Source organism: Sporolactobacillus sp. CQH2019 (genome assembly GCF_028765345.1).
Taxonomy (GTDB): domain Bacteria; phylum Bacillota; class Bacilli; order Bacillales; family Sporolactobacillaceae; genus Sporolactobacillus.
This window is the reverse complement of record NZ_JARAJZ010000003.1, coordinates 230,686-288,356: the sequence shown is the minus strand read 5'-3', so window position 1 is coordinate 288,356 and position 57,671 is coordinate 230,686. Positions and strand designations below refer to the sequence as shown.

Below are 57,671 nucleotides of genomic sequence, written 5' to 3'. Positions count from 1 at the left end.
AATAGAAAAGCGTTTACACTTTATTTTGAACGAAGAGACCTGCAAAGTTTTTTATCTTTGCAAGTTCAGTCGTTTTCATGGACCGGCTTCACAGAATCGTGAATCGGCAGGTTGGCTGCTAAAGAATATGTGGGCGGATCTTCCAAAAAAAAGGCGGAACACAGCCGGCTGCTCGGTGTTTAAAGCCAGCAAATGAACCAAGCAGTTTCATCTTAAACCCTTTGCTATTTTAAAACAACAAAGAATTTTTTAATTATCTTAAGCTGTAAAGATATTTTTAATGGTCCTAAGCAACAAAGAATTTTTTAATTGTTTTTCATTTAAGCAGCAAAAAGAGGCTGTCCCAAAGGGACAGCCTCTTTATAAAGTTCCGAAATTATTTGCTTGACAGATTGTAGAATGACGCGTCGCCGAGGTATTCGGCGGAAGCGCCCAGATCGTCTTCAATTCTGATCAATTGGTTGTATTTCGCAATTCGATCCGTTCTCGCAAGAGATCCGGTTTTAATTTCACCCGCGTTCGTCGCGACAACGATATCGGCGATCGTCGTATCTTCCGTTTCGCCTGAACGGTGCGAAACAACGGCTGTGTAGCCGGCTTTCTGAGCCATCTCAATGGCATTCAATGTTTCAGTCAGCGTACCGATCTGATTGACTTTAATCAGAATCGAGTTCGCAACGCCCATGTCAATACCCTTTTTCAGATAGTCTGTGTTGGTGACGAACAGATCGTCTCCGACCAGCTGAACGCGGCCGCCGAGAGCCTTCGTCAGTTTCTGCCAGCCTTCCCAGTCGTTTTCATCCAGCCCGTCTTCAATCGAGATGATCGGGAATTCATCAACGAGCTTTTGGTAATAGTCAATCATTTCGTCTGTCGTCCTGACGACGCCTTCGCCTTTGAAATTGTACTTGCCGTCTTCATACAGTTCGGAAGATGCAGGGTCGATTGCCAGTTTAACATCGACGCCCGGCTTGTAGCCGGCTTTTTCGATCGCTTCAACGATCGTCTTAAGAACTTCCTCATTGTTTTTAAGGTTAGGCGCAAAACCGCCTTCGTCACCAACTGCCGTCTGATGCCCCTTGGCAGCCAGTACGGATTTCAAAGCGTGATAAACTTCGGCTCCGATGCGAACCGCTTCAGCAAGAGATTCGGCACCGACAGGCATGATCATGAATTCCTGGAAGTCGACACTGTTATCCGCATGCTTTCCGCCATTCAGAATGTTCATCATCGGCGTAGGAAGAACTTTGCTGTTGACACCGCCGAGGTAACGGTACAGCGGGAGGTCGAGCTCATCGGCAGCAGCATTGGCGGCAGCGAGCGAAACACCGAGAATCGCGTTGGCGCCAAGCTTGCCCTTATTTTCCGTACCGTCGAGATCGATCATCGCCGTGTCGAGTGCCACCTGATCCAGAACTTCCATGCCGACAACTTCGGGAGCGATAATTTCATTAACATTTTTAACGGCCTTGAGAACACCCTTGCCGCCGTAACGGCTTTTATCGCCGTCGCGCAATTCGACAGCTTCGTGTTCGCCGGTTGACGCGCCGCTTGGAACAAGAGCCCGGCCCTTGCCGCCGGCCTCTGTATAAACTTCAACTTCAACAGTCGGATTGCCGCGCGAATCCAGTACTTCGCGTCCGTAAACTTCTACGATTTGAGACATTCGCTATCTCTCCTTATCATTCTTTCGAGTTAATTTCAGAAAATCACGGGTGATTCCTCCGGCAGGTGCCGCCCGCTGTCCGGACAGCGGCGGTCTTCTGCCGGCGGTACTCTCCGGTTTTCACAATGCCGGAAATCATCAGATTTTCAATGAACAGTCAGATTGCATCTTCCGTACGCACAGCCAAAAAACGCGGTCCGCAGAAACTCAGGCTTTGGCGGCTTCCAGCAGCGCCAGGAAGGATTCGGGCTGCAGGCTTGCACCGCCGACGAGCGCGCCGTCGATATCGGACTGAGCCATGAAATCGGCAATGTTGGCGGGTTTTACGCTGCCGCCGTACTGAATGCGTACTTTCTCAGCGGCCGCTTCGCCATACAGTCCGGCCGCCGTTTCGCGAATGAAACGGCCGACTTCGTTTGCGTCTTCGGCAGAAGCCGATTTTCCCGTTCCGATGGCCCAGATGGGTTCATAGGCAATAACAACGGCCGGAGCCTGGTCGCCCGGAACCCCTGCAAAGGCTTTGGTAACCTGTCTTTTAACGACAGCCTGCCATCTTCCGCCTTCCCGTTCGTCAAGCGTTTCGCCGACGCAGACAATCGGCAGCAAGTGGTGAGCAAAAGAGGCAAGCACTTTTTTATTGACGGTATCATCGGTTTCGGCAAACATTGCCCTTCTTTCAGAATGGCCGATGATAACATAGTCCACACCGAGGTCTTCCAGCATGACCGGGCTGACTTCGCCGGTGAAAGCGCCGGAATTTTCAAAGTGAACATTCTCAGCACCGATCTTCAAATTGGAGCCCTTGGCATCGGCAACGATACGATCAAGAGCGGTAAAAGGAGCAGCAACGACCGAATCAACGATATCGGGCGAAGGAACTTTGTCCTTCACTGCTTCGACGAATCCGTGCGCTTCCCTGACCGTCTTGTTCATTTTCCAGTTGCCGGCAATAATCGGTTTACGTGACATATACGACACCTTCCCTTTCTTGCAAGTTGCAATCTTTATTTACTTTCCGTTATTCCGCGTCATCCAGCGCAGTGACACCGGGAAGTACTTTGCCTTCCATCAGCTCAAGCGAAGCGCCGCCGCCCGTCGAAATGTGGCTCATCTTGTCCGCTAAATGGAACTTTTCAACAGCCGCAGCAGAATCGCCGCCGCCGATGATCGTCGTCGCATCGGTCGCCTCGGCCAGTGCTTTAGCGACATCAGCCGTTCCCTTGGCATAAGCGTCCATTTCAAAAACGCCCATCGGTCCGTTCCAGACAACGAGCTTGGATTTTTTGATTGTTTCCGAGAACAGGGCGACCGTTTTCGGGCCGATGTCCAGGCCCATCCATCCTTCAGGAATCTGATCGATGTCTACTGTCTTCTTGTTGGCCGTTTCAGAAAATTCATCAGCAACAACGGCGTCGACAGGTGTCAGAAAGTTGACACCCTTTTCCTTTGCCTGCTCCATGAATTTCTTGGCCAGATCCAATTTATCGGCGTCAAGAAGCGACTTGCCGATGCCGAAGCCTTTCGCTTTGATGAATGTGTAAGAAAGACCGCCGCCGACAATCAGATTGTCCACTTTGTCCAGCAGATTTTCAATCACGCCGATCTTATCGGTAACTTTTGCACCGCCGATAATAGCCGTAAACGGATGCTTCGGATTGTCAAGCGACGCCGCCATGACGTTCAGTTCCTTTTCCATCAGGAAGCCGGCGACGGCAGGAAGATAGTTCGCGATGCCTTCCGTTGACGCATGAGCGCGGTGGGCGGAACCGAATGCATCATTCACATAAACATCCGCGAGCGAAGCAAACGCCTTGGCAAGTTCAGGATCGTTCTTTTTCTCGCCCTTTTCAAAGCGGACATTTTCAAGTAAGAGCACGTCGCCGTCTTTCAGCTTAGCGACAGCGGCTTCAACATCGGGGCCGACGACTTCATCGGTCTTGGCAACCGGTTTGCCGAGCAGTTCGCTGAGACGTTCTGCAACCGGATTCATCCGCAGCGATTCCTTGTTTTCCGCTGTCGGACGGCCAAGGTGAGAAGCAAGAATGACTTTAGCGCCGTTTTCAATTAAGTATTTGATGGTCGGAAGCGCGGCACGGATACGCGTGTCATCCGTCACCGTCGTACCGTCTAGCGGAACATTGAAGTCAACGCGGCAAAAAACTTTTTTCCCTTTAACATCAATGTCGCGAACGGTTTTCTTTGCCATGTCAAAACCCTCTTTCCACTTTTAATTCACAAACAAAACCGGGTAAAACAGGCCGCCGCCGCGGCCGTCCCGGGCTGTTCTTATACGGATGCTCCCTGTGAACAAGAAATCCGTATAAAATAGCGGAAACAGCACTGTTTCCGCTATTCAAGTTCTATTCAAAAATGCCCGGCCGGATTATTTCGAAAGCTTAGCAAAATATTCAAGCGTTCTGACCAGCTGAGAAGTATAGGACATTTCGTTGTCATACCATGCAACGACCTGAACAAGCTGTTTGCCGTCGACTTCGAGGATCTTCGTCTGTGTTGCGTCGAACAGAGAACCATAAGTAATGCCGATGACATCTGAAGAAACGATCGGGTCTTCGTTATAGCCCAAAGTTTCGTTAGCAGCTGCTTTAATCGATTCATTGATTTCTTCAACAGTTGTATTCTTTTTCAGTGTTGCATAAAGCAAAGTCGTTGAACCTGATTTTACCGGAACACGCTGGGCAGAACCATCGAATTTGCCTTTCAGTTCAGGGATAACAAGAGCAACGGCCTGTGCAGCACCTGAAGAAGCAGGAACGATGTTTTCAGCAGCGGCACGGGCACGGCGCAGGTCGCCTTTTCTGTGCGGGCCGTCCAGAGTCATCTGGTCGCCGGTATAAGCGTGAACCGTCGTCATCAGGCCTTTTTCGATACCGAATTTGTCATTCAGAACTTTAGCAACCGGAGCTAAAGAGTTCGTTGTGCAGGATGCGCCGGAGATAACTGTTTCCGAGCCGTCCAATGTTTCATGGTTAACGTTGAATACGATCGTCTTCATGTCGCCTTTTGCAGGAGCGGAGATAACAACTTTCTTAGCGCCGCCCTTGAGATGAGCTTCCGCTTTGTCTTTCGAAGTAAAGAAACCTGTGCATTCAAGCACGATATCAACACCGAGGTCACCCCAAGGCAGTTGTGAAGGATCAGGGTTGGCAAGGACCTGAACTTTTTTGCCGTTAACGACGAAATAGCCTTCTTCGACTTTGACTTCGCCGTTGAAACGGCCCTGGGTCGTATCATATTTCAGCAGATTTGCCAGCATTTTAGCATCTGTCAGGTCGTTGATAGCAACAACTTCCAATTCGGGAACGTCCTGAATTCTTCTGAAAGCCAGACGGCCGATGCGACCGAAACCATTAATACCAACTTTAACTGTCATACCAATAATGACCTCCTAAATGGTTTAAAAATTTTTTAAAATCTCTTGTGCAGCCCCTTCATCCGTAATCAGTACGGAATCAGGGCCTTTCTTGAAGTAAGCCTTGATTGCCTCAGCCTTAGACTTACCCCCGGCCACAGCAATAACTGCCCGGGCGCCAAAAAGATCTTCCCACTGCAGTCCGATCGTCTGGACTTTATGGATGACGCGGCCGGTTCGATCAAAGAAATAGCCGAATGCCTCGGCCACAGCATGTTCCGTGTCGAGCCGCGTAAGGAGCTCTTCGCCGGCATGACGGCGAAGAGCGATCGTTTTTGCGCTGCCTATGCCATGAACGACAATCGTCGCACTATGGACGAGCTGCAAAACTTCATGAATACTGGGCTCTTCAATCAGACTGTGATAGGATTCATAACTGAGCTGATCCGGAACGTGGAGCAGATGATAGCGGCCTTCAGCCTTTTCGGCCATCTTAGCACAGATCGTATTCGCCTGATTTTCGACCTTAACGCCCAGGCCGCCTCTCGCCGACACAAACAGCAAATCCTGATGTGCCTTCTTCAGCGGATGCATCATTTCCGCGACGGCCGCAAGCGTTGACCCTCCGGTAACCGCAATGATGTCCTTTGCGCCGAGAGAGCGCTCGATTTCCCGGACGCAGGCCAAACCCAATTCATTCTTGACCAGCGCGTATTGATCGCTGTCGCCGGAAACAACAACTGCCTTGGATACGCCGAGTACGTCTTCCAACTTTTTTTCCATATCCTTCAGTCCGAAGATATCCTTCATCACCTTTTCCAGTGACTTAACAATAGCCTCTCCATCATTCGTCAAATACATGCCGCTTGAAGCCATATGGATGAGTCCTTGCTGACTGAGAAAAGTAACTTCGCCGCGCAGAACGCGCTCCGTCATCCCAAGGCGGGAAGACAGGCTGCGTCTGCCGATAGGCTGTAGGATATGCAGTGAATGAAGAATACGGTAGCGGCCGGACATTATGTCTAAGACATCAGGGATGAGCTTTTTCTGAAGATCAAGCAAGCGTTCCACAGCATTCCCCTCAATCGACCCTGGACGGTCGTGAAATGTCCCACATAGTCATTTTATGTCCCATCTGCTCCATGATCATAATAACAACTTTCAATTATGTTTACAAGTAAAAACATGTAAAACTTTTGTGTGATCTTTTTAATGACGCAAAAATGTCACAAATAGCAAGAAAGCTGTTACTAAGCCAAATTGCAGGGAATTTAACTATCTGTTAATTTTGAAGATACCTCTTTTTCACTATCTTCCGGCCTGTTTCAGACTTCTCGGACGCGTCCGTCATTCAATTTAAGTATTCCCCGGATAAGCTGCATTAAAACACTGAAAATGTCGTATTTATGCCGGTTATTGTTTTTTTAAGGGACACTGTTTGTCCCAAATAGTCTGTCCGGCCTCCACGGTTTACTTACGCTCCCCGGAAATTTATTATTTAGATAGCCTCCGCTCGACGGTTGAACCGATTCCGCAGGCCCGGCGATACTTAGTGACGGCACGGCGGGAACAGCGGAGTCCCTCCTCGGCAAGCAGTCCGGCCAGGCGCTGGTCGGAAAGAGGATTTCTTCTGTTTTCCCGTTCAATCAAGTACCTGATTCGGGACTGAATGTGAAAAACCGACGCGCCGCCCCGATCTGTTTTGATACCTCTGACAAAAAAATTCTTCAGCGGAAAAAGCCCGTACGGAGTCTGGACGTACTTGTTTGCAACGGCACGGCTGACCGTCGATTCGTGAACGGACAGCCTCTCCGCCGCCGTTTTCATAGTAAAAGGCTGCAGATGCTCTTTTTCTCCGGTCATAAAATAGCGTTTTTGCCTTTCGGCCATCATTTCGGCCAGCATCATAATCGTCTGTTTTCTTTTGGAAACACCGGCCAGCAGCCAAGTCGCCTCTTCAATTTTTTCATGGAGATACCGTTTTGTTTCGCTGTCCGATGTTTTCAGATATTGCTCGTAATCCTGGCGGTCAACAGATACCTTCGGAAGAAAGCGATCCTCAAGTTCGCACACGATCCTTCCGTCATGTACGCCGATCGTCACGTCGGGCACCACATAATGAGGCCGGTCGGCCTGAATCGCGCTCACGGGAACCGGAGACAGCGATCGGATCGCCGCCACCGCGTCAAGAACCGCCTTTTCCGTTGTTCCGAGCATGTCGGCAAGCTCCGCCCAATCCCCGGTCAAAAAACGATCGCAGTAATCGGAAAGGATTAACTCGGCAAGCGGCAGACGCGGCGCCTTTTTCTTCAGCTGGAGCAGAAGGCATTCGGCAAGCGAGCGCGCGCCGACTCCGGCCGGTTCAAGCGACTGGACCTGCGCCAGCGCTTTTTCGATCGCCGCAGAATCCAGGCCGAAACGGCCGAGCAGATTCTCAGGATCTTCGTCCAGATAGCCGTTATCGTTCAGGCAGTCAATCAGAACATCCGCTGCGGCCATAACTTTTTTATTCAGCCGAAGCTGGTGGAGATCCCGATGGAGCAGTTCGCGAAAATCGCTCGTTCCGGCCACCGTTTCCTCGATGACTTCCGTCGTACTCTTGACCCCGTCTCCGGCCGTATAGGAGCGGTCGGCCCGGAAATCGGAATCTTCAACGTGCAAAAGAGGGTTTTCGAGCGCTTTTTCATGAATGTACTGGGAAAGTTCTTCATTGTTAAACTGCAGCAGCGTCACCGACTGATACAATGCCGGCGCCATCTTCAGTTTCAGTGACTGTTTTTGAACCAGTGCCAGACCCATTCCGCTCACCTCTCTATTTTTATTATACCAATGAGTCGGAAAAGCGGCTACGGTTTCATTTGAAAAATGAACATCCGGCCATGCCGGCAAAGCCTGCCGGCTGGCAAACAAACCTCCGGGAGGCTCCGTTGTGTCGGGCATGGAGCGCCGGGTGGCCGAACAGGCTGCAGGACATGGCACCTTTTGTCGGTATATCACCTGCTTAATTTTTACATTTTTTTAAAAATAAAAGAGGCCTTCCGTTTTAACACGGAAAGCCCGGAAGATCAGCAATGCGGTTTTGGAAAACAAGGCCTGCCGCACTGCACATCATAATGGCACTCGTCGCACGTCTGGGAAAGCGTGTGCGGATAATAATGCTGATGTTCATAGATGTAATGGGTCATGATCCGTGTATGTGTCGGATGGATATGCTGAACGATCACCGGTTTATAAACATGTTCAACATTCACACTCGCGGGATCATAAAATGAACCGCCCTGCTTCGGCGGGCAGTGAAGTTCGTTTGACGGACACGCTGCGGGCAAAGCGGTCGGTTTCGCGCCGTAGCCGTACGGACCGATCATACTCTTAGCCCCTTTCACGTGTCCCGCCGCAGCCAGAGGGTTGGCGACAGGCAGGTTCGCTTCCGGCTTAATCTCCGGCATTTTCGCATAAGGATTGGCCGGCATCGGTTTAATTGGAAAAGGTGAAACCTCCATAATTTTTGTTCCTCCTCATCATTATAAAGTACACTAATAACCTATGTGCTGGGGATTAGCCTCGCCCTAATGAGAACACCTAATTTTCCCGGCCCTGCGGAAATTGGGCAGCTTATGAAAACCGGACGATCCGGAATGCCGGCAATTATTAAATATGCGTATCTCTTTATCTCTTTAACCGGCTCATTTTCCTGCTGTGCCGTCAGATGATGACCGATTCTTCCTGACCGTCAGTTTCGCAAAAGACGAAGAGCGTTTCCGCGATCCGTAAACTGCTGCCGCGGTCGGTAAAACGGGTATACCTGTGAAGATCGATTAAGCGCCGGCGACGACCGATAAACCGGATGTAATGACCGAAAAACTCCCGACGACGACCGATAAACTCCCTGAGATGACCGAAAAATAGCGCCTAACGACCGATAAACCGATAAACTCCCTGCCACGGTTGAATTCAGGCGGCTTTTCTCTAGTTCGGTGCGTTTGTAGCCGGATTCGGTGCGAACTAGACCCGATTCGGTGCGCCTTTTCTCTAGTTCGGTGCGCCTGTACCCGGATTCGGTGCGACCTAAACTCGATTCGGTGCGTCCGCTCCTGTTCGGTGCGGCTTCCCGGCGTTTTGGTGCGGCTTTCCTCTATTTCGGTGCGTTTGTAGCCGGATTCGGTGCGGCCGTTCCTGCTCGGTGCGACTTCCCGGCGTTTTGGTGCGGCTTTCCTCTATTTCGGTGCGTTTGTAGCCGGATTCGGTGCGGCCGTTCCTGCTCGGTGCGACTTCCCGGCGTTTTGGTGCGGCTTTCCTCTATTTCGGTGCGTTTGTAGCCGGATTCGGTGCGGCCTAGACCCGATTCGGTGCGACCTAAACTCGATTCGGTGCGACTTCCCGGCGTTTCGGTGCGGCTTTTCTCTAGTTCGGTGCGTTTGTAGCCGGATTCGGTGCGAACTAGACCCGATTCGGTGCGACCGTTCCTGCTCGGTGCGACTTCCCGGCGTTTTGGTGCGGCCTAGACCCGATTCGGTGCGATTTCCCGGCGTTTCGGTGCGGCTTTCTAACGATTCGGTGCGACGGCCGATAAACCGGACACACCAGTGGATCAAACCCGACCACAGCTGATCCATCAAGCAATCTTTCTGTCCTGATTATTTGCACTTAATGATTCCAGTTTGTTTTCTGTCGGTTCTTTGACCGCTATTGTTGATATTTTGCGTTCCAATGATGATATGCCGGCGTTTCCCGGCGATTTTAGTCACGCTTCACAGAAATACACGGCCGGCTGAAGAAAACGATCGAGCGATTCCGCCATGTAATGCCTGTCCGTGCAAAATATCCCACCTTCTTCGGAGAAATAAACGGCCGATCATATGAACACTTGGAAGAATAGACCGGCTTTCGTGCAAGCGAACGCTTTTGGAAGAATCGATGGTGTTTTGCGCCGCGGCCTGACTGGTTACATGAGTTGAGGAGATACCCATTTTATAAAAAATCAATCTGATTCAAAAATGGGCCTTGCAAAATGGAAGTTAATCGCTTAAAATAGATAAATGTCAGTGAATAAAATTTTTTTACAGATGTGCGCTCGTAGCTCAGGTGGATAGAGCAATGGTTTCCGGTACCATGTGTCGGGGGTTCGAATCCTCTCGAGCGCATCATATAAACAAGAAGCAAAAGGGCTTAGCCTGTGATGGCTGAAGCTCTTTTGTTTTTCTTCTGTTTATCCAGTCTCTTCCATTTTTATCATGAAGGATCAATGATTTTCCCGGTGGGACTATTTGTTCCCTGAACAGAGCGATTTCAGAACGCTTCGGCGCAATGGATCGTTAACTGGAGACAGCCGGCCCTCCTTTCGAGCCGACGAACGGCCGGTGCGGCATTGCCCGCGGGGGCAAGAACGGTTCCCGGCTTTCTGATGAGCTGAAAATGCATGAAGAAGAGGCGGCCCCTGCAGGAATTTTTTCCAGGCAATAAAATTTGACCTATATTGACCTTTAGTATATGATTAATTTTGGTAATATGAAAGTCATCTTATTCCAAGTGAAAAGGGGGTTTCGTTCAATGCCTTTAATACCGACAGTCATTGAACAGACAAACCGCGGTGAACGTGCTTACGACATTTATTCACGCCTTTTAAAGGACCGGATCATCATGCTGGGCACGGCCATTGACGACAACGTAGCCAACGCCGTCGTCGCCCAGCTGCTCTTCCTCGCCGCAGAAGATTCAGAAAAAGATATCTCAGTTTATATCAACAGTCCCGGCGGATCCATTACTGCCGGCATGGCGATTTACGATACGATGCAGTATATCAAGCCTAAAGTGTCGACCATCTGCATCGGCATGGCCGCCTCCATGGGCAGCTTCCTGCTGACCGCCGGAGAAATCGGCAAACGCTATGCTCTTCCGAACAGCGAAATCATGATTCACCAGCCGCTCGGCGGAATGCAGGGACAAGCTTCCGACATGGAAATTCACGCGAAACGGATTCTTAAGATTCGCGAGAAATTGAACCACATCTATGCGGAAAGAACCGGTCAGCCGTATGATATTATTTCGCGTGATACCGATCGCGACAATTTCATGTCCGCTGAAGAGGCCAAAAAATACGGCCTGATTGATGAAATTCTGACGTCGTCAAAATAAAGCGTCCGGATTTGAGCATTTTTAAGAGGACAAAAACTCCGTTTTCCATGTCGAAAACGGAGTTTTTTTTAACGATTATTTTCAATAAACGACGCCAGTTTCGCAACCGCTTCCTGCTCGTCGGGACCATCTGCCCTGATAACGACCACTTCCCCGAATGCAGGCGCGATGCTCATGACACCCATAATGCTTTTTACGTTGACTACTTTGCCGTCGTTTTCCAGTGTCACATGAGAATGAAAGCGGTTAGCCTCCTGGACAAACAAAGCGGCGGGGCGAGCCTGAAGCCCCTCCTTCAACTGCACGGTCACTGTCTTTTCTAGCAACTGATTTTCCCTCCCTTTCGATATGGCATCTGCGACGCCTCTTCTGTGCGTCAATTATTTTATTGCCGGCTTTTCCGGATATTGCTGGCAATCGCGTTGATTTTTCGAAAGCGGTGATTGATTCCCGATTTGCTGATCGGCTCGCCATTGACTAGTTCGCCAAGTTCTTTCAAAGTAACATCGGGATGCTTCAGTCTGAGTTCGGCAATCTCTCTTAGTTTGTCCGGAAGTTCTTCGAGGCCTACACTCTTTTCAATCAGACGGATGTTTTCTACTTGTTTGATTGCGGCACTGACCGTCTTGTTCAGATTCGCCGTCTCACAGTTGACGAGCCGGTTCACCGAGTTGCGCATGTCCTTGACAATGCGTATATCTTCAAAATAGAACAGAGCCTTGTTCGCTCCGATGATGCTGAGAAAATCGGTGATTTTTTCTCCTTCTTTCATGTAGATAATAAAACCGTTTTTTCTGGCAAGCATCTTTACATTCAGATCGAACGTATTCATCAGTTTCGCTAAAGAACGCGTATGTTCCTCATAATTCGAGAAAATCTCAAGATGATAGGAAGACTCCGGGTGATTGAGCGAGCCTCCGGCAAGGAAGGCTCCGCGAAGATAGGATCTCAGACAGCATTTCTTCCCGACAAGTTCCGGAGCGATCTCCCGCGTAAACTGGCCGCTGTCGTCAATAATTTTCAGATCCCGCAGAAACGGCCCGGCCGATTCCTTCAGTCGGACAATATAAACATTATTTTTTTTCAGCCGCATTTTCCGCCGGACAAGAATTTCAATCCGGTAATTGTACACCTGCTTAATCAGCCTGTAAATACGCCGGGAGATCGCCGCGTTTTCCGTCGCAATGTCGAGCTCGACATGCTTGTTCCGAATCGATACAAATCCATTCATCCGGGTCAGCGCAGCCAGTTCCGCCCGTGCGCAGCAATCGTCAACCTCCAGCATAGTCAGCTCTTTCTTCGTATCCGCGGCAAAAGACATGGCAAGACCTCCCGACTTTCACACTTTTTTCTCGGAAAACAGCGTCATCAGCAGACTGGCGATTGCCGCCTCATTGTGGCGGATAACGCCTTCCGCTGTCTTAATCAGGGGCGCGCTGATGACATTAATGCCTTCTGCCTCGAGTTTTTCTCTGTCTACAGAAACCGGTTCAGCATCTTCGGCGGCATAACGCTTCAGGATATCCGGTGCAATCGGTTTATTGTTGACAATGATCGTATCGATAAACGGCTTCCCGACATGCCGGTTCATGACAGCAACATGGTCGGACGCGGAAAAACCGTCCGTTTCCCCTTTCTGGGTCATCACATTACAGACATAGACTTTCCGTGCGCCCGATCGGCAGATCTCGGCAGCAAGCCCGGGTACCAGCAGGTTCGGCACAACGCTCGTATAGAGGCTCCCCGGTCCGAGAGTAATCATATCCGCCTCACGTATCGCTTTCACACTCTCAGGCAAAGGCCGGATATCGTCCGGTTTCAGAAAGACGCGCTTGATTTTCTTATTCACCTGGGGAATGCGTGATTCTCCTTCAACAATGCTTCCGTCATTCATCACCGCGCCGAGAACGATGCTTTGATCGGCAGCGGGAAGCACCTCTCCGTGAACATTGAGAATATGACTCATTTCACGGACGCCCTTGACAAAATCGCCGGTAATCGACGTGAGGGCGGCAATCAGCAGATTGCCCAAAGAGTGCCCGTTCAGGCCGCTGTCGGTCCTGAAGCGGTGCTGAAGCAGCTTTTCGAACACCGGTTCAATATCGGATAATGAAACAAGCACGTTGCGGATATCTCCAGGAGGCGGGATCTGCAGCTCGTTCCTGAGCATGCCGCTGCTTCCGCCGTCATCAGCCACGGTAACAATCGCTGTAATATCGACGGGGTACTTCTTCAGACCGCGGAGCACTGCCGGCAGTCCGGTTCCGCCGCCGATCGCGACAACTTTTTTTCGATTGGCCATTTTTATTTATTTCCCTTTCTCAATGTCCCGGTGCGATACACTGGTCGGATAATTTTCAGACAGTTTTTGACTGATCCACTCGGCAAGAGCGACAGAACGATGCTTTCCTCCCGTACACCCGATCGCAATCACGAGCTGCCCCTTTCCTTCACGTTTATATTGCGGCAACATGAAGATAAGGAGATCCATCAGTTTTCCAAGAAACTGATGCGTTTCCGTCCATTTCAGGACGTACTCGGAAACATCGGGATCCAGTCCGGTTTTTGCGCGCATGTGCTGTATATAGTAAGGATTGGGCAAAAAACGCACATCAAAAACGAGATCGGCGTCAATCGGAAGACCGTACTTAAAACCGAAGGACAGCAGATTCACACGGAACGTCTCGCTCTCGCCGCCGAACTCGCTGATAATCCGATCACGCAGCTGGCGCGGGCTCATATCCGTCGTATCAATATAATACTGAGCAAGCCCCTTCACTTCTTCAAGCTTTTTCCGTTCCAGCTGGATGCCCTCGATCGGGCGTCCCTTTTGCGAGAGAGGATGTGAGCGGCGGGTTTCTTTGTATCTCCGAACAAGCGTCTGATCCTTTGCATCCAGAAACAGTATTTTAGGTCTGATTTTTTCGGCTTTGCTAAAGGCATCAAGCGAGGAAAAAAGTGAATCGAAAAATTCCCTGCCGCGTAAATCCATCACCAATGCCACTTTATTCAATTTGTCCGAATCGGAGTCTTCAATCAGATCGATGAACTTAGGCATCAGGGTCGGCGGAAGATTATCAATACAGAAATAGCCCAGGTCCTCAAAAATACGGGTCGCCACCGTTTTTCCGGCACCCGACATTCCGGTAATAATCACCACTTGAATGTCTTTCATCTTTCATCCGTCCCGTCAACAGTAAATTCATTGAAAAAGCGTATCGTGATTCGGTTCGCGAAACAGGCGGTTCCCGAAGATGAAACGCTTTTCTTACAGTATACTCGAAAATTCGGGGTTCAGAAAGTGAGAAAGTGTCCCGCCGGACCGGACGGCGCGTGCCGGTGCCGGAAGCTATGCCGTTTGAACACCGTGAAAGAAGCCTGTCCGGGCTTTTATGAATTTTTTCGCACAAAGAAAAAGCAGCGAGGCCTTATTTTTCTTATGCTTACTAAAAGTAAAAAAAGAAAATTTTTAAGAAGGTCCGGATAAAAGGCCGAACATCGGCGCCGCGTCATGCGGCCTGTCCATCACAAGGCCGGGAGCGGCTTCGCAGGGAAGGTTCCGGCTTACGCTAAGGGCACGGCTTTTCTAATGCTCAATTCCGCCCGCCTTTTCGTATCCCCTTTTTTTACACAAAAAAAGCGACACGCAATGATTGCCGTGTCCCTTGATATTATATATTAAAAGGGGGTCAATTCCTATTTTATATTAATCCTTTTACATTTCAGAACGATTACATATAGATTAAAGAGCGAAGAAAAGATTGATCCCGCCCGTCAAAACGTGTCTCATATACATCAGGGCAGGCAGCCGGACCGCCCGGCTCATTTTCCGGGACTGTTCAGCCTACCGCCGAAACATCCTTCATCTTTTCCACATATTTCTGCGCGTTGTCTGCCGCAATGCTGCCGTCTCCTGTCGCCGTGACAATCTGGCGAAGTTCTTTCTGGCGGACATCCCCGGCTGCATAAATACCCGGAATACTCGTCTCCATCTTTTCATTGGTCACGATATAGCCTTTCTCATCGGTGATGCCGAGATTCTCGACTGCCTTTGTCAGGGGATCCATGCCGACATAGATAAAGACACCGTCTACCGGGAAGTCGGAATCCTCACCGGTCTTTTTATTGTGAAGCGTCAAGCTGGAAACTTTTCCGTCTTTTCCATTGACTTTTGTGCAGACCGTGTCCCAGATAAAGTCGATTTTCTCATTATTAAACGCACGATTCTGCAGGATCTTCTGTGCGCGCAGCTGATCGCGGCGATGGATGATCGTTACCCGTGATGCAAAGCGGGTCAGATAGGTCCCCTCTTCAACCGCAGAATCGCCGCCGCCGATCACAGCCAGCTTCTTTTCTTTGAAGAAAGCTCCGTCACAGACCGCGCAATAGGAAACGCCGCGGCCGGCGAACTCTTTCTCTCCGGGAACGCCCATTTTGCGGTACTCCGCACCCGTCGTGATGATCACGGTCACCGCTTTGTACTCCTTATTGCCGCAAACGACGGTTTTGTAATCTTTCCCGTTCTTAATTTCTTTTATATCTCCATATGCATACTCGGCACCGAATTTCTTGGCATGCTCGAACATTTTATTTGAAAGATCGGGCCCGAGAATGGATTCAAACCCCGGATAGTTTTCAACGGCTTCGGTGTTCGCCATCTGACCGCCGGGGATCCCCCTTTCGATCATCAATGTCGACATATTGGAACGGGCGGCATAAACAGCGGCCGTCATGCCGGCAGGACCTGCCCCTGCGATAATCACATCATAGACCTTTTCCTCTTCAGACATTTCGATCCCGTCCTTTCTCATCTTAATCGATCACTACATGTTAATATTATCTTCTGCCTGTTTGATAATTCCATGCTAAAGAATATAGGAAACAAAGTCCAGAATATTGCTCACCGGTGCGGGCCGTCTTACAGCCAGGTCATGCCGTCTTCCCACTGCTTGTCCAGAGCCGCCGCCAGTTCGCCGACATGTTTGCGCAGCCGGTACACAGTCGTACCGAGCTCCCTGGCAATTTCCTTCTGTGAGGTGCGCCCCCCAAATTCCTTTTTCCATAAATACAGCAGGGCCGCCGACCATCCGCTGCAGTCCATATCCCCGGACGGGCCGATCACCGAGTCGACCACCGACCAGAAACTGTACAGTTCCGGATTTTTCAGAGCCTCTTTTTCCCCGCCGACCCGGGCTTCCACCTGGCGCATAATCTGAAGCCGCATGTCCGTTTTTTCCGCACGGCGTTCCTCAAGCAGCCTCCGGGCAATCCCCTTAACGACAAAATCCGTTCCTCTGCCGGCAACCTCCTCAAGCGTCGTTTCATCGCCGATGCCCGCAAGATAGAACAGGGAAAAAAGCTGATAGGCACGATTTCCTTCCCAGACCTCTTTTCTAATCAGATCATGCACCATAAAATTTTTCTGTGCGTCCGGTTCGAATATCATGCTCTGAATTTTACTGTATTTGAACGGATGAAAGGGTTTGCCGCTGAAGTAATCCACCTGGCGCCAACTGCGTTCGGCCAGTTTCTGATCTCCGGTATGATAGGCGGCCAGCGCCATCCAGAAATAGAAAACCTGGTCGCAGCGCGCGCCCTTTCGTTCGGCGATTTTCAACCAGCGGCAGGCCTTCTCGTAATCTCCGACGTAAAGATACGTCGAACCCAGTTTGCCGCAGTGTTCCGGAAGCAGCGGATAAAGACGGTCAAGGCGTTGCATAATGACGGCCAAATCGTCACTGTCGTCCAGCTGATAGAAGAAGGTCGCCAGATTGCACAATGCGTGAATATTGCCGGGATCTCTTTCCAGCACCCATTCGGCCGTTTTCAGCGCCTTAACGGTCGCCCCTATCGAAAAATAGGCGATCGCCAGATTGTTCTGTGCAGCAAGAAAATTCGGTTCATCTTCAATGACTTTTTTAAAAAAAACGATTGCTTCCTCGAAGTGCCCGCGCTCAAGCGCGAGCCGGCCTTTTTCATGAATGCTGATATAAGCCGCTGCCCCGGTGTCCGTGTCCTCCACTTCTTCCGAAAGCATCCGGTACAATTCCAGTGCCTCATGTCTGAATACACCGTCCGGCTCCATCGCCAGATAAGTGCTGACCTCATCCAGCGCTTCCTGAAAATCCCCAAGGTAAGCATAGTTGTTCGCTAAAAAGAAATAACAGTCCGTTAATTTATCATCAAGTTCATAAACCACTTTTTTTAACAGGCTGATCGATGTTTCGTACTCTTCCATTTCGGAAAGGATGGCCGCCTGCTGGCAAAGATATTCCACTTCGTCCGGTTTAAACATAAGCGCACGATTGAGATACTTGCTTGCACGTTCCAGATCGCCCTTCTGATAGCAGACCATTCCCCTTTGGTAGAAAAACTCGCCGTCATGATGAAATGAAATGACATGCGCTTTTTTCTGTCGGCTCTTCTCTTTCATCAGTTTTTGATCCCCCGTAAACCGCCGTTATGATACTAGCAATAGTATAGCATATTTAAAATAGCCGAGGGCAAAATCCTTGGGAGGGGGCGGGGAGAAGTGCAGCCGCAGCCGGCTGTCTCTATAACGAAAAACGGCCTTCTTCCCCGGCGTTCCGGAAGAGGGCCGCTGATGTGTACTGTTCCTTGCGATATGCAGCAGCTTAGCGGAATGAATCAATCACTCATTATTTTTGTTAAGACGCTGCCTTTGTATCCATATCTGTCGGTTCCGGTTTATGGAACCAGCCGCTTACTGTTCTGCGGATCCACGGAATAACCCAGTAGTCGACGCCCAGTTTACCTGCGTTGAAACCCGCGAAAACAATAAACATACCGATGAGAATATCAAGAGGGTTACTCGAAACGGTTCCGGCAAAAAGATAGGTGAAATTCATGAGCAGCGCGAAAAACGCGGCAGCCGTTGTCAGTGTCCCAAGAATCAGTCCCAATCCGATCAGCAGCTCGCCCCACTTTACGAGGAAGCTGAAAAGACCTGCTCCCGGGAGTGCTGCGTGACTCAGAAACGCATTAAACGGAGCATAGAGCACGTTTCCCGCCGGTCCGGTCACCGGATGGGCGACCGCATTCTTCAAGTAGCCGGCCGCACTGAACGGCGGCGCGCCGAATACTTTTTCTACTCCGGCGGTAAACCATGACCAGCCGAGCCAGAGACGTAAAATGAGGAGAATGACTGAAGACGTTTTGCTCGTGCGCAACCAATTCACCATTTTCTTTTCCCCCCTCGCCGGAATGAATACGCTTACATTAGGGAAAGCACCAACAGGTGTCTTTTTATCACCCACTTACTTTATACAATTCTTGACCGCAGGATAATGTGACATCAATCACATATTGCTGCCATTTTCCGTCCAAATGCTCTGATGTTCAAAGTTTGTTAACCTGCAGATATGATACAAATGAGTTCGGCCCTGAGAGTTTTGATCATTAGCAGAACGAAGCAAAAGAGCGGCCGGCCGACGCATGAATAAAACCCGGCAGGCCGTTCTTTATATCGGTCCCGCAGCCAATCTCAGTCCAAATAGTGCGGACGCTTTTCTTTTCTGAGCCTCCAATAGAGAATCAGACCTGCCCCTACAACAATCAGTATCCAGGCGAGCCATTGAGAGACACGCAGCGGCCCCAGCATCAGACTGTCCGTGCGCAGCCCCTCAATATAGCTTCTGCCAATGGCGTACCAGATAACGTAGGACATAAACAGTTCGCCGCGCTGAAGATTCACTCGTCTTAAAATAAGAAGAAGGACAAATCCGATAAAATCCCAGACCGATTCATAGAGAAAAGTCGGTATGTAGTAAGTGCCGTTGATATACATTTGATTAATAATAAAAGTCGGCAGATGCATGTTTTCCAGTACGGTACGGGTGGTCGGCCCGCCGTGGGCTTCCTGATTCATAAAATTGCCCCAGCGTCCGATCGCCTGGCCGAGAATGACACTCGGCGCCGCGATATCGGCCACTTTCCAGAAGGACAGCCCGCGCACCGCGCAGAAAACGATCGCTGCCGCAACACCGCCGATCAGCGACCCGTATACAGCGATTCCCCCGTTCCAGATGGCAATGATTTCGATCGGATGCTGCGCATAGTATGACCATTCGAAGGCCACGTAATAAATGCGCGCACAGATGATCGCAATCGGTGCTGCGACTAATATCAGATCAATAAACGTATTTTCAGGAAGCCCGCGCTTTTTTCCTTCTCTCATGGCCAGAAGCAGCCCGAGCAGCGCGCCCACCGCGATAATAATGCCGTACCAGTAGATATGGACCGGCCCCAGCTGTACAGCGACCCGGTTTAAGGGTTCAATTGTCTGTCCCATCTCTTTTTTCACCCCGGAGTTATATGTTCATCACTGTTCTAGCGTTCATGCAGCGTATCATTTAACCGATCCGAAAATTGCTGGGCCGCATGGTAGCCCATGTTTTTCAGCCGATAGTTCATCGCTGCAACTTCGATGATAACGGCCAGATTTCGGCCGGGACGGACCGGCAGCACGAGCCTCGGCACTTCCGTGTCAATCAGCTTGATTTTTTCTTCGTCCAGCCCGAGCCGGTCGTATACTTTGTCCTGATCCCAGAGCTCAAGATGAATAACAAGAGAAACCCGTTTATAGTTGCGGACCGCCCCTGCACCGAACAATGTCATGACGTTAATAATGCCGAGGCCGCGTATCTCCAGAAGATGCTGGATCAGCTCCGGAGCGCTTCCGACCAGCTCGGACTCCCCCTCCTGACGAATCTCGACGGAATCATCGGCAACAAGCCGGTGCCCGCGTTTCACAAGCTCCAACGCCGTTTCGCTTTTCCCGACGCCGCTTTCGCCGGTAATCAGCACCCCGACGCCGTAGACATCCACAAGGACGCCGTGAACGGCCGTCATCGGCGCCAGCCGGGATTCCAGATAATTAGTAATCATGCTGCTCAGCCGCGTTGTCTTCATCTTCGACTGCAGAATCGGAACATTCCGTTTGTTCGACGAAGTGATAAATTCCTGAGGCACTTCGATACCGCGCGAGATGACAATACACGGCGTCTGCGATGTACAGATCTGAGACGTACGCTTGTAACGTTCATCCACACTCAGTTCGTTAAAAAAAGAAAGCTCGGTCCGTCCGAGCAGCTGCAGACGGCGCCTCGGATAGTAAGTAAAGTAGCCGGCAATCTCAAGACCTGGCCGCGAGATATCACTGACAATAATCTCGCGTTCGATCCCTTTTTCGCCGCTTACCAGTTTAAGATCAAAATGTTCAATCAGTTCACTGACGCGCACTTTATTCATAAGCGATATCTGCTGCCGGACCCCATTGGGCCCGCTTCTTTCTTCATCGTGCACCTGAGCGGCATTCGTAAACTCCGGCCAGGCCGGCCTGCACTCCGAAAGCGTAAATTCCGCCGCAGCAAAAGCGTACATACCGGCGAGAAAATTTTTTTACCCTCCTTCGCTGTCTCCGATTGCGCCGGGCTGCCCGGCCCGGCGTTCCCGCAGGTTTTCCGTCTGTTCCCGCTCATCGTCGTTTTCCGATGCGAAATGAGCCGCTGCGATGTGAAAATATAATTTTACCCTGCCTTATACACAGCAAAGCTCCTCCTGCAATGCTTACTTACGCCGGAGCGGTTTGATAATAAAAGTCTGAATGATCAGCTGACAGACAGCCATGATGATGGCCACGATCAGCGCGCTTCCGAATCCGTCGATCTGAAAACCGGGCCCAATGATGGCCGATGTCAGATAAAGCATCAGCGCATTGATGATGAAAATAAAAAAGCCCAGCGTCAGAACCGTGGCCGGGAGTGAAAAAAGAATCAGCACCGGACGCACAAAGGCGTTCAGGAAGGAAAGAATGACGCTCGCCGCAAACGCAGTACCGATACCCGAAATGTGAACCATCGTATGCAGATAGCCTGCCAGCGTCATTAAGATAATCATATTGATGATAATATTGAGCAAAGTATTGGCAAACCACTTGTTCAACAAACGCATTCACACTTTCTGTTCCGGAATGATGAAATAGGCCAGAAAATAGCCGATGAGACAAGGAAAAACAGCCGTCGCCAAAGCCAGAATGAGAAAAGCGATCCGGATCACCGTTGGATCAATATTAAAATATTCACCGATGCCGCCGAGAACACCTCCGACAATCCGATTACTTTCCGAGCGAAACAGCCTCTTATGCATAGCACTTTCCTCCTGTCGCTTTCCGCCGTAATTTAACTATAACCTCTCGGAATACAGAATAACAAGCGGAATCTAATGATTTCAAAAAAAGATTCACATTCCCGGAGCAATCGGCCGATTTTTGTTTCGGGCGGAGCGGGCGAGGCGCTTTTTCAGCGCGCCTTCTCGGCCGTGCGCTCCGGTTTACCGGCACGGTCGTCCATTCGTTTCCGATCCCTTTCCAGAACCGGCTTTAAATACCTGCCTGTATACGATTCCGGAATTTCAGCCACTTGTTCCGGTGTGCCGGAGGCTACGACCATGCCTCCGCCGTCGCCGCCTTCGGGTCCGAGATCGATTAGGTAATCCGCGGATTTTATCACATCAAGATTGTGCTCGATGATCAAAACGGTGTCGCCGCTGTTGACCAGTTCCTGAAGAACGGCAAGCAGCCGGGCTATATCGTCGGTATGGAGCCCGGTCGTCGGCTCATCCAGAATATAGAGTGCGCGCCCCTTCGTCCGCCTGTAGAGCTGGGACGCCAGTTTGACCCGCTGCGCCTCGCCGCCGGACAGCGTTGTTGCCGGCTGGCCGAGACGGATATAGCCGAGACCGACTGCAAAAAGCGGCTCCAGCCGGCGTTTGATCCTCGGCACATTTTTGAAGAACTCCAGTCCTTCTTCCACGGTCATGTCAAGTACATCGGCGATTGTTTTTCCTTTATAGGTTACGTCAAGCGTCTCGCGATTATAACGTTTGCCGTGGCAGACTTCGCAAGGTACATAAACATCGGGCAGAAAGTGCATCTCAATCTTGATAATCCCGTCTCCGGTACATGCTTCGCAGCGCCCGCCTTTTATGTTGAAGCTGAAACGGCCTTTTTTATAACCTCTTACTTTCGCCTCGTTCGTGGCGGCGAACACCTCGCGGATCATATCAAATACACCCGTGTAGGTTGCCGGGTTGGAACGCGGCGTGCGGCCGATCGGCGTCTGATCAATCTGGATGACCCGGTCAAGCTCCTTGATCCCCCGGATCCGCTTAAATTCGCCGGGCGCTTCCCGGCGGCCGTTCAGCTTCTGGGCAAGCGCCTTAAACAAAACCTCGTTGACAAGGGTGCTTTTTCCGGAGCCGGAAACCCCGGTGACAACGGTCATGACGCCGAGCGGAAAACTGACGGTAATATTCTTCAGATTATTGGCACCGGCACCTTCAACTTTGATCGCCCGTTTTGTGACTTTTCTCCGTTTCCGCGGAATGGGAATAAATTTCTTCCCGGAAAGGTACTGCCCGGTCAGCGAATGCTCATTCTCCATGATCTCTTTCGGCGAACCCTGCGCCGTAATCTGCCCGCCGTGTTCCCCAGCGCCCGGACCAACGTCAATAATGTAATCCGATGCGAGCATCGTATCTTCGTCATGTTCGACAATGATCAGCGTATTGCCGAGATCACGCATATTGAGCAGCGTCCGGATCAGCCGGTCATTGTCGCGCTGATGCAGGCCGATCGACGGCTCATCCAGGATATAAAGCACCCCCATCAGCTGTGAACCGATCTGCGTCGCCAGACGGATGCGCTGCGCTTCGCCGCCCGAGAGCGTCCCGGCGGCACGGCTCAATGTCAGGTAATCCAGCCCGACATCGATCAGGAACTGAGTGCGCTGTTTAATCTCGCGCAGAACCAGGCGGGCGATCGACTGCTCCTTCGCAGTCAGATTCAGTGAATCAAAAAATTTTAATGATTCTCTGATCGGAAGTTCCGTCACCTCGCCGATGTGCTTGCCTCCGATTTTCACGGCCAGCGCTTCCGGGCGGAGACGATAGCCGTGGCAGGACGGGCAGGCTTTCTGCGTCATGTACTCCGACATTTGTTCACGGGTAAAATCGGAGGCCGTCTCCCGATAGCGGCGGGCGATATTCGGAATGACCCCTTCAAAATACATGTCCTTATCACGAACGTCGCCGAACTCGTTCTCATAATGAAAATGGATGCGCTCCATCCCTGCTCCATAAAGAATGATCTTCCATTGATCTTTGGGAAGATCGCGGACCGGCACATTCATATCGATCCCGAAATGGGAACAGGCGGCCCGCAGCAGCTGAGGATAGTACTGCGAGCTCGTCGGTTCCCACGCCGCGATGGCGCCGTCCGACAGCGACTTGTCCGGATCCGGTATCACCAGATCCGGATCCACTTCCATTCTTGAGCCGAGGCCGTCACAGTCGGGACAAGCCCCGAATGGACTGTTAAACGAAAACAGTCTCGGCTCCATCTCGCCGATGGAAAAGCCGCAGTACGGACAGGAATGCTGTTCGGAAAAAAGCAGCTCTTCTCCGCCGATGATATCGACGACAACCCGGCCGCCCGATAACCCGGTCGCCGCTTCGAGCGAATCGGACAGCCGCCCTTCGATCCCCGGTTTGAGAATGATCCGGTCAATCACGACGTCGACGTTGTGCTTTTTATTTTTTTCCAGTTTTATTTCATCAGCTACTTCACGCATCTCGCCGTCCACACGGACGCGGACATACCCTTTTTTCTTAATCTCCTCGAAGACTTTGGCCTGGGTCCCCTTCCTTCCGGATACAATCGGCGCCAGAATCTGCAGTTTCGTCCGTTCCGGATAAGCGAGCACCCGGTCCGCCATCTGTTCAATTGTCTGCGAGGTAATCTCAATCCCGTGATTCGGGCAGAACGGGTGGCCGACGCGTGCGAACAGCAGGCGCAGATAATCATAAATCTCGGTGACCGTTCCGACCGTCGACCGGGGATTATGGCTGGTTGTCTTCTGATCAATCGAAATGGCCGGCGACAGCCCTTCAATTGCGTCGACATCCGGCTTATTCGTCTGGCCAAGGAACTGGCGGGCGTATGCGGACAGCGATTCCACATAGCGCCGCTGCCCTTCGGCATAGATCGTGTCGAAGGCGAGCGAGGACTTCCCGGAACCGGACAGGCCGGTAATGACGACCATCTTATCCCGCGGGATCGTCACATTGACATTTTTCAGATTGTGTTCGCGTGCGCCCTTAACAACAATATTTTCCAACACCATAGGCCCGTTATCCCTCCGCCTTCAGTTCGTAGATAATATCCCTCAGTTCGGCAGCTCGCTCGAAGTCGAGTGTTTTTGCCGCTTTTTTCATTTCCTGTTCCATGCTGACGATTGTTTTCTTACGCTCGGACTTCGTCAGTTTCCGTTTTTTCTTCTTTCCGCTGCCGTTGCCGCTCTCCACGGAATAGGTTGCCTGGATCAGTTCCGGTATCGCCTTTTTGATGGTTTGAGGAGTAATGTGGTGAACTTGGTTAAACGCCGCCTGAATTTTGCGCCGGCGCGCGGTTTCATCCATTGCCGTCCGCATCGAATCGGTGATGCGGTCCGCATAGAGGATCACCTTGCCTTCCGCATTGCGCGCCGCACGTCCGATCGTCTGAATCAGCGAGCGTTCGGACCTCAGGAAACCCTCCTTGTCCGCATCCAGTATCGCAACCAGCGAAACCTCAGGAATATCCAGGCCCTCTCTAAGCAGGTTGATGCCGACCAGTACATCGAATTCGCCGCGGCGCAGGTCGCGGATGATTTCGATCCGATCCAGTGTCTTGACTTCCGAATGCAGATAGCGTACCTTGACACCCATTCCTTTCAGATAATCGGTCAGATTTTCGGCCATCTTCTTCGTCAGCGTTGTAACCAGCACACGCTCCCCATGTTTCACACGAAGATTGATCTCATCAAGCAGGTCGTCGATCTGCCCCTTGATCGGCCGCACTTCGACTTTCGGGTCCAGCAGCCCGGTCGGACGGATAATCTGCTCAATCGGTTTTCCCGAGTGCTCCAGTTCGTAGTCGGCCGGCGTTGCCGAGACATAGACGATCTGGTTCACCTTCTCCTCAAACTCCTCGAATTTTAACGGACGGTTGTCCTTGGCCGAGGGCAGGCGGAATCCATGCTCCACAAGCACATTTTTCCGTGCTTGATCGCCATTGTACATCGCCCTGACCTGAGGCAGCGTGGCATGGGATTCATCCACCATAATCAGAAAGTCTTCCGGAAAATAATCCATCAGCGTATAAGGCGCTTCGCCTGCTTTTCTAAACGTCAGATGACGGGAATAGTTTTCGATGCCGGAACAGAATCCGACTTCCTCCATCATCTCCAGATCATAGCGTGTCCGCTGCTCAAGGCGCTGTGCTTCCAGCAGTTTTCCGTTGTCGCGCAGCTCCTTCAGTCTTTCCTCCAGTTCATCCTGAATATTCGTAATGGCGCGTTTCATTTTCTCCTGTCCCGTAACAAAGTGGGACGCAGGGTAGATGGCGACATGTTCCCGCTCGCCGACAATTTCCCCCGTCACCGGATCCATCTCGGTCAGGCGCTCGATTTCATCGCCGAAAAATTCAACGCGGATACAGTGATCGTCCCGCGAGGCCGGAAAAATTTCGACAACGTCCCCATGCACCCGGAACGTTCCGCGGCTGAAATTGATGTCATTGCGCGTGTACTGGATATTGACCAGTTCGCGCAGCATCGCGTCGCGGTCTTTTTCCATCCCGGGCCTCAGCGAAACAACAAGCGAACTGTATTCTTCAGGAGAACCCAGCCCGTAAATGCACGAAACGCTCGCTACGATAATGACATCGCGTCTTTCGAACAGAGAGCTGGTAGCCGAGTGCCGCAGTTTATCGATTTCGTCATTAATGCTTGAATCCTTTTCTATATAGGTATCCGTCTGCGGAATATACGCTTCCGGCTGATAGTAATCGTAATAGCTGACAAAATACTCGACCGCATTATTCGGAAAAAAATCTTTAAACTCGCTGTAAAGCTGGCCGGCAAGCGTCTTATTGTGGGCGATGACCAGCGTCGGCTTCTTGACCTCGGCAATCACATTGGACATGGTAAACGTCTTGCCTGTTCCGGTTGCTCCGAGCAGAGTCTGATGCTTTTTCCCGTGCCTGATTCCTTCCACCAGCTCGCGAATCGCCGCGGGCTGATCTCCCTGCGGTTTGTAATCTGATACAAGCTGAAAATCCATTCGTCTGCCCTCCAATTGGCATGAATCGTTACTCAAAGTATACCACAGGACACTTTATAAAAGGCAAATGATACGAACAGATATTCTAAAATTATTTTCATAGACAAATAAAACGTCTCCACACATCGCATGGAAACGTTCCGGCCGTTATCAAAATCAGGAATCGGACTTTGCATCCGCACCGATATATTTTTCAATTTCCTGGACAACGGCCTTGGCAGCTTTTCGGCTCAGAATCAGTTTGCCATTCGCCAGAACAAGATTGTCGGGCGATACTTCGTTTGTGATCAAGCAGGCCATGCTCGGAACATACTTTTTAAAAATAATGCGATCATCCTCGGTGAAAATTTCCAGCGGATCGCCTTCTTTTATATTCATTGTTCTTCTCAGCTCGATTGGTATCACAACACGGCCGAGCTCGTCGACTTTTCGTACAATTCCGGTTGATTTCATCTGTTATATTTTGGCTCCCTTCTCTTAATTTAGTAGGCTACTTAAATCAAGAATAGCACAATAAAAGAAAATTCATCAATGATAACTCTTTTGTCGTTCGAATTTTTTTTACAGTGCCTTCGGTCTGACAGTAACATTAAAAAATTGGAACATCCGGGCACGGGACGGCCGCCTCGGATCTCGCTTTCAGAACCTGCGGGCAGCGCACCTCTCAAAGCCGAATTCCATACTTTTTTCTGAAAAGCTGGAAATCGATACGGGCGGCCTCCGCTGCCGGATCCTGTTCCAAAAATAGTATTCGATGCTTCGGTCACGCTTTTGTCTTTCTATTATCCAGCCATTCCTCGGCTTCAAGAAAAAGCAGTCCGATTCGGTGTCCGTCATCCTGATGGATCGGCCCCTTGGCGAAACGCGGTTCCCCGAAGCGGTCGATCACCTCCAGTTTGCAGTAAGCGGCCCGTTGCTGCAGCGCTTCGTAAAAATCATATTCGCCGACAACGTCCTGATCGTTCACACGAAGGATCTCCTCCCCCAGCCTGATGCCCATCCTGTCGCCGAGCGAGTTCGGAATAACGCCGACCACGCGGATACCTTTTGTCGGCCTGATAAAATAGAACGGCCGTTTCTCCCGCAGATAATGATGATATCCGATCAGGGCAAGCCGGCCGATCAGGGCCAGAGCGCCTCCGATAACGGCAAGAAGCGGAAGGTGAAACAGATAAGAAAGGCCGACAAAGAGTCCGGTGACAAAAAAATTCACAAGAAGCCAATGGCCGGTGGTGCGGACGGCCCGTTTCGGGAGCGTATGCGTGATCAGCTGAGCGATTCCGACGCCAAGCGGAAATAGCGCGAAGCCGAACGAATGCCCGGAGCCGGATACAAACGGCCACAGCCCGATCGATCCGACCGGACCTGCGGACGGGACAAGAAAAAACAGCGGAACAATCCACAGTGCGCTCGCTTCATGGGCGCCGACCTTGCTTCCGCGCCGGCTGTCGATCAGACGGGGCGAAGTCTGCCGCGCGCCCCAGCCGTACACGAGCAGGCACTCAATCAGGAGCCCCGTAACAAGAAAAATGCCGAAGGAAAAAAAGTCGACGCCGCGGATGTCGTCAATCCACCCGTTAACAAGCGGATAGGGTGTTCTGATATTGGGGAGCCAATAAGCTACGATCATTGCCGCCCCGCCCGCGATTGCGGGCGAAAGAAAGCGGAGCTGAGTGGTCAGCATAATCAAAAGATAGGCACACGAGAGCAGCACGATCACTCCCGCCGGCAGAGCGGTCCCGGACAGGAGCAGCAACGCTGAACCGAACGCCCCCATGATCAGGCTCGGCGCCACGCTCGCAAATACCGTGTTGAACATCCCGTAAGCCTTAATATGAAACGAAAGCCGTTCCCGCTTGACCCGCTGAATGCTGAACAGGAACAGGCCCAGAACCAGTAAATAAAATACGGGATTATAGAAAAACGAAGCAATCCCCAGAAGTATCGAACGTATGACGTCACCCATCCGCAATTCCCCCAAAACGATCAAATAGAAATTCCCGATATGTTAAGAATACAGCAATTGCATATGATCTGTGAACTAAACTTCCTTCCTTTCGGAAATAAATTCTGTGGCAAAAACAGGTGAATACAAGACAGGGACGAAACCCCGGGACTTTCTCCCCTGTGTCAGCCGGCTTAAAAATGAGTCGAAAGCAGGATCAGCCAAAAAAGAAGAAGCAGGATATTCACAAAAAAAACATAAATATCCTGCCTCTTTCCTATTCGAATGATTTTTCTGAACGCGTTCTATCCGTTTTCCCGTTCACTTAACGGCCTTTTCGATTTCCTGAATCGCCGCGTTAAGCTGGAGATCATTTTTCGGGTTCGTAATCGCGGCCAGTGTTTTTGCTTGCAGCGCATCCGCGGTTTTCTGATCAATCGTGCCCGTGACAGGCAGCCCCGCCGATTGCTGGAAAGCTTTCACGGCCAGTTCCGTATTGGTGCTGAAATAACCGTCCGTCCGTTTCGGATCGAAACCGGCGCCGACAAGCATCTGCTGCGCGTCGGCAACAGACGTCCCCGTCTGATCATACTTCAGCGTCTGTCCGTTTTTCAATGTCAGCGGGCTGGCAAAGAAATAGGCCGGCTGCTGAACTGCGACGGTCGGCTGAATGCCTTTTTTGTGAATCCAGTTTCCGTCCGGAGTCAGCCATTTATCGGTGGTCAGCTTCAGTTCGCTGTTATCGGACAGCGCGATGCCCTGTTGAACCGTTCCCTTGCCGAACGACTTGACTCCGACGAGCGGATAGCCGCCCGCTTCATGAAGCGCACCGGCCAGAATCTCTGAGGCGGAGGCGCTGCCGCCGTCGATCAGGCCGACAATCGGATAACTCTTTTTGGTTTTAAGAGTCGAATAGAACGGCTGTTTTTTACCCTGACGGTCTTCGATCTGGACGACCGGCTTGTTATCTGGAATCAGCAGATTGGCGATTTTCTCCACCGCCTGAAGATAGCCGCCCGGATTGCCGCGGACATCAATGATCAGCCCTTCCATCTTCTGATTCTGAAGCGACGTCAGTGCCTTGGAAAATTCTTTATCCGTATTCTCATTAAATTGAGTGATCGCAATGTATCCGATCGGCCGGCCGTTCTGCTTGATCATCCGGCTGTCGACCGTCTGAATCGGAATAACGTCGCGCTTGATCGAAAACATCAGTTCATTGCTGACCCCGCTGCGCTTGATCCCGATCTTAACCGTCGTCCCTTTTTTTCCGCGGATTTTGGCAACGGCTTGATTGACATCCATCCCGTCGGTAGACCGGCCGTTGATCGAGACAATCTGGTCATTCGGCCTGAGTCCTGCTTTCTCGGCCGGAGAACCCTTTATCGGCGACACGATGCTGATCTTGTTGCCGACCATCTGAACTTCGGCACCGATACCCTGGAAAGAAGAAGACAGAGACTGGTTGAAATCGGAAGCCGACTGAGCGCTCATATAACTCGAAAAGGGATCGCCGAGTGTCTGGATCATACCGTTAATTGCACCGTCATACAGCTTCTGGCTGTCTATTTTCTGAAAATAATCCTTTTCGATCAAATCATGAATCGCCTGCACTTTCGATGCCTCACTGCTAACTGCAGTAGAACCGGAAACAGCAGACGATGCAGGAACGGAAACGGGGTTGTTTCTATTGATAAAACTGAATACCGCATAGGACCCCGCCGCCCCGACGATCAGCGAGACCGCCATCAGCAAAGCGACGACTTTGCCGCTGAATTTTTTCATAAAAAACTGCCTCCTCCAACTCAGTCGCCCAGTCCGCCCGAATCATCCGGGCGATAAATAACCTGAGCGACCGTGATCATACAGCATCAGCGGCCTTTTGTCCAAAAAAGAACATCGACGCCTTCCGGGCTTTCACCTAGTTCAGACTTTGAGGAATTTGCGCACCGAATTCAGGCTGCCCCAGACGCCGATTGCCGCTCCGATCCCGATGAGCAGCAGGCTGAGATTGCTTGTCATCGTCTGATAAGGAATCAACCTGATGAACATTTGAGATAAGCTGCCTCCAAGATTATAATAGGCAAAATGATAAACAATCATAACAAGAATAACCGGAATGATCGAACCAAGTATTCCCATAATCAGTCCTTCAATAAAATAGGGCCAGCGGACAAAGGCATTGGTGGCACCGACGAGCTTCATGATTTCGATCTCGCGCCGCCTTGCCACAATCGTCAGTTTGATCGTATTGGCAATCAGAAAAACGGAGGTAAACAGGAGCCCGATAATCAAAACAATCCCGACATTCCTCGCGATGCTGACAAACTGAAACATCTTTTCAACCGTTCCCTTGCCGTAGCGCACATCGGAAACATACGGCAGGCTTCTGACTTCCTGTGCAACCTGAACGGTCTGCTCCGGGCGGCTCGTTTTCAGAATAAAAACATTGGGCAGCGGATTCTGCTTCTGCAGATCCTGAAAAGTCGATTTGTCGCTGCCCATGCTCTGCAGCAGATTGTTCAGTCCCTGCTGTTTTGACTGAAACGTGACCGACTGGACATTTTTGACCTGCTTGAGATTGCTCTTCAGCTGATTCTGCTGCGTGCCTGTCGCGGACTGGTCGATGTAGACGCGTACCTGTACATCGTTTTCGATATCTCCGGCGATTTTGTTCAGATTAAACATGACCATGAGAAACAATCCGACCAGGACGAGCGACACGGTCACCGCACTCACCGATGCGAAGGTCATCCAGCCGTTGCGGGCAAGGCTCTTAAAGCTTTCATTGATGTGCCTCTTCAGTGTCCTAGGCTTCATAGCCGTATTCACCTTCCTGCTCATCCCGGACAATCATGCCGCTTTCGAGCGCAATGACTCTGTGCCTGACCCGATTCACGATGTCCTTGTTATGCGTCGCCATAACGACCGTTGTCCCCTGTTCATTGATCCGCGTAAAGACCTCCATAATCTGCCAGGACGTCTCCGGATCAAGATTTCCCGTCGGTTCATCGGCAATCAGAACCGGCGGTCTGTTGCAGATCGAACGGGCAATCGACACGCGCTGCTGCTCGCCTCCGGACAATTGATCGGGAAAAGAACGCAGCTTATGCTTCAGCCCGACAAGATCGAGCACTTCCATTACCCGCTTTTTGATCACTTCCGGATCTTCCTCAATGACTTCCAGCGCAAACGCGACATTTTCATAAACCGTCAATTTCGGGAGCAGACGGAAATCCTGAAAAACAACACCGATTTTCCTCCTGAAATAAGGGACCTGCCGTTCTCTGAGCGTAGCAATATTTTTATGGTTAACGAAAATCTTTCCTCTTGTCGGTTTCAATTCTCTGAAGATCATTTTTATGAATGTAGATTTTCCGGCCCCGCTCGGACCGACAATATAGACAAACTCTCCCTGCTTCACGGACAGATCGATGCCGTTCAGCGCCATCACGCCGTTTGGATAAGCTTTCCAGACATTCTGCATCAAAATCATGTCGTCCATTCTGCTGTTTCCCCCGCAATCATTTTGATTGATTTTGACTGAACCGGCGATAAACCGCCGAACTGTTTCCATTAAGATAGCATTCGCACTCGTGTGAAAATTAAGTCGGTCTATCTTCTTGAGTGAACGATTCAGAGTACACGCCAAAAAATACGGTCATAAAAAAGCAACGGACCGTGTGACACACGATGCAACTTATGTATAAAATGACAGATAATCATTTTGAATCATTTTCCATTATACCATTCATATCCGACGTATTCCCTATGAAAATTATTACATTTAAATTTCAAATGTACGAGGCCGATGAGCGTAAAAGGGAACGGATCGGGATCCGGGCGATCACGGAGAGAGTCGTCGGAAAAAAGCAGATCGGGCCAATCGGCTTATTAATGAATGGAATAAAGGCCGGATCAATCAGGAATGAAGGTTTTTCTTGCCTGATCTTCAAACGTTTTCCCCGCATCCGATAGCCGCCGCTCCCTTTCCAGCGCTCCCGGCGCCGCCTAATAACGAGCCTCGAACCTTCCCCCGTTGATGATGCCGATGAATCTCGCCGATCCGCTGCACCCTCAGCGGCGTTTATAAAACCCTTTACCGAACACTTCCGTCGCGTTGGCGATAATAAAAAAAGATTCCGGATCGACCGAATGAACGAGCTGTTTAAGGTGGGTCAGCTCATCCCGCGAAACGACGGTCATCAACATCGGGCGGTTGTCACCTGTGAATCCGCCCTGGCTGATGATCCTGGTTACGCCGCGGTCAATCTCCTGCAAAATGCTGCGTCGCAGCTCGTCTTCTTTATCCGAGATAATCAGTGCCAGCTTCTCCGTATTGAATCCGATCTGTACCACATCGATCACTTTGGCCTGCAGATAGATACTGATCAAAGCATACAGAGCCGATTCCAGCGAAATAAAGAAGGCGGACGAAAGGACGATCAGTCCGTCAATAACCGAGACACAAAGGCCGATCGAAAGCCCGGAAAAGCGCTGAATGACCTGACCGGCCAGCGCGGTGCCGCCGGTCGATCCGCGGCCGCGGAAAACGATGCCCAGTCCGAGACCGACGCCGATTCCTCCGAACAACGCGCCGAGAAGCGGATTGTTCGTTGCGGGCGGCCAATCCGCCGTCAGAAAAACGGAAAGCGGCAGAAACAGTGTGCCCAATAATGTCTTCAGCGCATAATCGAGATAGCCGAAACTTTTGCCAAGTATCAGCACCCCGCCGATATACAGCGGTATGTTGATCGCCCAAATCACGAAAGAGGGCTCCCAGCCGAGCGTCCAATGCAGAATAATACTGATGCCGCTCACTCCGCCGGCTGCAATTCGGTTCGGCAGCTGGAAAACATTAAACGCGATCCCGACGATTGCCGATCCGATCAGAACGTACAAATAATCCGACACGGCCGCTATCCGCCCGCGGGAGACAGCGGCGTGTTTGTCCCTTTTCCATAAAAAATCCATAATCAATCTCCTTCATCCCAAACCGGTAAACCCGAATTCCATTGTCCGCAAGAAAACTCTCACTGCGCAAAGCGCGCTCCTTATCCGGCAGCTCATCTTTTAAAAAATCAGTGTATTCCTTCAGTTTAGCATAAAAAAGAAACCGCCCTGAGCTGAACGTGCACTCATAAGGCGGCCTTGTCTGCTCTACTGATGTTTTCGTACGATTCAGAGATGCAGCCGCAAGTAAGCATCGATGAACGGATCGAGATCGCCGTCCATCACGCGATTGACATCTCCGATTTCCACGTTTGTCCGGTGGTCTTTGACCATCGAATAGGGATGGAAGACATAGGAACGGATCTGGCTGCCCCATCCGATCTCTTTCTGTTCGCCGTGAAGCGCAGCCTTCTCCGCTTCCCGTTTTTCTTCTTCCAATTGATACAGCCGCGCTTTCAGCATTTTCATCGCCTGGTCCCGGTTCTGAAATTGCGACCGTTCAGACTGGCAACTGACGACAATGCCGGTCGGCAGGTGCGTCATGCGGACGGCGGATGAAGTCTTGTTGATGTGCTGCCCGCCGGCGCCGCTTGATCGGAAAACATCGACGCGGAGATCTTCCGGCCTGATTTCGATATCAATATCGTCATCAATCTCCGGTATGACTTCGCATGAAACGAATGACGTATGGCGGCGCCCGGCCGCATCAAACGGCGAAATTCTGACAAGGCGGTGGATCCCTTTTTCCGCCTTCAGGTAGCCGTAAGCATCTTTGCCTTTAATCAGAAGTGTCACGCTTTTCACGCCGGCTTCATCGCCCGGCAGATAGTCCAGAGTCTCGACCGTGAATCCTTTGCTCTCCGCCCAGCGCGTGTACATGCGCAGCAGCATCGACGCCCAATCCTGAGCCTCCGTGCCGCCGGCGCCAGGATGCAGTTCAAGAATCGCGTTGTTTTTATCGTGCGGTCCGCTGAGCAGCAGCTGCGTTTCATAACGGTTGAACGCTGCGCGTGCTTCCGACAGCGACTGCTCCAATTCATTCTTAAGATCGGCGTCTTCCTCTTCCCTGACCAATTCGTATGCAACCTGCAGATCTTCAAATTTCGATTCCAATTCGCCCAGACTGTCGACTTTGCTTTTCAGATCGTTTGATTCATCGATCACTTTCTGAGCCTTTTCATTGTCGTCCCAGAAACCGGGCATCGTCATTTTTTCTTCCAGTTCGGCGATTCGGGCCTTTTTGTTATCTAAGTCAAAGAGACCCCCTAAATTCTTTGAGACGGCCTTCCATCTCATCGATTTCGTGCTTCATTTCCGGCAAATCCATAGCTCATCCTGCTTTCCCTCTGTCCGGCTCATTTGCCGTGGCAGTTTTTGTATTTTTTCCCGCTGCCGCATGGGCAGGGATCGTTGCGCCCGACGTGCATCTTATTGACATAGGGCTTTCTTTTTTGGGGCGCACTGTCCTTGCCGCCCGAAATGACGTGCAATCCGTTAGCCACGCGTTCCCGCTGGACAGGCTGCTCCTGAATTTCGGCCTTCATCAGAATGTTGACCGTTTCTTCCTCGATACCGGCGACCATTTCTTCGAACATTTTAAACCCTTCAACCTGATAGGCCCGGTAAGGGTCGATCTGTCCATACGCCCGCAGATGGATTCCTTCGCGGAGCTGCTCCATTGCGTCGATATGGTCCATCCATTTCGTGTCAACCGTCCGCAGCATGACCACGCGTTCAAACTCGCGCATCCGTTCGGGTGTAAAGTTTTTCTCTTTTTCATCATAGCGGGCAAGTGCTTTCCCGCACAGATCCTCGATCATCTCTTCCGGATCCTTGCCCTCCAGATCCTTAATCGAAAGGACGCCTTCATCAAACAGTTTGGCGTTCAGATAATCGATGATTCCGTCCAGGTTCCAGTCCTCCGGCACCTCGTGTTCCGGCGTGTGAGCATGGATAAGATTGGTGATCACCGTTTTTATCATATTCTCGATGTCCGGTCTGAGGTTCTCCGACTCCATGACTTCCATGCGCTGCTTGTAGATAATTTCACGCTGCTGCCGCATCACATCGTCGAATTTCAGCAACTGTTTGCGGGCATCAAAGTTATTGCCTTCGACACGTTTCTGCGCGGATTCGACCGATCGGCTGACAATCTTGCTTTCGATCGGCTGATCGTCGTCCATGCCGAGTTTTTCCATCATGCCTTTCATCCGGTCGGATCCGAACCGCCGCATCAGATCGTCCTCGAGCGAAAGATAGAAACGCGACATGCCCGGATCTCCCTGACGGCCGGAACGTCCGCGCAGCTGGTTATCGATACGCCGCGATTCATGCCGTTCCGTACCGAGAATAAAAAGTCCGCCAAGTTCCGTCACGCCTTCGCCGAGCTTAATGTCGGTCCCGCGTCCGGCCATATTGGTGGCGATGGTCACCGCTCCGACCTGGCCGGCATTTTCGATGATTTCCGCTTCACGTGCATGATTCTTCGCGTTCAGTACATTATGCGGGATCCCGTGCCTTTTCAGCATCTTTGAAAGCAGCTCGGACGTTTCCACGGCAACCGTGCCGACCAGCACAGGCTGGCCGCGATGATAGAGCGTTGAAATTTCTTCAACGACCGACTTGAATTTGCCCTTTTTCGTTTTATAGATCAAATCCGGTTTGTCCTCGCGAATAACCGGTTTATTGGTCGGTATCACGATCACGTCCATGTTATAAATGCTCTGGAATTCTTCCTCTTCAGTCTTAGCCGTACCGGTCATGCCCGCGAGCTTGCCGTACATGCGGAAGTAGTTCTGCAGTGTGATCGTCGCCAGTGTTTTGCTTTCGCTCTGAATTTCAAGGCCTTCCTTGGCCTCGATCGCCTGATGCAGGCCCTCGCTGTAGCGGCGTCCCTGCATCAGCCGCCCGGTAAACGGATCGACAATAATGATCTCGCCGTTCTGGACCACGTAATCCGTATCGCGGTGCATGATCGCATGCGCCTTCAGCGCCTCGCTCACATGATGGTTAATCAGCACATTCGAGTAGTCGTACAGGTTCTTGATATGAAAAAAGTTCTCTGCCTTCGTCATTCCTTCTTCGGTCAGCTGGACCGACTTCGTCTTCAGATCGACGGTATAATCCTGCTTCTCTGTCAGGAGGCGGGCAAACTGATTCGCCCGCACATAAAGATCCGTCGACTTTTCGGCATTGCCGGAAATAATCAGCGGCGTCCGCGCTTCATCGACTAAAATAGAATCCACTTCATCGACGATTGCATAATTCAGCGGGCGCTGAACCTTTTCTTCTTTATAAATCACCATGTTGTCACGCAGATAATCGAAACCGAACTCATTGTTTGTCCCATAAGTAATGTCCGCTGCATAGGCCTTTCGCTTCTCCTCGGGGGACAATCCGGACGAATTCAGGCCGACCGACAGGCCGAGAAAATTATACAGAAAACTGAGCTGCTTCGCATCGCGCGAGGCCAGGTAATCGTTCACCGTCACCAGGTGAACGCCCTTGCCGGTCAGAGCGTTCAGATACAGCGGCATCGTCGCGACGAGCGTTTTCCCTTCGCCGGTTTTCATCTCGGCGATGTTGCCCTGATGCAGAGCAATCGCACCAATCAGCTGAACATAATAAGGCGTCAGCCCGAGAATGCGCGTCGAGGCCTCCCGGACAACCGCGAAGGCTTCAGGCATAATATCTTCAAGCGTTTCGCCGTTAGCCAGCCGTTCCCTGAATTCCGGAGTTTTCGCCTGAAGCTCATCATCGGTCAGCGCCTTCATCTCATCTGCCCTACCGTCGATTACATGGGCCACTTTTTCCATTTTTCCAAGTTTGCGTAGGCTTGTGTCACCCAAAACTTTTTTGAGCATTCCTATCATGCCTATATACACCTCATTTCAGGCTTTTGAAAACGCACCGCCCCCGGCACGTCCAAATACCATTAGGATCTCGCTTCTCGTCTGCAGTCTGCAGTTATCAATCCGACACTCCGGCATTTCTTTAAAACTTTGTGTCTCGGATTTCATCGGTTCAACATCTTTTTTATTTTAACAATGTCGGCGTGTGATGACAATAACTCCGTCCGCACGCCGCCTTCTAAGAAAGACTGCTCATCTCCGCTGCCCTCTTCATTGTCTCGTTCTCACCCTGAACAGTACGCTCCATTAAAACCCTTCGTCCGGCAAAGAAATTTTACGTCGTGTTCCCGCATTTCCAATCGGATCGGATCAGGCCTGCGGAAAAATTTATTTTGCGCAGATTAAAAAGATAGGCAATTAATTTTAAGTATACGCTAAAATAACAGGCTTGAAAACAGATTGGCGGAATTTATACGGCAAGGATTTAATGTCTTTATGGATGCAGGGCTTTCACTCATTTTTTGCGGATATCCGGGAGGAACGGGCTTATTGGCCGCCTGCCGATCGCAGACCGGGCGGCTTAAAAAACGTTTTAAAAAGGAGATTCACAAATTGTGAATCTCCCGGATCTTCATTTTTAAATTTTTATCGGCCTATTCCTGATCGATCAGCCCGTAGCGGCCGTCTTTGCGGCGATAAACGACATTGGTCGTGCCGCTTTCCGCGTTTTTAAACACGAAGAACGAATGGCCGAGCATATCCATCTGCAGGATCGCTTCTTCCACCGTCATCGGTTTAAACACAAACCGTTTTTTGCGGACCACATCCTGAAGCTCTTCGGGTGCCTGTGTCCCGGTCTCCAGCGTTCCGGTCGTCGTCCCGCCCGCCGAGGTACTTGATTCCTGGCGCGCCTGGCGGATATCCTGCCGGCTCTTACGATTGACTTTCGTTTTATATTTCTTGATCTGGCGCTCCAGTTTGGTAACCACCAGATCGATAGCTGTATACATATCTTCCTGCCCAACTTCAGCTCTCAAGAGAAGCCCCTGCATCGGAATGGTGACCTCAATCACCTGTTCCTTATTATGAACACGCATGTTCACACGCGCCTCTGTTGCCAGCGGCAGGCTGAAATACTTTTCAAGCTTGCCGATTCTTTTCTCTGCATAGCTCTGCAGAGAGGGTGTCATCGCAATGTTTTCTCCACGAATGTTAATATTCATAAGAAAGCCTCCCTTCAATATTATATATTTTCGTCATGACGATCCTTATTCCTGCCTAAACTTTAAAAAGCTTTAACAAAAAGCGCTTTCACAGACACATTTCCGACATAATCATGCTGACCTCCTTTCCCCGACACATTCATGCAAAAAAAGCACTGATTTCATGCAATAATACAATTGAAAGAAGGGCAATGAAAGCGCTATTTTGTATTGACGCGCCATTGAATTCTTCATATAATGAATACGCAGTAGAAGATAATCCTTTTAAGTGATAAGTTTCACAGGCGTGTTAGGTCACTTGGTGTTAAGATGAAAGTTTTTGATAAGTATCTTCTTTGTGATTAATTTCTCAAAGTTTATTGAGACGGTGAATACATCTCAAAAAGGGGTTTTTAAAATGACTGTTAAAAAGGAAGAAATTATTGAACTGTTCGAAAAGCTCAATGAAGATGAAAAAGAATCCACTTACAATTACTTGCAGTTCCTCGCGAGCCTTAATAGAGAAGAAACAACCCACGAAGCTGTTGCAGCCAGATGAAACAGCTGAATGCTAATGAAAGGCCCATCCGGATGTTCTGAACGGATGGGCCGCTTTATTATACTATTTAAAAATTTCCAGGGATTCTCGCACGAGCGGGAGGTGCCGCTTACTGCGGCATGAAGCCGTCCCGGTCCCCTCAGGAAAAATCCGGATGTCATAGAGATGAATTGCTGATATGCTCATCAACCGTACCGTCCCGGGGAAAGTCCGGTGAAACCAGATTCCCTCGGGGTGATTTTATTTTTATGATCATCCCTCCGACTCGCCCAAGCCGGCAGACGGCATGCTTCTGTGTTGATTGCGCATCGGCCTCTAGCAGCACGTTCAACTGCTGCTGAAAACAGCATAGTACCCAGGCGCGTTTTCAATTCTGATTATCCGCATTTATTGATTCTCACTGTCGGAATTCTGCGTTTTACTGTTGATTTTTTGCCTGTAACTGCTGATATCGGGCAGCTTACTAACGATACAGCGGCGGTTACTGGTGTATAGGCAGCTTACCGATGAGTTTCCAGCGGTATACCCGGTGATTTTCATCCGAATGCCGATAAATAAGCGGCAAGCGAAGAAAAAAGCGGACATTTTCGCAAAGCTTCATCCGCACACGAATCGCTTGCAGAGACGTTTATCGCCGCCCGCATTGCCCCGCCACCCGCCTTTCAGAAGAGCGGCCGCCGCTGCGTTCTGGTTATGGACACCTAAACATGGCCTGAGAAGTCCCTCAGTTTATTTCTCATTGAAGAAAGAATTCAGCCGGATGAAGCTGAACCGTCTTATTCCTTTTTGTCGAAAAACATGCCGTCTTTTGTCGATCCCTGAAAAGGATTGCGGTAGCGGCTGACCGAATGTTTGCGATGCCGGAATTGATTCATGTCATTGATAATACTCTGCTTAATCTCCTGCATCGCCGCATTAATTTCATGATTCATATCGGCAACTTTTTCTGTGAGCCGCTTATCCTCATTACTTGACATCCGGGGAAGCCGGAGCAGGATCTTTCCCCGATCATCCAGCAGTTGCTGTAATTTTTCGATCAACGCTTCACGATCCGTCTGATCCGCCCGATCCAGCAGTTTTTTTATAGCTAACGTCTGTTCATAAAGTTCATGGAAGATCATCTCAGACACGATCTCTTTTCGGCTGCTTTTTCTGCGTGATCTCGATAACCTGCTTCCATGTGTCCCGGAACATGACCATGATATTCTCCGCGCTGTCCAGAAGCTTCCGATCGTCTTTCATATTGACCGCGATCAGACTGCGGTTGACAAAATCATAAAGGCGCATCATTTCCTGCGCGATCGGCTGCTTCTGATCGAGTGTCGCCATCAGTTCGCTTATGATCGCCTGTGCCTTTTGCAGATAAGTATTTTTGCCGGCGATATCATGATTATCGATAGCCATACGCGCCTGTCTGATAAATTTAATGCAGCCGTTATACAACATGAGCGTCAGTTCGCCCTGCGTTGCCGTCAGTATGGAATTCCGCTGATACGCCTTGTATGCATTTGCCGGCAATATAAAAGCACCGCCTTTCATTAGATTCATTATCCATTACTGCTGATAAAGTTCTGCAAATAAGTCGACTGCTGATTGGCCGTCTGAATCGCCTGCTCCATTGCATTAAATTGCGTGTAATAGCGGTCTTCAACGCTGACAAGCTTGGTCTTCTCTGCAGAAATCTGAGTCGTTAAATTATCAATATTCTGGCCGAGAAAATATTGCTGATCGGCCATGCTGGTATTTCCGGCTTTCTGCTCGATCTGAGTCATTGTATCGGAGATGGTCGCGCTCAGCCGCTGCATCAGGCCCTGCTGCGACGTATCCGTACTCGTCGTGCCATCCGCATTGGTTACCGTTCCGCTATTGGTGAAAAGAGCCATAACCGCCTGCGAATTGGTGCTGATTGCATTCTGCAGTTTCGTCGGATCGGAAATAGTGAGCTGTCCGTGCTGTGTGTAATCTGAACTGACCGTAATGCCGATTTGCGCTAGCTGGCTGATCGTCGAATCGCCCGTTCCGCTGACACGGCCATAAAGATCGATCCGCATCTGCGACAGCGCCGTGCTCAGAACACTGTCGTTCGAGATCATCCCCTGCTGCGCTTTGGTATTCCAGTTGGAGATATCGGTAGCCGACATCTGCGACTGCTGAATGCTCGACAGCGGCAGATAATTCGGATCCGCTGTTTCGTCAATTTTACTGTTGATCTGGCTGATGGTGCTGTTGTATAAAGTGATAAAGTTGTTAATTGCAGTTGTTACCGAACTCGTATCATTCGTCACATTCAGGGTTGCCGAACCACTCCCCGTCAGCGTAAATGTCGTCCCGCCGATGGTAAAAGTGTTGCTCGCTCGCGTGGTAGATAGCCCATTTATTGTAAATGACGCATTCTGCCCGTGAACTGTCGTTGCATCTGTTGTACCTAAGCCCAGCGTTTGGTTAAAAAAGTTAACGGAATTGCCCTTGTCGACCGCCGAGATCTCACTGCCTGTTCCGTCCTTCGCTACAAGATTGCCGGTGTCTGCCCGCGTCATCACAACTGTTTCGGTCTGTGAATCATAGAAGGCACTGATCCCCGCATTGGACTGCGTAATCTGCGTCAGCATGTCATTCAATGATGTACTCGGACTGAAGGAAAAGTCCTGCGGCGTATTGGCATTGCCGCTGGAATCATAGGTTTGTATTGAGAGATCGGCCGTGTCGTAGCTGTAATCAGATGTAATGGTTGAGCCGGCCGCGACCTGACTGCCGAACGTGATCTGACCGGTCGTCGTATTAATATAAGCCTTGCCGGGATCGACACTCGACGGTGCCGACGTCCCGAACGACAGATTACTATTGGCAGCAGAATAAGTAGTCGGATTGCCTGAGCCATCATCTACCGAAATGTTCGTATTCAAATCCGGGCTACTGTCGATATATCCATTTTTCAATTGAAAAACCGTGCCCGCCGTCGAAACACTCGTTTTTTCGCTTGATACCTGATGAGAAGTCCACGATACGTTATTCAAATTGGACGCCTGGCTCCAGAGACTCTTCGTTGGATCAAAAGTTGCGTCCGTTTTTACTATTGTGCTGCCGTTAATGTGAGCCGAAGTAGCCAGCTGACTAACGTCCATCGTGTAAGTCGTATTTCCGGCCGTGGTTCCCGCTGTTGCTGTTGCAACTGCGGCATTGCTGCTATCCACTGTCTTAGTTAGATAAGTTCCCTGCAGGCCCATCGTCTGGACGTTGGTCTGCAAAGTCTGAAGCAGGGTATTCATCGACCGGTAATCGTCACGCTGCCATTCGAGCTGCTGCTGGGTCTGCTGCATCTTAATCAGCGGTTCAGCCGCGGACGCCATCAGTTTGGCGACGATGCTATCCGTGTCGATTCCGCTGACAAGCCCGCTGATCGCGTTCGAATTTTTATAACCAATTAGACTGTTAATCTCCTGAATCGTGATCCCCGATGAATTGCTTGAACTGGATGAACTGGAAGAACCCGTGATCAAACTGCTGAAATTAGTCATTCACATTCGCCTCCTGATCTAATCCTATTTTTTTAAACATGGCGGTTCAGCATCAGCCCCATCTCCTGCATGACCGCCGCATAAAAGTCCAATTCTTTCTTCGGCGGGATCTCGCGAATCACTTCGTGAGTCCGCACATTGATGACCTGCACATAATAACGGTCCAGTTTATCATAAAAAACATAATGCAGCCGTGTCTGGACCGGCTGCAGCGCCTTGTTGGCTTCCGAGGTCAGCTGCTGCAGCCGTTTCTTTGTAGCGGACGTCGTATCCGTTTGATCACTCTGATTAGTGCCGGTACTTTGAACGGTCGGCGCATCCGGCCGCATCGACGGGAGGACCCCCGAAGCACCGCCCGAAAGCGATCCAAGGAACACATCCATGATTCTTCCCCCTCTGAACTATTTCCGATCTATTATAGATATCGGCTGTCAGAAGGCGATGGTTTAGCGGCAAATTCCGTTCCGCTATTTCGAAAGGGTCATTTCTTCAGCTCTTTTTGCAGGTCACTGACTGCGGAGAAAATAAGCCGGCCATTCATGATACACTCGTTTAAAAAAACGTCTATTTCTTTCAGTATTGTTTCAGCTTTTTGCAGCGGATCGCCAATGCCCCGTATCGTTTCAGCCACCTTATTGAAATGCTCCGTCTGGACGCGCATCATCGGAACAATCAGGCTTTGATAAAAGCCGTTTTTCTGCATCTTTCGCAAATAATGATTCACTTTTTCAATCTTTGCAGTGATTTGGCCCGCTTCTTCGCCGCGATCGGCCGATTTTTTTAATTGTCTCAGAGATTTTAAGATTTTTTCAAAAGACTCATTTAATTCGCTTCCCTTCCGCAGCACTCTTTCAATCTTGTCGGGAATGATCGGCCGATCGTATTGATTGCGGCAATCATACCATCCGCCGCGGACTGTGTCCGGTTTCAGTTCTTTCATCAATTGATGCAGGGGAATAAACGGTGCACCGGCAATCGCCGCTCCGCCGCTGGTTGTATTAAAAACATGCCGTTCCGGGGCGGCCTGCAAATACAGTTCGATCTGTCTGCGCATCGAATCATACGATCGGCTCGTCAATATCGTCGTCCCATCGACACTTTTAACGGTTATTGCTGCTTCCTTTGCGTTTTCACTTAATTGGCCGCTGTCTCCCTCAGCGGAAATGCCGCGCGCATAAAAACGATCGTCGAGATAAGCCAGATTCTGTCCGGCCAGGATGATCGGATCCGCGCCTAATCTGAGCAGCATCTGCAAGGTAATGACGGCAATCGAAGGTGCATCGTTGACTGCCTCGATCGGCCGGCTGTCCTTCCGCTTCAGCAATAAGGGTGCCAGCGTATCCTGGATATTGATCACATGGAGCATCGGCCCCGGATAGTCAGTCAGAGTCTCAAAGCCGATCGTACTGCCGAAGATCAGCGGCAATTCGCTCAGATGGCGATCTTTAACGATCTGAATCACTCGCTGGTTCATCGGCGTCGGATCGTAGGAACAAACGGCGTCCGGAATAATATCCTGTTTCAGCAGCGCATTGATCGCCGAACCGACCGCGAAGAGATAAGCCGAGCCTTCTTTCTTAATCTTTTTCAGATTCTCAAACTCTTCATTCAGCGAAGGGCCGGCAGCTATGAGGACGGCCGCTTTCCCCTTAAAAACAGATCGGTCGACATCCATTAGCACATTGGGCGTTGCCGTGAGTTTGGGAAAATTCTTGACCGCGTTGACAACCCAGCGCTGCTGAAAAGAAAAATCGGTAGCCATAGCGGCCTTTTTTTCAATCAGGCTTTCCTTCAGCAGGTTCAGAAATTGATTGATTTCTTTTGCATAATGTCTTTCATAAAAGGGCAAGACGTAAAAGAAGAACTGAGCGCCCGTTTTATCTATGGATCTTTTGACCGACGCCAGTACTTCCTGCTGATTATCGGAAATCCATTCAATCGGCCCCGCCCAGCGGCCGCTCAGATCCTGCTCGCTCAGAAACTGCTCCAAGACAGCGTCGTCCCATTCATAAACAGACAGTTTTTTATCCGGGTACGCCGAGGCAAACGCCTTGATGATGTAGCCAAGGCCTGCTCCGATGAACAGAACATGATCGAATTTTTCTATGTTCCCGAGAGCTGAAACAAGACTTTCCGCCTCGCGGAGCGGATTATAACGGCTGTGCACATACTGGTAGCCCTGATCTGTCTTAATCTTCAGCGTCATTTCGCCGTCTTTTGCCTGTTCGGTTACGACACGCGTCGGCTGTTCCTCCATTTGTCCCAGCCTCTCAAGCAGCGGCCGGTTGTGAAGGCGCAGATAATTGCGGTTTTCAAGCAGGATCACGGCGTGTTCCCTCTCTTATCATCAATGTTCCGATCGCGTCTTTCAGTTGAGCGATCTGAGGCAGCAGTTCATATTGAAGGCAGTCGGCGATCGCCACCGCATCCTGGACGGCCACCGTTTCGGCAAGTTCTCCTAAACGGTCTGAAAGCAGGGAAAAAGTATGAAGAAAATGCCCGGCTCTTTCCTGATCATTCGGATAGGCACTTATTGTCCGTGCCAGTTTGCCGATCCATTCCAGCCCTTGAAGAAAATCGGCAAATGCCTGCCAGTCGGCAGCGGCCGGACCGCTGTAGAAATGCTCTGAAAGCGGCGGCAGTTCTGCCAGCGCCCGCTCCAGATAATCCCGGGCAGAGACCAGATTATTGTACAGCATCTGCGCCAGCGGCTGAGTCACCACTTCAAGCTCGCCGATTTCCGGCAGATGCTGCGTTATGTACGCTGCGTAATCCTCATAAATGTATCTTCCGTCAGCAATCAGACAGCTGTAGAACGTATCGGCATCGAGCTGCGAACGGATCAGCTTCAGCACATCCTGAACGGAAGGATGATCCAGCTTAACCTTTTGATCCTTTAGCTTCACAATCATTAAGGAATCCCCGCTTTCTAAAAACATCTGCTTATTTATTATATCGGAAGATAAGCATTTTTTCTAAAACAGGAAAAAGAAGAATAAAAAAAAAGCCCCCCAAAAGGGAGGCCGCCTCTTCTAAAGATAAATCAGCCCAAAAGTTTAAGCACGCTCTGCGGCAGCTGGTTGGCCTGTGCCAGCATTGAGTTCGCCGCCTGGCTGAGAATGCTTTCCTTTGTAAAGTTCGCCATCTCGGACGCCATATCGACATCGGTAATGCCGGACTTAGCGGACGTCAGGTTCTGTGAAGAAGTTGTCAGATTGTTCACGGTCGAATCAAGACGGTTCTGATAGGCGCCAAGCACCGCGCGCTGCGAAGAAACCATATCGATCGCACTCTGGATCGTTGTCACGGCTTGAGCTGCGCCGCTCGCCGTCGTAATATCGAGCCCGTACTGGATACCGGTATTGTCCGTCCCGTTGGTAATGTCGGCTGCAGTCGCAAAGCCGTTTCCGTTAGCACCGGCTGACGTCGAAGCAATTCCCAGGGCAGTGGCGCTCATATCGCCTATGTTCAGGGAAAGCGTCTGGTTCTGGTTCGCGCCGATCTGGAAAACGAGCGATTTTCCATTGCCCGACGAAACACCCTGTGTAGTTGTCTGTACGCTGTTCGCGTCGATGCCGGTGCCGTCGATGCTGACCATCAGCGTATTGGCCGTTTTTTGCGATAGCGTCAGCTTGCCGCTTGCCGCCGCTGCAGAATACTCACCGCTGAGAGCAGCATTTTTGCCAATGGCCACTGCAAGACCGCTTGCACCGCTGCCGGCTACAAACTGTGTCCCGGAAGATGTTATGCCGCTTGCATTGGCAACGGCAGTAAATGTCTGGTTGCCGATCTGTACCGTTTGGCCAGCAGTAATATTGCTGAGCAATTTAAATGTCTCTACACCGCTTACTCCCGCAGAGGCATCCTGGCTGCCGTTCAGCAGGTTCTGCGTGTTGAACTGCGTTGAGTTGGCAATACCGTTGATTTCCGACGTATACTGATTGATTTCCTGCTGCAGCTGCTGACGGTCGGCAGCCGTATTCGTATCGTTGCCAGCCTGAACCGCCAGTTCACGCATATTCTGCAGAATCGACTGCGTCTCGCTGAGCGAGCCGTCCGCCGTCTGGATCAGCGAATTGGCGTCCTGCGCATTCTGAGAAGCCTGATTCAACCCGTTGATCTGTCCCTGCATTTTTTGTGAAATCGCCAGGCCGGCCGGATCGTCGGCCGCGCTGTTGATCCGCAGGCCGGATGACAGACGCTGCAATGATTTGTTTACCGCATTGTTGTTCTTCGTCAGCTGATTCAAAGTATTCAGCGCCGGAATGTTGTCGTTGATAATCATATTCTTTCCTCCCTGAAATTGTTGATTGTCCACATCCATGTGGAACATGCAAAAGGCATTTCGGAGGGCGCCCTCCTTTACCTTTCACAACTTATATATCGTCGTATAAACGTGAATGTTTAATCTTTTTCAGTAAAATTTGTTGCATTTATTTGAGAATATAATCATAGGTCTTTATTCCCAATGATGGAGCAGATCAGGGAAATATCCTCATCCGCCAGTCCGACGGAACTCGGCAGATTAATCCCCCGTTCCGCTGCCTTCCACGTCTGATCCATCGTTTCCGCCGTCCGGCAGTCTTTGTAAGGAGGCATCCGGTGGACCGGCTGGAAAAAAGGACGCGACTGGATGCCGTTTTTTTTCAGCCGATCGATCAGCTGATCCCGGGAGAGCGGGTAATCCGGCCCGATAAGGATCGAAAAAAGCCAGCAGGCACTTCGAAATCCTTCTTCTTTCGCCGGAAGAGCCAGCCCCGGAATCCCCTTCAGCAGTTGATTATAGCGCGCCGCGTGCTTCCTTTTCAGTGCAATGTATTCGTCGATTTTCTCAAGCTGCGCGCAGCCCATCGCCGCAAGCAGATTCGGCATACGGAAATTATAGCCGACTTCCTCATGGTAAAACGAACCGTTCTCACCCATTGTTTTGGTTTGTGTCGAAAGATATTTTGCGCGTTCTCCGAGCGATTGATCATCGGTAACAAGCATGCCGCCGGCACCGGTTGTGATCAATTTATTGCCGTTGAAACTGAAACAGCCGATATCTCCGATCGTGCCGGCTTTGCGGCCGCCCCACTCAGCACCGAGGCTTTCCGTTGCATCCTCAATAACGAACAAATGGTGCTTTTCAGCCACTTTCATGATCTTCGTCATATTGACCGGCTGCCCGTAAATATGCACCGGAAGAACCGCTTTCGTCCGCGCCGTAATCAAGGCTTCAACCTGCCGTTCGTCCATGACCCATGTATCTTCGCGAATATCGGCAAAAACCGGTTCGGCTCCCACATAGCGAATCGCATTTACCGGAGAAATGAAAGTCATTGATGGAACAATCACTTCATCGCCGGCTCCAACCCCAAGCGAAAGCAAAGCCAGTTGAAGCGCCGCCGTGCCGTTCATCGTCACAACCGCCCGCTCAATATCCAAATAGTGTGCAAATGCTTCTTCAAACCGGCCGACATAGGCCCCGGCCGATGAAACCCAATTCGTATCCAGGCAATTTTTTATATAATTCCATTCATTTCCGTGAATCTCAGGAACACATAAAGGGATCATCGACATCCCCCTTTCTTCAGACATTGTAAATATCCGTTTTAAAATAGTGCATGTTTCCTCTGATCCAATCGATCGTCTCACTTAGCCCTCGGTCCAAAGAATACCGGGGCTGCCATTCCGTCAGTTTTTTTATTTTGGCATTATCTGCCCACAGGCGGTTGACCTCACTTTTAACCGGCCTTAATCTTTGATCATCGCAGACAATCCTCACCTTTTTCCCGATTAAGTCGATGATTTTCCGCGCTGTATCTCCAATAGATATTTCATCGTTTGATCCCGCGTTGATCACCTGTCCGACCGTTTGATCGCTCTTTGCGATTTCGATAAAGGCTTCTGCCGTGTCTCTGACGTAATTAAAATCCCGCGTCGGCGAGAGGCTTCCCAATTTAATTTCTGTCCTGCCCGACAGGATCTGAGAAATAATTGTCGGGATCACGGCTCTTGCCGATTGTCTCGGTCCATAGGTATTGAACGGCCGAATCGTAGCAATCGGAAGCTCAAAGCTCTTAAAAAAGCTTTCAGCGATTTTATCTGCGCCGATCTTCGATGCTGAATAGGGAGATTGTGCCTGCATCGGGTGTTTTTCATCAATCGGAACGTACAGAGCCGTTCCGTACGTTTCCGATGTCGACGTATGAACCACTTTTTCAACGTCAAATTCTCTGCACGCCTCAAGCACATTGGTCGTCCCTTCAACGTTGGTGCGAATGTAAGCCATCGGTGAGAGATAAGAGTAAGGAATAGCAATCAAAGCCGCGAGATGAAAGACGACCTGTTGTCCCTTCATAATCCTTTTCATGCCGTCGTATTCCCGTACGTCTCCGGTTACCACGTGCAGACTCTCCCTGATATTTTTATCAAACGTGTCGATCCAGCCCCAATTGTTGAAAGAGTTATATTGTACTAGGGCTGTCACTTCGGCTCCAAGTTCAACCAGTCTTTCTGTCAAATGGCTTCCGATAAACCCCTCCGAGCCCGTTACTAAGACTCTTTTCCCCCGTATATTCATATTCATATAGCTCCTAATGTAATTTAGTGAGACACTTCACTACTATTTATACATAAACAGCAGATAAAATAATTTTTCAAACACTTGAACCCGTCAAAAAACAATAAGAAGTAGATTTACCATGTATTATAACGTGTACAAAATAATGATAGAATAAAATGATTAACTATCCATTATTTTTTGTTAGTTGTCTTATACTGTTTTCCAGTTCAATTATTTTCTGATATAAATTAATGCCTAATCTTTGTCCAACGGAGATTCCAGGGACAACTTTATCCTCCTCTTCTCCATACGAGATTAAGTTAATTTTAATTGCATTATCACCCGTTTTTACAATAATTCCATCCTTATCTTTTCTTATTACTTCTCCTGGCGTAGAAAGATAATTGGGAAAATCCGTTTCTTCACTCTTCCAAATATATATTTTTTTTTGTCGCAGAAAAGTTTGGGCACCTGGGGCAGGGGCAACTAATGCTCTAATAAAATTATGAATTCTTCTGCTGCTCCAATTCCAATCTATTAACTCGTCACCCTCTCTTCTGTAAGAGAAGTATGAACCATTTATGTGGCTTTGTTTTTTGGCCGCAACATTTCCATCTTTTATTTTTTGCACAGCTCTAATAAGAACTTCTGCACATTTGTCTGTCGCTTTAAATAGTAAAGTTCTATAATTATCACTCTCAGAGATAGTGATGCTAGATTGAGTAATTATTGCACCTGTATCTATACTGTCGTCAATATAATGAGCGGTGACTCCAATTTCTTTTTCATCATTTATTAGAGCCCAGTTTATTATATTTCTTCCTCTGTAATTAGGTAATTTACCAGCATGACAATTTATGAATCCATTTTGGGGAATTTCTCTAAGCTTGCTTTTTATTATTTGATTAAAGGACATTGAAACTCCTAAATCAAAAGCTAAGTTCTTACAAAAATTTAAAAAATTATTGCAGTTTACATTTTTTTCGATATAGACACTAATACTGTTCTTCTCAGCAATTTTTTTTAATAAAAAATCTGGATTATCGTATCTCAGAACTACTCCGCAAATTGTTACCCCTGAAAGATTAATTAAGTATTCCAGAGATTTCTGGGCCCAGGGGCCATCTCCAAAAAATAAGATTCTCAACGTTAATTCAACTCTTTTATCAAGTATTGTTAAAAGACTAATTTTTTGAATAGCAGCTTTTTATTAATTTTAGATGTTTTTAAAATGTGAACGACTTTTTCACTGGTTGTCCCATCCCCATATATATTGTCAATGCAGGCCAAATTCTTTTTAAAATTGCTATCATTTAAAGCAATATTAATTCCTTTAACTATGCACTGCTTTTCATAACCTGTATCAATAATATTTTTATTTTTCAATCTTCCTTTTTGCCTATCCCCGATATTGATCACTGGCAGTTTGAAAATTGGAGATTCTATTATTCCGCTGGATGAGTTTCCAATCATTACATCTGCATATTTTAAAAGACTTAAATACCTTTTTTGTCCCAGATTGTAGAATATATACGCATTAACATTATCACTAACAAATTTTGTTATTTTGTTAATAATTATACGGCTTCCAAAATCAGCATTCGGATATGTAAAGATAAACGTTGCATCGAAATTACTTATAGCTGATAATAAATTTTCAATTTGCTGTCCCACGTTTTCAACATCAAGAGTAACAGGATGAAATGTGATTAAAAATATCTTTTTGCACGAATTTATTCTCAATTCTTTCATCAGTTGTTCTTTTTCTAAAAGCCTTAAGTTTTTTACGTTTTCAATTCCTGCTTGACCAACATTAAAAACTCTCCAAGGTTCTTCTCCCATTTTCAATATTCTTTCTTTATAGAACTCTGCACCCGGAAAATGGAGGTGCGCCATCTTTGTAATGGCATGTCTGATTTGTTCGTCCACGGCGCCTTCTGTCGATTCACCGCCATTCATATGGGCAATGGGAACGTTCATCATCATCGCACAGGCAGCAGCCACAAAGATTTCATATCTGTCGCCTAAAATAAGCAATATATCCGGCTGCAAGCGATCAAATGCCTGTGCCATTTGAATGAGTTCAAGACCCATAGACTTAACAATACCGCTTTTCTTGTTTGAGTCGACAATCATATCAATTTCTTCATCAATATCAAATCCGTCTTTTCTGATCAAATCCGCAGTATAACCAAAATCCGGAGCAAGGTGATTGCCTGTTACAATTAACTGCAACTTTAGTTCATTGTCGTCTTTTATTCTTTTCATCGTCCAATACAATAGGCCGTACTCGGCTCTTGTACCGGTAACAACGAGGATTTTTCTCATCTAATCACCTACTCAATCAGATCCAATGTAATCAAATCATTTTGTTTAATATCTTTTACTATTTTTCTATTAACAATTAAATGAATATAAATAGGACTTATACCTGATTCAGGCCGTTTAAAGTCCAAATTCGTTAGAGTTAGCTTTTCTCCCTTCTTGAGATCACGTCTTGCTACTATGCTTTTTCTAGCTACCATTCTTGTATTTGCTTCACTTTTATTGCATCTTTTGACACCGTCACCAAGTGACATTTCAACATTTCTTATACTCTCAACCATTTTTTTCAATTCAGCCGGTTCCAATGACGCTTTATGATCCGGGCCCTTCATCGTCTTATCCAGTGTCAGATGTTTTTCAATAATTTCCGCACCGAGCGCAACGGCAGCCGCGGGGATTTCGATCCCTTTTGTATGATCCGAATAACCGACCGGCACCTTAAATGCATGCTTCATGGTCAACATCGCATTGAGGTTAACATCTTCCATCGCCGCCGGGTAGTTCGATGTGCAGTGAAGCAGCCAAAGATCCTGATCCGTATTTCTTCTGACCGCTTCTACAGCCATCTCAACTTCCCCCAGGTTTGCCATACCCGTTGAAACAATCATCGGTTTATTCTTTTTCGCAATGTGTTCAATTAAAGGTATGTTCGTCAGGTCCCCTGAACTTGTTTTATAATACTCCACTCCGATTTTTTCAAGCAGGTCAACACTTTCAAAATCAAATGGCGTCGATAAGAATAAGATGTTCTTTTCATCGCAATATCGTTTCAGGCGTACGTGATCATCAAATGAAAGTTCAAGTGCTTTAAGCATAGCAAACTGGCTGCCGTCACCCGTCGCTGCCTTCTGATAATCCGCTTTAGGCGCCTGATGAGTGACCAGATTCTCGGCCTTAAAGGTCTGAAACTTAACCGCATCTGCCCCCGCTTCTTTCGCCGCATCGACAAGTTTCAGCGCGGTGCCGATGTCCCCGTTATGATTCACCCCGGCCTCAGCAATAATAAAAGTATGACGGCTCTTTAGCATCCCTTTTTCTCCCTTAGCAGAAACTCTAAAAACTTCAGATCCATCAGTGTGTCAATATCCATCGAACTTTCTTCATCCATAATGTACGGCAGCGTATTTTCCGTGTACCAGTTCTTGCGGGCTTCCAGCACTTCGGACCTGGCCATGTATATGGCCCCGTTTAATTGATAAACAGCCGGTGCATCTTGGCGCCTCGCATAAAACGGGACGCTGTCCAGAAAATCCTTCAACAGGCCGCCGCTGATTTTTTTCATCCAGAACGGTAAGACCTTGCTTTCACACACGCTGACGATTGAATCCTTGTTCCGGTCAATGAGCCCTTCAATCGCCTGGTCGATATGCTCCTGTGTCCTCAAAGGACTGGTGCACTGCAGGCACATAACGTAATCATAGCGCTCTTTTCGCTGAGTGAACCAGTCCAGCGCATGCAGAATCGGCTCGATTCCCGGCGTTGAATCCTGCGCCAATGCCGCCGGCCTCATGAACGGAACGTCCGCCCCGAATTTTTTACCGACTTCGGCAATTTGTTTATTTTCAGTTGAGATTATTAACCTGTCTATATACCGGCTTTTTTTGGCTTCTCCGATAGAATAGGCAATCAGGGGCCTGCCGTTGACTTCTTTGATATTTTTATGGGGAATTCCCTTAGAACCGCCTCGAGCCGGGATAATCGCCAGTATTTTCTTACCGTTATACATAAGTGAGCCTCTCAAACTGGTTTTTTATATCCTTGTTGGCTTCATGATAATCTTCAATTTTCCCGATGTCCATCCAATAATCCAAAATCGGAAAATTACCGACTTTTTGCCGTTTACCAAGCAGAGAATCAATTAATTGCGGAATATCGTAATATTCATCCCTTGGAATGCTCTTTATCGTAGCCGGATCAAGAACATAAATGCCGCCGCTAACCACATAGCGGAATATCGGCTTCTCATCGAGTGAAACAATATTTTCATTGTCGATGTTTAAAACTCCGTAGGGCACCTGCATTTCATAACTTCTTGAGCAGACAGTCATATAAAATCCGTTTTTCTGATGAAATTCCAGCAGATGATTGAAATCTAAATTGGTCAATATATCGCCATTCATGACAATGAACGGTTCATTTAAATAGTTTTCGGCAAGAGTGATCGAGCCCGCCGTTCCCATTCGTTTGTCTTCCCTGATATAGCGAATGCTGACGCCGAAAGCCGCCCCATCCATGAAATAGTTTTCGATGACATCTGATTTATAGTTTACTGACAGGAGAATATTACTGAAACCAAAACGCTTCAGCCGTTCAATGATCAGCTGAAGTATCGGTTTATCGCCGACCTTAAGCATCGGTTTGGGCAAATGCTGCGTCAGCGGGCGCAGTCTCGTTCCAAGGCCGCCCGCCATGATCAGCACAGCATTTGTTTTAGGTTCATATTCACTCGGAAAATCCTTTTTTTCTAAAATATCAACAATCACGCGGTCGCTGTTTATAATGGGAATGATCTTTATGTATTGATTAAATGCTTGTCCGGCTTGTTTCTTATCATAATCCTCATGAAAAAAGATACATTTTTTATGATATATTTTTTCAACGCTGCTGTTTAGCGAAACATTATTGATCAGCGCTCTTCGAATGTCGCCATCCGTTAAAGTGCCGAGCAATTTATGAGCCTCATCCACAACGACAACCGTACCTGTCGTATTTTTATTTATTTTTATCAGCGCCTGGATAATTGTATCCCGTTCCGACAAGATGAAATCATTCAGCATCTTCATTGGAATCACCATCGCTTTCAAATTAATGTGAGTCCGGTCTACCATGGATTTGAATCTGAGGCTCTTAAAGTTTTTTCTGAGAAAAATACTCCTTACTGCTATTATCGGTAAAGCCCTTGCCTATTTTTAATACAGGCCTCATAAAATGTCGTCCTGTGGATTTGCATGATTCTTATGAATGCGTCAGACAAAGGACACTCTTTTGAAAGCGACGGTTTAATTGGAGCGCACAGTGTGGTATGTAAAGGGGTAAATAGATTGAGGACATCAATTAGAGACTATGCAATCTATCATTTACTTCGGAGAGCCTCTTTTCTTTCCGTTCGGCCCAACAGCCTTTTTGAGGGGGCAGATTCGCAGCCTCAGTTTATTACACCTACCTATCATTCCCTAAAAAAGGCTGCCCAGCGTTACTTATACAACCTCATAATTAGGGGGTTCTAAATCGTAAAGATCCTGCAGATAAAATAGACTTTGTTGTCATACAGCCGAGTTGACAATAGGAGTTTTCCTCCTATCTCGGAGGCTTTGCCACTATTTACTATTTTAAGATTTAGGGAGGGACTTTCTTTTTTGTGCCCTCGACCGGAAGAAACTAAGAATTATGGAATTCATTCCTGATAGTATGTATTCATGTCAGTGACGCGTGTACGTGTTTTTTCTCCACACAAACTTGCATGGCATGGTTCACCAGATTTATTTATTCTAAAACACCTTATCTCTCCACTAAAATTTTTCAGTCGGCCCGGGATCATCATCCCAAGTTAATAATAACCTTTCACCACATTTTATAGCTTTTTCAATAACTTCTGGATTTTCTTGCTCCACAATCTTTTTTGATTCAGGTCATTTATCGGAATTCGGTCCTCTCACTGAAGGATTGACGATGATCCATTCATTACATCCTCCATCAGCAGCCTCATTCATACGCAAATTTGTTGATTGATCTTCTTTTATTTCATCAGCCGCATTCGGATTATGCATGATAGCAGTTAATCCCATCTGGTTGATCAGAATCCGCCCGCCGTGACAGTGCTCCGCGCCTTAATGATGAGCCGTTTTGCAGCGTCCGTCCTGATGCTGTCAAACAAAAAGACAGAATCCAGCCGTAGACTGCCCGGATAGTCCGGCAGACGGATCATTCATTAAAAAAGTATGAAGTTAACGGACACATCTCCTCGCTCAAATGCGGCAATTGCCCGCCGGGAGTTTACAGCACCCGCCGTTTTGTATTACGATCGCTGTGTGTCTATCGGGATTTCGGAACAAGATGCAATTGCAGTCGGCGGGATCGGACAGCTCAGATTTAAACCGGCTATTCCGTACATCATTACATGTTCAGTATTATAATCCGGCAATGATTTTGATCAGAACTTTTTGAAAGGTGACCAGACGATGGAAAGAAGAAAAACAATCGGCGGCTTTTTATCACTGGAGCTGCCGAAGCGAACCGAATATCATTCCCGGGCGTTGCGTCTGAACAGCGCCCGCTATTGTCTTGAATATATCCTGCGCGTCAGAAACTATAAGAAAATTTATTTGCCGGCTTATATTTGCGACAGCGTGCTTCAGCCGGTGAAACGTCTGAACGTTCCTTTTAATTTTTATCGGATCGGAGAAGATTTCGCACCTGTTCTGGACAGAGAACCCGAAGAAGATGCCTGCTTTCTCTACGTCAACTATTTCGGTTTGCATCGTGAAAATGTCCGAAAGATCTGCTGCACCCGGAAGCATGTCGTCATCGACAATACGCAGGCTTTTTTTGAACGCCCTTTGCCGCATGCCGATACGCTCTACTCGCCGCGCAAGTTCTTCGGTGTTCCCGACGGCGGCTACTTATATACGGACGCCGAAAGCCGGCTCGATCTGAAACGGAACGCGTCTTATTACCGATTCGATGCCTTGCTGAAACAAATCGACCTCGGCAGTACGGCAGCCGCTCCGCTTTTTGAAGAGAACGAAGCCTATCTCGACCGCTGCGGCATGCAGGCGATGGCCCGTCTGACGCAGCGATTGCTGATGAGTATCGATTATCGGCAGGCCATCACGAAAAGAAATGAAAATTTCCATTTTTTGAACGAGCGGCTGCGTCCGTACAATCGGCTGAAAACGGTTTTCGGCAATTTAAACGGACCGATGTGTTATCCGCTATTGACGGAACACGGCGAACAGTTAAAAGAATTTTTGATCGAACGCAACATCTATGTCAATGATTACTGGCAGGAAGTTATAGCACGTGTTCCGTCCGGCAGTTTTGAGTGCCGCCTGGCAAGGGACCTGGTTCTGCTGCCGGTCGATCAGCACTGCGGCACGGCGGATATGCAGGCCGTCATGCAGGCTGTCCTCGATTTTTTTACGATTCACGTGCAATAGATAATCGGGAAAAAAAGAAACATCCTTATGAGTCGACGCTCCGCGGACGAAGAATCGGAAAATAATATGGAACGGACAAACTTTTTTCCATGTTGATTCAGCCGGGTTCAATTTGAATATCGTTTTCGATTCAGGAGCAACTTTTTTGTGATTCGGCGCGACTGTTCTGCATTTCGGTGCGACATTCTAGTGATTCGGTGCGGCTCCGGCCCATTTTGGTGCGTCTGTTCTGGTTCGGTGCGCGTTCCGATCAATTCGGTGCGAGTTTCCCCCCATTCGGTGCGACATTCTAGTGATTAGGTGCGACATTCTCATGATTCGGTGCGGCTCCGGCCCATTTTGGTGCGTCTGTTCTGGTTCGGTGCGCGTTCCGATCAATTCGGTGCGATTTTTCCCCGATTCGGTGCGACATTCTAGTGATTCGGTGCGTCTCAAACCCAATTCGGTGCGTCTGCTCTAGCTCGGTGCGAGTTTCCCCCGATTCGGTGCGACATTCTCATGATTCGGTGCGTTTCAAACCCAATTCGGTGCGTCTGCTCTGGTTCGGTGCGCGTTCAGCCCGATTCGGCGCGACTGTTCTGCATTTCGGTGCGACAGTCTCATGATTCGGTGCGGCTCAAACCCAATTCGGTGCGACTGCTCCGGTTCGGTGCGCGTTCAGCCCGATTCGGCGCGACTGTTCTGCATTTCGGTGCGACAGTCTCATGATTCGGTGCGGCTCAAACCGAATTCGGTGCGTCTGCTCTAGCTCGGTGCGCGTTCAGCCCGATTCGGCGCGACTGTTCTGCATTTCGGTGCGACAGTCTCATGATTCGGTGCGTCTCAAACCGAATTAGGTGCGTCTGCTCTGGTTCGGTGCGACATTCTCATGATTCGGTGCGTCTCAAACCCAATTTGGTGCGACCGCTCTGGTTCGGTGCGACTCCCCTCCGTACTTTTTCAGCTTCCTGGCGGGGAACCTCCTATTTTAGGAAACTCCCTGATTTTTTCATTTGCATTATCTAAAAAGATACGGCGCCGTAACGGAGCGGCCGGCACTCGAAAGCCCTTCTACAGATCCCTGGTAAATAATCTCCCCGCCGCGGGAACCGCCCTCCGGACCCATATCAATGATCCAGTCGGCACGGCGCATCACGTCGGTGTTATGTTCAATCACGAGAACCGTATTCCCCTTGCCTGTCAGATCATTCATGATGCGAATGATGTTTTCAATGTCGGAAGTGTGCAGTCCGGTGGTCGGCTCATCGAGAATATAAATATTTCCCTTTTT

The 57,671-nt window shown here is 49.3% G+C and carries 47 protein-coding genes, 1 tRNA gene and 1 pseudogene (1 of these 49 running past the window's edge); 4 read left to right on the top strand and 45 right to left on the bottom strand.

Annotation, left to right across the window (positions count from 1 at the left end; all coding sequences use genetic code 11):
• Positions 1-376 precede the first annotated feature (376 nt).
• The 7 genes from eno to OYT88_RS06005 all read right to left on the bottom strand — a co-directional run bounded on the left by eno (position 377) and on the right by OYT88_RS06005 (position 8,536).
• Positions 377-1,666, bottom strand: a complete 1,290-nt coding sequence (gene eno / locus OYT88_RS06035; RefSeq protein WP_274398605.1) for a phosphopyruvate hydratase — start codon at positions 1,664-1,666, stop codon at positions 377-379.
• Positions 1,667-1,873: 207 nt separating this feature from the next.
• Positions 1,874-2,635 carry a triose-phosphate isomerase gene (tpiA, locus tag OYT88_RS06030; protein ID WP_274398604.1) on the bottom strand — a complete coding sequence of 254 codons (762 nt, stop codon included), beginning with the start codon at positions 2,633-2,635 and terminating at the stop codon, positions 1,874-1,876.
• Between the two features lie 49 nt (positions 2,636-2,684).
• Positions 2,685-3,872, bottom strand: a complete 1,188-nt coding sequence (locus OYT88_RS06025; RefSeq protein ID WP_274398602.1) for a phosphoglycerate kinase — start codon at positions 3,870-3,872, stop codon at positions 2,685-2,687.
• Positions 3,873-4,049: 177 nt separating this feature from the next.
• Positions 4,050-5,057 (bottom strand): type I glyceraldehyde-3-phosphate dehydrogenase, encoded by a 1,008-nt coding sequence (gene gap / locus OYT88_RS06020; RefSeq protein WP_274398600.1) that lies wholly within the window; start codon positions 5,055-5,057, stop codon positions 4,050-4,052.
• 24 nt (positions 5,058-5,081) lie between these two features.
• The gene (locus OYT88_RS06015) at positions 5,082-6,107 is read right to left on the bottom strand and encodes a sugar-binding transcriptional regulator (RefSeq protein ID WP_274398598.1); all 1,026 of its coding nucleotides are present in this window, start codon (positions 6,105-6,107) and stop codon (positions 5,082-5,084) included.
• A 423-nt stretch (positions 6,108-6,530) separates the two neighbouring features.
• Positions 6,531-7,835 (bottom strand): RNA polymerase factor sigma-54, encoded by a 1,305-nt coding sequence (gene rpoN / locus OYT88_RS06010; protein WP_274398596.1) that lies wholly within the window; start codon positions 7,833-7,835, stop codon positions 6,531-6,533.
• Positions 7,836-8,101: 266 nt separating this feature from the next.
• The gene (locus OYT88_RS06005) at positions 8,102-8,536 is read right to left on the bottom strand and encodes a CotD family spore coat protein (RefSeq protein WP_274398593.1); all 435 of its coding nucleotides are present in this window, start codon (positions 8,534-8,536) and stop codon (positions 8,102-8,104) included.
• Positions 8,537-10,103: 1,567 nt separating this feature from the next.
• On the opposite strand from OYT88_RS06005, the gene OYT88_RS06000 reads away from it, so the two are divergent.
• Positions 10,104-10,177 (top strand) — tRNA-Arg (locus OYT88_RS06000).
• A gap of 406 nt (positions 10,178-10,583) precedes the next feature.
• Complete coding sequence (clpP, locus tag OYT88_RS05995) at positions 10,584-11,168, top strand: ATP-dependent Clp endopeptidase proteolytic subunit ClpP (RefSeq protein ID WP_274398591.1); 585 nt, start codon at positions 10,584-10,586, stop codon at positions 11,166-11,168.
• Between the two features lie 68 nt (positions 11,169-11,236).
• Here the strand turns inward: clpP and OYT88_RS05990 are convergent, their stop codons facing one another.
• The 22 genes from OYT88_RS05990 to hpf all read right to left on the bottom strand — a co-directional run bounded on the left by OYT88_RS05990 (position 11,237) and on the right by hpf (position 38,320).
• Positions 11,237-11,494, bottom strand: a complete 258-nt coding sequence (locus OYT88_RS05990) for an HPr family phosphocarrier protein (RefSeq protein WP_274398589.1) — start codon at positions 11,492-11,494, stop codon at positions 11,237-11,239.
• Between the two features lie 59 nt (positions 11,495-11,553).
• Positions 11,554-12,489 (bottom strand): DNA-binding protein WhiA, encoded by a 936-nt coding sequence (whiA, locus tag OYT88_RS05985; protein ID WP_274398587.1) that lies wholly within the window; start codon positions 12,487-12,489, stop codon positions 11,554-11,556.
• Between the two features lie 18 nt (positions 12,490-12,507).
• A complete protein-coding gene (gene mgfK, locus OYT88_RS05980) occupies positions 12,508-13,470 on the bottom strand; it encodes a gluconeogenesis morphogenetic factor MgfK (protein ID WP_274398585.1) in 963 nt (320 codons plus the stop codon).
• A gap of 6 nt (positions 13,471-13,476) precedes the next feature.
• On the bottom strand, positions 13,477-14,343 hold the full coding sequence (gene rapZ / locus OYT88_RS05975; protein ID WP_274398584.1) for an RNase adapter RapZ: 867 nt from the start codon (positions 14,341-14,343) through the stop codon (positions 13,477-13,479).
• Between the two features lie 664 nt (positions 14,344-15,007).
• Complete coding sequence (trxB, locus tag OYT88_RS05970; RefSeq protein WP_274398583.1) at positions 15,008-15,958, bottom strand: thioredoxin-disulfide reductase; 951 nt, start codon at positions 15,956-15,958, stop codon at positions 15,008-15,010.
• A 128-nt stretch (positions 15,959-16,086) separates the two neighbouring features.
• Positions 16,087-17,601, bottom strand: a complete 1,515-nt coding sequence (locus OYT88_RS05965) for a tetratricopeptide repeat protein (RefSeq protein ID WP_274398581.1) — start codon at positions 17,599-17,601, stop codon at positions 16,087-16,089.
• Positions 17,602-17,836: 235 nt separating this feature from the next.
• Entirely contained in the window at positions 17,837-18,370 is a 534-nt protein-coding gene (locus OYT88_RS05960) for a DoxX family membrane protein (RefSeq protein ID WP_274398579.1), read from the bottom strand.
• Positions 18,371-18,672: 302 nt separating this feature from the next.
• A complete protein-coding gene (gene lgt / locus OYT88_RS05955) occupies positions 18,673-19,479 on the bottom strand; it encodes a prolipoprotein diacylglyceryl transferase (protein ID WP_274398577.1) in 807 nt (268 codons plus the stop codon).
• Between the two features lie 38 nt (positions 19,480-19,517).
• Positions 19,518-20,438 (bottom strand): HPr(Ser) kinase/phosphatase, encoded by a 921-nt coding sequence (hprK, locus tag OYT88_RS05950; RefSeq protein WP_274398575.1) that lies wholly within the window; start codon positions 20,436-20,438, stop codon positions 19,518-19,520.
• Positions 20,439-20,756: 318 nt separating this feature from the next.
• A complete protein-coding gene (locus OYT88_RS05945) occupies positions 20,757-21,140 on the bottom strand; it encodes a phage holin family protein (RefSeq protein ID WP_274398574.1) in 384 nt (127 codons plus the stop codon).
• A complete protein-coding gene (locus OYT88_RS05940; protein ID WP_274398573.1) occupies positions 21,141-21,335 on the bottom strand; it encodes a PspC domain-containing protein in 195 nt (64 codons plus the stop codon).
• Positions 21,336-21,487: 152 nt separating this feature from the next.
• A complete protein-coding gene (gene uvrA / locus OYT88_RS05935; RefSeq protein WP_274398572.1) occupies positions 21,488-24,370 on the bottom strand; it encodes an excinuclease ABC subunit UvrA in 2,883 nt (960 codons plus the stop codon).
• Between the two features lie 7 nt (positions 24,371-24,377).
• A complete protein-coding gene (uvrB, locus tag OYT88_RS05930; RefSeq protein ID WP_274398570.1) occupies positions 24,378-26,348 on the bottom strand; it encodes an excinuclease ABC subunit UvrB in 1,971 nt (656 codons plus the stop codon).
• Between the two features lie 156 nt (positions 26,349-26,504).
• Positions 26,505-26,801: an AbrB/MazE/SpoVT family DNA-binding domain-containing protein gene (locus OYT88_RS05925; protein ID WP_274398569.1), complete on the bottom strand. Its 297-nt coding sequence runs from the start codon at positions 26,799-26,801 to the stop codon at positions 26,505-26,507.
• Between the two features lie 310 nt (positions 26,802-27,111).
• On the bottom strand, positions 27,112-28,314 hold the full coding sequence (locus OYT88_RS05920) for a PDZ domain-containing protein (RefSeq protein ID WP_274398568.1): 1,203 nt from the start codon (positions 28,312-28,314) through the stop codon (positions 27,112-27,114).
• Positions 28,315-28,614: 300 nt separating this feature from the next.
• Positions 28,615-30,078, bottom strand: a complete 1,464-nt coding sequence (locus OYT88_RS05915; protein ID WP_274398567.1) for a S41 family peptidase — start codon at positions 30,076-30,078, stop codon at positions 28,615-28,617.
• A 141-nt stretch (positions 30,079-30,219) separates the two neighbouring features.
• On the bottom strand, positions 30,220-31,113 hold the full coding sequence (ftsX, locus tag OYT88_RS05910) for a permease-like cell division protein FtsX (protein ID WP_274398565.1): 894 nt from the start codon (positions 31,111-31,113) through the stop codon (positions 30,220-30,222).
• The gene (ftsE, locus tag OYT88_RS05905; protein ID WP_274398755.1) at positions 31,103-31,789 is read right to left on the bottom strand and encodes a cell division ATP-binding protein FtsE; all 687 of its coding nucleotides are present in this window, start codon (positions 31,787-31,789) and stop codon (positions 31,103-31,105) included. Before ftsE ends, ftsX begins: the two co-directional genes overlap by 11 nt.
• A gap of 581 nt (positions 31,790-32,370) precedes the next feature.
• Entirely contained in the window at positions 32,371-33,267 is an 897-nt protein-coding gene (locus tag OYT88_RS05900; RefSeq protein WP_274398564.1) for a YitT family protein, read from the bottom strand.
• 207 nt (positions 33,268-33,474) lie between these two features.
• Positions 33,475-34,573 (bottom strand): peptide chain release factor 2 gene (gene prfB, locus OYT88_RS05895; RefSeq protein WP_274398562.1). Its coding sequence is split into 2 segments (ribosomal slippage): positions 33,475-34,509 and positions 34,511-34,573, totalling 1,098 coding nucleotides; the frame shifts between segments, so codons are not numbered across the junction.
• Positions 34,574-34,601: 28 nt separating this feature from the next.
• Positions 34,602-37,118, bottom strand: a complete 2,517-nt coding sequence (secA, locus tag OYT88_RS05890) for a preprotein translocase subunit SecA (protein WP_274398560.1) — start codon at positions 37,116-37,118, stop codon at positions 34,602-34,604.
• Between the two features lie 632 nt (positions 37,119-37,750).
• Positions 37,751-38,320, bottom strand: a complete 570-nt coding sequence (gene hpf, locus OYT88_RS05885) for a ribosome hibernation-promoting factor, HPF/YfiA family (RefSeq protein WP_274398558.1) — start codon at positions 38,318-38,320, stop codon at positions 37,751-37,753.
• Positions 38,321-38,717: 397 nt separating this feature from the next.
• Between hpf and OYT88_RS05880 the strand changes: the two genes are divergently transcribed.
• Positions 38,718-38,858 (top strand): hypothetical protein, encoded by a 141-nt coding sequence (locus tag OYT88_RS05880; protein ID WP_274398557.1) that lies wholly within the window; start codon positions 38,718-38,720, stop codon positions 38,856-38,858.
• A gap of 776 nt (positions 38,859-39,634) precedes the next feature.
• Here OYT88_RS05880 and fliT read toward each other — a convergent pair.
• From fliT to OYT88_RS05805, 15 genes are all read right to left on the bottom strand, one after another.
• On the bottom strand, positions 39,635-39,979 hold the full coding sequence (gene fliT / locus OYT88_RS05875; RefSeq protein ID WP_274398556.1) for a flagellar protein FliT: 345 nt from the start codon (positions 39,977-39,979) through the stop codon (positions 39,635-39,637).
• 1 nt (position 39,980) lies between these two features.
• Positions 39,981-40,406 (bottom strand): flagellar export chaperone FliS, encoded by a 426-nt coding sequence (gene fliS / locus OYT88_RS05870; RefSeq protein ID WP_274398555.1) that lies wholly within the window; start codon positions 40,404-40,406, stop codon positions 39,981-39,983.
• A complete protein-coding gene (gene fliD, locus OYT88_RS05865; RefSeq protein WP_274398554.1) occupies positions 40,406-42,373 on the bottom strand; it encodes a flagellar filament capping protein FliD in 1,968 nt (655 codons plus the stop codon). The genes fliS and fliD overlap by 1 nt, the downstream gene beginning before the upstream one ends.
• Positions 42,374-42,405: 32 nt before the next feature.
• Positions 42,406-42,756 (bottom strand): flagellar protein FlaG, encoded by a 351-nt coding sequence (locus OYT88_RS05860; protein ID WP_274398552.1) that lies wholly within the window; start codon positions 42,754-42,756, stop codon positions 42,406-42,408.
• A gap of 98 nt (positions 42,757-42,854) precedes the next feature.
• A complete protein-coding gene (locus OYT88_RS05855; RefSeq protein ID WP_274398550.1) occupies positions 42,855-44,699 on the bottom strand; it encodes a motility associated factor glycosyltransferase family protein in 1,845 nt (614 codons plus the stop codon).
• Positions 44,686-45,285, bottom strand: a complete 600-nt coding sequence (locus OYT88_RS05850) for a DUF8042 domain-containing protein (RefSeq protein ID WP_274398549.1) — start codon at positions 45,283-45,285, stop codon at positions 44,686-44,688. Before OYT88_RS05850 ends, OYT88_RS05855 begins: the two co-directional genes overlap by 14 nt.
• 131 nt (positions 45,286-45,416) lie before the next feature.
• On the bottom strand, positions 45,417-46,658 hold the full coding sequence (locus OYT88_RS05845) for a flagellin N-terminal helical domain-containing protein (protein ID WP_274398547.1): 1,242 nt from the start codon (positions 46,656-46,658) through the stop codon (positions 45,417-45,419).
• 164 nt (positions 46,659-46,822) lie between these two features.
• Positions 46,823-47,929 carry an aminotransferase class I/II-fold pyridoxal phosphate-dependent enzyme gene (locus OYT88_RS05840; RefSeq protein WP_274398546.1) on the bottom strand — a complete coding sequence of 369 codons (1,107 nt, stop codon included), beginning with the start codon at positions 47,927-47,929 and terminating at the stop codon, positions 46,823-46,825.
• Positions 47,930-47,945: 16 nt separating this feature from the next.
• Complete coding sequence (locus OYT88_RS05835) at positions 47,946-48,938, bottom strand: NAD-dependent 4,6-dehydratase LegB (RefSeq protein ID WP_274398544.1); 993 nt, start codon at positions 48,936-48,938, stop codon at positions 47,946-47,948.
• A 166-nt stretch (positions 48,939-49,104) separates the two neighbouring features.
• A complete protein-coding gene (locus OYT88_RS05830; RefSeq protein ID WP_274398542.1) occupies positions 49,105-50,067 on the bottom strand; it encodes a methionyl-tRNA formyltransferase in 963 nt (320 codons plus the stop codon).
• A gap of 29 nt (positions 50,068-50,096) precedes the next feature.
• Entirely contained in the window at positions 50,097-51,248 is a 1,152-nt protein-coding gene (gene neuC, locus OYT88_RS05825) for a UDP-N-acetylglucosamine 2-epimerase (RefSeq protein ID WP_274398541.1), read from the bottom strand.
• An 8-nt stretch (positions 51,249-51,256) separates the two neighbouring features.
• Positions 51,257-52,273: an N-acetylneuraminate synthase gene (gene neuB, locus OYT88_RS05820; RefSeq protein WP_274398540.1), complete on the bottom strand. Its 1,017-nt coding sequence runs from the start codon at positions 52,271-52,273 to the stop codon at positions 51,257-51,259.
• Positions 52,267-52,971 carry an acylneuraminate cytidylyltransferase family protein gene (locus tag OYT88_RS05815; protein WP_274398538.1) on the bottom strand — a complete coding sequence of 235 codons (705 nt, stop codon included), beginning with the start codon at positions 52,969-52,971 and terminating at the stop codon, positions 52,267-52,269. Before OYT88_RS05815 ends, neuB begins: the two co-directional genes overlap by 7 nt.
• On the bottom strand, positions 52,964-54,028 hold the full coding sequence (locus tag OYT88_RS05810; RefSeq protein WP_274398536.1) for a nucleotidyltransferase family protein: 1,065 nt from the start codon (positions 54,026-54,028) through the stop codon (positions 52,964-52,966). The genes OYT88_RS05815 and OYT88_RS05810 overlap by 8 nt, the downstream gene beginning before the upstream one ends.
• An 846-nt stretch (positions 54,029-54,874) precedes the next feature.
• Positions 54,875-55,012 carry a hypothetical protein gene (locus OYT88_RS05805; protein ID WP_274398533.1) on the bottom strand — a complete coding sequence of 46 codons (138 nt, stop codon included), beginning with the start codon at positions 55,010-55,012 and terminating at the stop codon, positions 54,875-54,877.
• A 411-nt stretch (positions 55,013-55,423) separates the two neighbouring features.
• On the opposite strand from OYT88_RS05805, the gene OYT88_RS05800 reads away from it, so the two are divergent.
• Positions 55,424-56,401, top strand: a complete 978-nt coding sequence (locus OYT88_RS05800; protein WP_274398531.1) for a hypothetical protein — start codon at positions 55,424-55,426, stop codon at positions 56,399-56,401.
• Positions 56,402-57,398: 997 nt separating this feature from the next.
• Here OYT88_RS05800 and OYT88_RS05795 read toward each other — a convergent pair.
• Positions 57,399-57,671: pseudogene (locus OYT88_RS05795) on the bottom strand (ATP-binding cassette domain-containing protein); it runs 1,976 nt beyond the window's last position.

Bases quoted from the DNA above. Each gene is read 5' to 3' on its own strand.
- OYT88_RS05900 (WP_274398564.1), bottom strand. From the start codon at position 33,267: ATGGATTTTTTATGGAAAAGGGACAAACACGCCGCTGTCTCCCGCGGG.
- uvrB (WP_274398570.1), bottom strand. From the start codon at position 26,348: ATGGATTTTCAGCTTGTATCAGATTACAAACCGCAGGGAGATCAGCCC.
- OYT88_RS05860 (WP_274398552.1), bottom strand. From the start codon at position 42,756: ATGGATGTGTTCCTTGGATCGCTTTCGGGCGGTGCTTCGGGGGTCCTC.
- OYT88_RS05840 (WP_274398546.1), bottom strand. From the start codon at position 47,929: ATGATCCCTTTATGTGTTCCTGAGATTCACGGAAATGAATGGAATTAT.
- OYT88_RS05805 (WP_274398533.1), bottom strand. From the start codon at position 55,012: ATGCATAATCCGAATGCGGCTGATGAAATAAAAGAAGATCAATCAACA.
- OYT88_RS05835 (WP_274398544.1), bottom strand. From the start codon at position 48,938: ATGAATATACGGGGGAAAAGAGTCTTAGTAACGGGCTCGGAGGGGTTT.
- OYT88_RS05800 (WP_274398531.1), top strand. From the start codon at position 55,424: ATGGAAAGAAGAAAAACAATCGGCGGCTTTTTATCACTGGAGCTGCCG.
- OYT88_RS06025 (WP_274398602.1), bottom strand. From the start codon at position 3,872: ATGGCAAAGAAAACCGTTCGCGACATTGATGTTAAAGGGAAAAAAGTT.
- fliS (WP_274398555.1), bottom strand. From the start codon at position 40,406: ATGAATCTAATGAAAGGCGGTGCTTTTATATTGCCGGCAAATGCATAC.
- OYT88_RS05810 (WP_274398536.1), bottom strand. From the start codon at position 54,028: ATGAAGATGCTGAATGATTTCATCTTGTCGGAACGGGATACAATTATC.
- hpf (WP_274398558.1), bottom strand. From the start codon at position 38,320: ATGAATATTAACATTCGTGGAGAAAACATTGCGATGACACCCTCTCTG.
- rapZ (WP_274398584.1), bottom strand. From the start codon at position 14,343: ATGAAAGACATTCAAGTGGTGATTATTACCGGAATGTCGGGTGCCGGA.
- clpP (WP_274398591.1), top strand. From the start codon at position 10,584: ATGCCTTTAATACCGACAGTCATTGAACAGACAAACCGCGGTGAACGT.
- OYT88_RS06005 (WP_274398593.1), bottom strand. From the start codon at position 8,536: ATGGAGGTTTCACCTTTTCCAATTAAACCGATGCCGGCCAATCCTTAT.
- fliT (WP_274398556.1), bottom strand. From the start codon at position 39,979: ATGATCTTCCATGAACTTTATGAACAGACGTTAGCTATAAAAAAACTG.
- OYT88_RS05850 (WP_274398549.1), bottom strand. From the start codon at position 45,285: ATGATTGTGAAGCTAAAGGATCAAAAGGTTAAGCTGGATCATCCTTCC.
- ftsE (WP_274398755.1), bottom strand. From the start codon at position 31,789: ATGATTTTGATGCAGAATGTCTGGAAAGCTTATCCAAACGGCGTGATG.
- mgfK (WP_274398585.1), bottom strand. From the start codon at position 13,470: ATGGCCAATCGAAAAAAAGTTGTCGCGATCGGCGGCGGAACCGGACTG.
- uvrA (WP_274398572.1), bottom strand. From the start codon at position 24,370: ATGGTGTTGGAAAATATTGTTGTTAAGGGCGCACGCGAACACAATCTG.
- neuC (WP_274398541.1), bottom strand. From the start codon at position 51,248: ATGAGAAAAATCCTCGTTGTTACCGGTACAAGAGCCGAGTACGGCCTA.
- gap (WP_274398600.1), bottom strand. From the start codon at position 5,057: ATGACAGTTAAAGTTGGTATTAATGGTTTCGGTCGCATCGGCCGTCTG.
- OYT88_RS05965 (WP_274398581.1), bottom strand. From the start codon at position 17,601: ATGAAAGAGAAGAGCCGACAGAAAAAAGCGCATGTCATTTCATTTCAT.
- eno (WP_274398605.1), bottom strand. From the start codon at position 1,666: ATGTCTCAAATCGTAGAAGTTTACGGACGCGAAGTACTGGATTCGCGC.
- secA (WP_274398560.1), bottom strand. From the start codon at position 37,118: ATGATAGGAATGCTCAAAAAAGTTTTGGGTGACACAAGCCTACGCAAA.
- hprK (WP_274398575.1), bottom strand. From the start codon at position 20,438: ATGAATAAAGTGCGCGTCAGTGAACTGATTGAACATTTTGATCTTAAA.
- OYT88_RS05915 (WP_274398567.1), bottom strand. From the start codon at position 30,078: ATGAAAAAATTCAGCGGCAAAGTCGTCGCTTTGCTGATGGCGGTCTCG.
- OYT88_RS05920 (WP_274398568.1), bottom strand. From the start codon at position 28,314: ATGGGTGACGTCATACGTTCGATACTTCTGGGGATTGCTTCGTTTTTC.
- rpoN (WP_274398596.1), bottom strand. From the start codon at position 7,835: ATGGGTCTGGCACTGGTTCAAAAACAGTCACTGAAACTGAAGATGGCG.
- OYT88_RS05925 (WP_274398569.1), bottom strand. From the start codon at position 26,801: ATGAAATCAACCGGAATTGTACGAAAAGTCGACGAGCTCGGCCGTGTT.
- lgt (WP_274398577.1), bottom strand. From the start codon at position 19,479: ATGGGACAGACAATTGAACCCTTAAACCGGGTCGCTGTACAGCTGGGG.
- whiA (WP_274398587.1), bottom strand. From the start codon at position 12,489: ATGTCTTTTGCCGCGGATACGAAGAAAGAGCTGACTATGCTGGAGGTT.
- OYT88_RS05960 (WP_274398579.1), bottom strand. From the start codon at position 18,370: ATGGTGAATTGGTTGCGCACGAGCAAAACGTCTTCAGTCATTCTCCTC.
- OYT88_RS05845 (WP_274398547.1), bottom strand. From the start codon at position 46,658: ATGATTATCAACGACAACATTCCGGCGCTGAATACTTTGAATCAGCTG.
- neuB (WP_274398540.1), bottom strand. From the start codon at position 52,273: ATGCTAAAGAGCCGTCATACTTTTATTATTGCTGAGGCCGGGGTGAAT.
- OYT88_RS05880 (WP_274398557.1), top strand. From the start codon at position 38,718: ATGACTGTTAAAAAGGAAGAAATTATTGAACTGTTCGAAAAGCTCAAT.
- tpiA (WP_274398604.1), bottom strand. From the start codon at position 2,635: ATGTCACGTAAACCGATTATTGCCGGCAACTGGAAAATGAACAAGACG.
- ftsX (WP_274398565.1), bottom strand. From the start codon at position 31,113: ATGAAGCCTAGGACACTGAAGAGGCACATCAATGAAAGCTTTAAGAGC.
- OYT88_RS05940 (WP_274398573.1), bottom strand. From the start codon at position 21,335: ATGCATAAGAGGCTGTTTCGCTCGGAAAGTAATCGGATTGTCGGAGGT.
- trxB (WP_274398583.1), bottom strand. From the start codon at position 15,958: ATGTCTGAAGAGGAAAAGGTCTATGATGTGATTATCGCAGGGGCAGGT.
- OYT88_RS05815 (WP_274398538.1), bottom strand. From the start codon at position 52,971: ATGTATAACGGTAAGAAAATACTGGCGATTATCCCGGCTCGAGGCGGT.
- OYT88_RS05945 (WP_274398574.1), bottom strand. From the start codon at position 21,140: ATGCGTTTGTTGAACAAGTGGTTTGCCAATACTTTGCTCAATATTATC.
- fliD (WP_274398554.1), bottom strand. From the start codon at position 42,373: ATGACTAATTTCAGCAGTTTGATCACGGGTTCTTCCAGTTCATCCAGT.